Here is a 55881-nt window from a genome sequence, read left to right as displayed (position 1 = left end):
TGACTGGTCGGTGGTCATGGCCAGCTGTTGTTCGATTTGTTCGCGTTCGATCACGGTGATCTTCTGCGGTGTGCGGCCCAGCTCACTGGGTGCCCGGGTGGTGCTGACGGTCACCGGCGCCAGGGTGGCGGCCACCGGCGCGGCGGGCGCGGTGATCAGGTAGCCGCCATTGTCGCTGCGAGCGACCTGTAAACCGCTGTCCGCCAGCACCCGCCGCAGGGCCTCGTCGGTGCTGTGGATACCCGTAATGCCGTCGCTGCGCAGCCCTTCCAGAAGGGCCGGGTCGAAGGTCAGGGTGATACCGGCGGCCCGCGCCAGCTGATGGAGCGCGGCGGCCATCAGACCGGCGGCGATCTCGAACCGGTGGCGGACATCGCCGACATCTTGCGGAGTGTTCAAACCGGTGTCGGCGCGGGCGGCGGGGGCGCCGGCCAGGGTCAGCGTCAGGCTCGCCAGCGCCAGGCAGAGCAGGGCCGGGCGGAGCGGGAAAGGAGTGTGGAGCATGGCTTCCTCGACAGTGATCTTTGATGGACGTTTATCTATTAGTCGAGGGAGCGGGCTCAAAGGGGCCAACTCAGGTCGGCGCGGCGCCAACGGACACCCAGAAATCCGTGAACCGGGTGATGTGTACCGGCAAGAGCTGTTCCAGCACTTCCAGCGCCAGTTCGGTGTCGTCGGTCTGGAACACGCCGGAAACGCGAAGATCGGCCACCGTCGGCTCGCACCGCAGTACGCCGCGACGGTAACGGGCCAGCTCCGCGATCACTTCAGCCAATGGCCAGCCGTCCACCACCAGCTCACCCTGGCGCCAGGACAGCCGGTCGGCGGGCGCCGCCACCACCGAGGTGACCGCGCTGTCGGAGAACAGCCCCTCCTGACCTTGCATCAACCGCTCCGGTGCACCGGACAGCGGCGTCAGCATCACCGCGTCGCGCACCACCGTCACCCGGGTGGCCTGTTCCAGGCTGCGCACCGCGAACTCGGTGCCGAGTGCGCGCACCTGGCCCTGGGCCGTGTGTACCGCCAGCGTACCGGGCCGGCGGTGGCCGGTGCGCACGAACAGTTCGCCCTGGTACAGACGCAACTCGCGGTCCGGGCCGCGGATCACCACGTCCAGGGCGGTGTCGGTATTGAGCATCAGGAGACTGCCGTCGGCCAGGGTCAGCGTCCGCCGTTCGCCCACGGTGGTGCGGTGTGCGGCCAGCCAGGGCCGCCAGGGCGCATCATTGGCCAGGTGCCAGGCCAGCGGCGCGGCCAGGCCCACGCCGGCCAGGGACTTCAGCACGGTGCGCCGGTGCAGGCGCGGACGCCGCAACACCGGCGTGGCCAGCTCCGCCGGCAGGCCGGCGAAACGCTGGTTGAGCTGGCAGGCCGCCTCCCACACTCGGCGATGGGCCTCGCTGGTCTCATACCAGCGCCGCAGAGCGTCCTGTTCGTCGAGGCTGAGCGCGCCCGCATCGAGGCGTACCAGCCAGGCCGATGCTTCCCGCAGCAGAGTGTGTCGGTCGGTCACGGGGTGATTTCCTGCCCGACCATCTGGTCCAGGCAGGCCAGGAAGGCCCGTTGCATGTGCCGTTTCACGGTGCGCAGCGATACGCCCAGCCGCTCGGCGATTTCCGGGTAGGTCAGGCCGTCAAGGCGCGACAGCAGAAACGCCTGGCGGGTCATGGTGGGCAGGGTATCCAGCATGCGATCCAGCTGCTGCAGGGTCTCCAGAATGATCTGGCGCTCCTCCAGGGGCAGAGTGGCGGCCTCGGGGCGTTGCGCCAGGGCCTCCAGATAGGCTTGCTCCACCGCCCGCCGGCGCAGGTGGTCGACCATCAGGCCGTTGGCCACCAAACGCAGGTACTGGCGCGGATGGCTGATGGTGAAATCCCGCTCCCGTTTGTGGCGCTGAAGGATCCGCACGAAGGTGTCCTGAGCCAGATCGGCGGCGGTCTCCGAACAACCCAGCCGCTGGCACAGCCAACCGCGCAGCCAGCCGTGATGGCCGCGATACAGATGCTGGAGCGGATCCTGGGTCAGTTCGCCCGCCGACATGATGACGTCCCCCGCGTCAATTCCGGAAATTATGCAAGTGATAATCAGTCTCAATATTATAGAGGGTGGCCCACCTGCTCAAGCCGCGACCATCTCACCCAGGGCTACAGCCTCAATGAACATCGCCTGGCCAGGCGCGGGCTCGCCGAGCTGGAGCAGGCCATTGGAGCCCCGCTAAACCCGCAGGGCGTTCAGCACCAGGGAGAAAGCCGGCGAGGGCTGCCGGCGGCTGGGGTAGTAGAGGTAATAGCCGGGGAACGGTTCGCACCAGCCGTCCAACACCCGCTCCAGGCGGCCCGCTTCCAGGTGGGGCGCGAACTCCTGCTCCGGCAGGAAGGCGATGCCCAGGCCGTGCAGGGCGGCGTCCACTATTGGTGGTGAGGTGTTGAACACCAACTGGCCGTCCACGCGCACGGTTTGCTCGCGGCCCTGGTGATCGAACTCCCAGGCGTACAGGCCGCCGTGGGTGGGAAAGCGCAGATTGATGCAACGGTGCCCGGTGAGATCCGCCGGGGTGGCCGGTCGGCCGTGGGCCTCGAAGTAGGCCGGCGTGGCCACGGCGGCCATGCGCAGGGGCGGGCCGATGGGCACCGCGATCATGTCCTTGTCGATGGTGTCGCCGAGACGCACGCCGGCGTCGAAACGGTCGGCGACGATGTCGCGAAAGCCATAGTTGACGTCGAATTCCAGATTGATGTCGGGGTAGTCGTGCATCAGTGGCGCCAGGCGGGGCAGCAGGGTGTGGCGCAGCACATGGTCGCCGCAAGTGATGCGCACCGTGCCGGCGGGTTTGTCGCGCAGTTCGGTGAGCGCGTCCAGTTCCGCCTCGATCTCGTCGAAGCGGTGGCCGATGGTTTTCAGCAGGCGTTCGCCGGCGGCGGTGGGGGAGACGCTGCGGGTGGTGCGGGTCAGCAGACGGATGTCGAGCTGTCGCTCCAGGCCGCTGACGGTCTGGCTGAGGGCGGACTGGGTCACGCCCAGGCGCGCGGCGGCGCGGGTGAAGCTGCCTTCCCGGGCCACGGTGACGAAGGCCAGCAGGTCGTTGAAGTTGCGTTTAATCATTCGGGTCCAGGCTGATTGATTAGCAAGGCTAATATACTTATTAAGAATTCATTAGCTAGTCAACCTCGGGGCGGCGGCGGAGAATGCGGGCTCTCTAACCTCTTCCACGCGGACAGGACCTGAATGTCTTCTCAACCCCAAACGGCGACCCTGCAGCAGAACCACGCCGCGCCCGCCTGCTGGAGCGGCGTGCTGGCCATGACGCTGTGCGTGTTCACGCTGATCGCGTCGGAGTTCCTGCCGGTCAGTTTGCTCACGCCCATCGCCGCCGAGTTTGGCGTGGGCGAGGGGCTGGCCGGGCAGGGGCTGACCATCTCCGGCGTGTTCGCGGTGCTCACCAGCCTGAGCATCGCCTCCCTGGCCGGGCGCATGAACCGCAAGACCCTGATGTTGTTGCTCACCGCACTGATGGTGGTGTCCGGCGCCACGGTGGCGCTGGCGCCCACCTTCACCGTGTACATGATCGGCCGCGCCTTGATCGGCGTGGTGATCGGCGGCTTCTGGTCGTTGTCCGCGGCGGTGGCGATGCGGCTGGTGCCGCCCCACCAGGTGCCCCGGGCGCTGGGCATCTTCAACGGCGGCAACGCCGTGGCCATGGTGGTGGCGCCGCCGCTGGGCGCCTGGCTGGGAGAGGCGATCGGCTGGCGCGGGGCCTTTTTCTGCCTGGTGCCGGTGGGGCTGGTGGTGCTGTTCTGGCAATGGCGAAGCCTGCCGTCGATGCGTGCCGAGGCACGGCCGGCGGCGCCCACCGCCGTGTTCAAGCTGCTCACGCGGCCGCCGGTGGCGGTGGGCATGCTGGCGGTGGGCGTGTTCTTCATGGGGCAGTTTTCCCTGTTCACCTATGTGCGGCCGTTTCTGGAGACGGTGACGCGGGTGGATGTAAGCACCCTGTCCTGGATTCTCATGGGCATCGGCGCCGCCGGCGTGCTTGGCACCACCCTGGTGGGCTTCGTGCTCAACCGGCACCTGTATCGCACCCTGATGCTGATTCCTTTGTTGATGGTGGGCATCGCCGTGGCGCTGACCCTGTTCGGCCACCGGGTGTGGCCGGTGGCGGCGCTGCTCGGCTTCTGGGGGCTGGTGGCCACGGCGGCGCCGGCGGGCTGGTGGACCTGGATCGCCCGGGCCCTGCCCGACGACGCGGAAACCGGCGGCGGCCTGATGGTGGCGGTGATCCAGCTTTCCATTGCCCTGGGCTCGTCGGTGGGCGGCGTCCTGTTCGATACCCGTGGCTACCAGACCACTTTCCTGGTCAGCGCCGCCCTGTTGCTGATGGCGGTAATGCTGGCCTTCTTCACCCGGCGAACGGAGTCATGATGAAGCCACTGCTGATCGCGCTGATTTTCAACTTGTGTTTGATCTCCACGGGAGGAGCCGACATGCCAAGCGATGCGAACAATTTCTACACCAGTGACCGGGTCACCGTGGAAAAGGTGACCTTCCCCAACCAATACCAGATGAAGGTGGCGGGCAACCTGTTCGTGCCCGAGGGGCTGGACCGCGACAGCGCCCATCCGGCCATCGTCGTGGGCCACCCCATGGGCGCGGTGAAAGAACAAAGCGCCAACCTCTACGCCACCAAGATGGCGGAGCGCGGCTTCGTCACCCTGTCCCTGGATCTGTCGTTCTGGGGCGAGAGCGAGGGCCGGCCCCGTCACGCGGTGTCGCCGGATCTCTACGCGGAGGCGTTCAGCGCCGCGGTGGACTTTCTGTCCAGCCAGGCGTTCGTGGACGAGCAGCGCATCGGTGTGATCGGCATTTGTGGCAGCGGCAGTTTCGCCATCAGCGCCGCCAAGATCGACCCGCGCCTGAAAGCGGTGGCCACGGTGAGCATATACAACATGGGCGCCGCCAACCGTAACGGGCTCAACCACGGTTTGTCCCTGGAACAGCGCAAGGCGATCCTGGAACAGGCGGCGAAACAGCGGCAGGTGGAATACAACGGCGGGGAAATCCGCTACACCAGCGGCACCGTGCATGAAATCACCGAGGACTCCACGGCCATCGAGCGCGAGTTCTACGATTTCTACCGCACGCCGCGCGGCGAATACACGCCGGAAAGCTCGTCCCCGGCGCTGACCACCCACCCGACGCTGTCCAGCAACGTGAAGTTCATGAACTTCTACCCATTCCAGGACATCGAGACCATCTCTCCCCGGCCGATGCTGTTCATCACTGGCTCCGAAGCGCACTCCATCGAGTTCAGCCGCGACGCCTACGCCCGCGCCGCCGAGCCCAAGGAGCTGCTGGAGATTCCCGGCGCCGGCCACGTAGACCTCTACGACCGGGTGGGGCTGATTCCGTTCGACAAGCTGGACGCCTTCTTCAGCGATCACCTGTGAGCGGCGCGCTCAGGCCGGGTGACCGTCCCTGCGCTGGTTGACCACGCACAGCCCGCCGACGATGGCGGGGCGCCGCTCACCGGCGCCGGGAAGCGTCAAATTTTACTTCTATTTATCCGCTGCCAACGGAGAGCCGAAGTCTTTTCGGCTATGGTGAAACCGTTAGTAGTGAAAGATGCCCAGACCTTGCAAGCGGGTGGTGTCGCCGCGATGGCCCGCCGCCCCGCCAGCCCGAAGGATCGCTGATCATGTCCAAGCTCTCACGATTCAGAATCACGCGCCGCGATCTGCTGATCGTGGGCGCCGCCACCGCCGCGTCCCTGGGCTTGCCGAAACTAGCGTTTGGCCAGTCCGGGAGCGCCACCAAGGCAGCCGGGCCGGGTGCGTCGGGCGGTGCGGCGGGCACCACTGCGAAGGTGGATTTCCGCGTCAATGGCCAACCGCGCACCGTCACCGCCGATACCCGCGTCACGCTGCTGGACGCGCTGCGTGAGCATCTGCAACTGACCGGCACCAAGAAGGGCTGCGACCACGGTCAGTGCGGCGCCTGCACGGTGATGGTCAACGGTCGCCGGATCAATTCGTGCCTGTCGCTGGCGGTGATGCACGAGGGTGACGAGATCACCACCATCGAAGGACTCGGCACGCCGGAAAACCTCGACCCGATGCAGGCGGCGTTCATCGAGCACGACGGCTATCAGTGCGGCTACTGCACACCGGGGCAGATCTGCTCCGCCAAGGCCACGCTGGAAGAAATCCGCGCGGGCATTCCCAGTCATGTGAGTGGTGATCTGACCGCGCCCATGGTGGTGTCGGCGGCGGAGATTCGTGAGCGGATGAGCGGCAACATCTGCCGCTGCGGCGCCTACGCCAACATTCTGGAAGCGGTGCGCGACGTGGCCGGGGAGACGACATGAGAGCCTTTACCTACGAGCGCGCCGCGTCGGCGCAACAGGCGGCCTCGGCGGCGGCCTCCGCGGACAACGCCCGGTTCATCGCCGGCGGCACCAACCTGCTGGACCTGATGAAAATCGAGGTGGAAACGCCCACCCATCTGATCGATGTGAACGGTCTGGGTCTGGACACCATTGAAGAGACCGGGGAAGGCGGGCTGCGCATCGGCGCGCTGGTTCGCAATACCGATCTGGCGGCGGATCCACGGGTGCGGCGCGATTACGCGGTGCTGACCCGCGCCCTGGTGGCCGGCGCTTCCGGCCAGTTGCGCAACAAGGCCACCACCGGCGGCAACCTGCTGCAACGCACCCGTTGTCCGTACTTCTACGACACCAATATGCCCTGCAACAAGCGCCAGCCCGGCGCCGGTTGCGCCGCCCTGGACGGCGGCGCCAGCCGCCAGTTGGCGATCATCGGTGCCAGCGAGCATTGCATCGCCACCCATCCCAGCGACATGGCGGTGGCCATGCGGCTGCTGGACGCCCAAGTGGAAACGGTGGACGCCCGGGGAGGACGCCGCTCGATCCCGCTGGCGGACTTCCACACCCTGCCCGGCGACACGCCGCACGTTGAATCGGTACTCGATAAAGGCGAGTTCATCTCCGCCGTGACCTTGCCCAAGCCGCTGGGTGGTAAGCACTTCTACCATAAGGTGCGCGACCGGGCGTCCTACGCGTTCGCGCTGGTATCGGTGGCGGCGGTGGTGCAAGCGGACGGCAGTGGCCGGGTCGCGCTCGGCGGCGTGGCACCGAAGCCATGGCGTGACGAACGGGCCGAGGCCGACTTGCCCCAGGGGGCCAAGGCGGTGATGGCGAAGCTGCTGGACGGCGCCCGCCCGACCCACGAAAACCGGTTCAAGGTCACGCTGGCCGAACGCACCCTGGCCGCCGTGCTCGCGGAAGCGAAGGAGTAACCCATGCGATTCGACAAACCCGCGGGCGACAATGTCGCCGATCGGCAGAAGGTGTTGGGGCAGCCCTGGCAGCGCATCGACGGCCCGCTGAAAACCACCGGCACCGCGCCCTACGCTTACGAGCGCCATGATGTGGCCAGGGGCCAGTTGGTCGGGTATCCGGTGGGCGCCGCCATCGCCAAGGGGCGCATCACATCCATGGACACCCGGGCGGCGAAAGCGTCGCCGGGCGTGGTGGCGGTGATCACCACTCTGGACATGGATCGCCTGCCGAAAGGGCCGATGAACGTGGCCTATCTGTTCGGCGGTGACGAGGTTCAGCACTACCATCAGGCCATCGCGGTGGTGGTGGCGGAGACCTTCGAGCAGGCTCGCGCCGCCGCCGCCCTGATCCGTACCGATTATGACGAAGACAAGAGCGCGCACTTTGATCTGGCGGAGCGGTACCGGGTGCATCGCGACGACGAGGTGGAACCGATGGCCAGGGTCGGTGACTTCGACAGCGCCTACGCCGGCGCCCCGGCGAAAATCGACGCCACCTATACCACTCCGGGGCAGTGTCACGCGCAAATGGAGCCGCACGCGTCCATCGCTGAATGGAAAGACGGGCAGCTGACCCTGTGGACCGCCAACCAGATGATCGAATGGAGCAAAAAGGCCTTGGCCAAGGCGTTCGATCTGCCGGCGGATAAAGTACGTCTGGACTCGCCGTACATCGGCGGCGGCTTCGGCGCCAAATTGTTTCTGCGCGCCGACGCCGTGCTGGCGGTGGCGGCGGCCCGGGCCACCGGACGACCGGTGAAGGTGGCGCTGCCGCGTCCGATGATCGCCAACAACGCCACCCATCGGGCGCAAACCATTCAGCGTATCCGCATCGCCACGGACGCGGACGGTCGCATCCTCGCCATCGGCCACGACAATACCAGCAACACCTTGCCCGGCGGTGACGGGGAAAACGGCGCCGCTCCCACGGAACATTTCTACGCCGGTGAGAACCGCCTGCTCCGTGATCAGCCCCTGGAGATGCACCTGCCGGAGAGCAACGCCATGCGCGCCCCCGGGGAAGCCGCCGGGCTGATGGCGCTGGAAGTGGCCATGGATGAGATGGCGGAACAGCTGGACATGGACCCGGTTGAGTTCCGCGTGCTCAACGACACCCAGGTGGACCCGGGCAAGCCGGAGCGCCGTTTCTCCGAACGCCACTTCGTGGAATGTCTGCAACAGGGCGCCGATGAGTTCGGCTGGTCCGAGCGCAATCGCAAGCCCGGCCAGCGCCGTGACGGTGCCTGGCTGATCGGTCACGGCGTGGCCGGCGCCTACCGGGGGGCGCCGGCCCAGGCGTCCGGTGCCCGGGTGGCGCTCAAGCCGGACGGTCGCGTGCGCGTGGACACCGACATGACCGACATCGGCACCGGCTCCTACACCATCATCGCGCAGACCGCGGCGGAGATGCTTGGCGTCGCCGTGGACGCGGTGGAGGTGGGGCTCGGCGATTCCGACGCGCCGGTATCCGCCGGCTCCGGCGGCCAGTGGGGCGCGGCCAGCGCCACCGCCGGCGTGTACGCCGCCTGCGTGGTCCTGCGCGAACGGATCGCGGAACGGCTCGGCGCCGACCCGGCGACACTGGAGTTCGTGGACGGGCAGGTGCGCCATGGCGGCGAGAACACACCGCTCGCCGGCCTGGCCGGCGACCGCGAACTGGTGGCCGAGGACCAGATCGAGTTCGGCGATTTCCGCGACAAGGATTACGTGCTGGCCACCTTCGGGGCGCACTTCGTTGAGGTGGGCGTGCACGCCTACACCGGGGAGATCCGTGTTCGTCGGATGCTGGCGGTCTGCGATGCCGGCCGTATCCTCAATCCGATCACCGCCCGCAGCCAGGTGATCGGCGGCATGACCATGGGCGTGGGCGCGGCTTTGATGGAAGAGCTGAAGGTGGACACCCGCCGGGGCTTTTTCGCCACCCACGACCTGGCCAGCTACGAGGTGCCGGTGCACGCCGACATCCCCGAGCAGACCGTGATCTTTCTGCAAGGGGAAGACCGGTACTCCTCGCCGCTCAAGGCCAAGGGCGTGGGCGAGCTGGGCATCTGCGGTGTCAGCGCCGCCGTGGCCAATGCGGTCTACAACGCCACCGGCGTGCGCGTGCGGGACTATCCCATCACCCTGGACAAATTTCTCGACCAGTTGCCCCGGCCGGCCTGACCCGGAGGCCGGCGTGGCTTGATTCGCGCGCCGGCTTTCGTACCCTTGATGGCTCCTTGATCGCCCCCGGTCTTCGATGGATCACTCACCGCCTTTTACCGCTTCCCTGTTCGACGATGACGGCAGCCTGCCACCGGTGGTGGGCGCCGCCGACCCGGATCCGGCCCTCGCGCCCCTGGCGGGCGCCCTGCCGCCGCGACTGTGGTTGGGCACCTCGTCCTGGCATTACCCGGGCTGGGCGGGCCGGGTTTGGGACCGGACCTACACGGAAGAACAGCTGTCCCGCCACGGCCTGCCGGCCTACGCCCGCCATCCGCTGTTTGGCGCGGTGGGGCTGGACCGGGGCTTTTACCGGCCGCTGACCGTGGAGCAATACGCGGCGTACGCCGCCCAGGTGCCGGCGGATTTCCGGTTTGTGGTGAAAGCGCCGGGGCAGGTCACCGATGCCCTGCGGCGCGGCCGGGGCGGGCAAGGGCTGCAGCCCAATCCGGATTTTCTCGACCTGGAACTCGCCTGGCGGGATCTGGCCGCGCCGGCCGGGGAGGGGCTGGGCGACAAACTGGGTGCGCTGGTGCTGCAGATCAGCCCGCTGCCGGCGGTGTGGCTGAACGATATGGCGCCGGTGATCGAGCGACTGCACGGCCTGCTCCGGGCCCTGCGCGTGCGCGCCCCGGCGGCGCTGCTGGCGGTGGAGGTGCGTGATCCGCACTGGCTGACGCCGGACTTCGTGGCCGCGCTCAAGGATACCGGCGCCACCTATTGCCTGGGCCTGCACGGCAAGATGCCACCCATCGCTGAGCAGCTGCCGATCTTGCGCGCGCTCTGGCCGGGCCCGCTGGTGTGCCGCTGGAACCTCAATCTCAAGCACGGCGCCTACGGCTACGAAACCGCCCGCGACCAGTACGCGCCCTACGACAAACTGGTGGACCCGGATCCGGACACCCGCGCCGCCCTGGCGCGGGTGATCGCCGGCACCACCGGCGCCGGCTGGCCGGCCTTCGTCACCCTCAGCAACAAGGCGGAGGGCAGCGCGCCGCTCTCCGTGGCCGCTCTGGCGGAAGCGGTGCTGGCCGCCGGCGGGTCGCGCTGATCGCAACCGGCCGACGTCAATCAGGGCGATCGGCTGACATTCCTGCTCTTTGATTTCCTACAACACCACGGGCCATCGCCCGACTCCGCCGCTGTTGCCGCCTGCGTACATTAAGCACCTGGATGGTCCATCCTCGCGGGTGGGGGTTTATTTGTACGCAGGGAGCGTATAGTATGCGAGCGGTATTCGTGGAGTTGACGCCATTCCGGCGCCACCGGGCGGCGTATCTGGACGAGGACACCTATTGGCTGCTGCAGCGGATTCTGATGCTGCATCCCGAGGCCGGCCCCCGAATTCCGGGCACTGGCGGATTGCGCAAGTTGCGGTTCGTCGATGAACGGCGCGGCAAGGGCACGCGCGGTGGCTTGCGGGTGATCTATTACTGGTGGCCCACGGGCGCTCAGTTCTGGTTGTTCACGCTCTACGGCAAGGACGAGGCCGAGGATTTGACGCCGGCGGAGCGCCGGGCGCTAAGGTCTCTGCTGAAAACGGAGCTGATGGCCCGGCGTAACCCGACAGGAGGACCATGACATGAAGCGGGATCTGTTCGCGGAATTGAAGGAAGGCTTTCAGGAACTGGAGGCGCAGCGTCAGGGCAAGCTGACGCTGCGTGGTCAGGAGGCGCGGCTGGCGCCGGTGGCGTCCATCGACGCCGATGACCTGCTGGCACTGCGCGAGCGCCTCAACCTGTCCCGGGCGGTGTTCGCCATGTACCTGCGCACCAACCCCCGCACCCTGGAAAACTGGGAGCAGGGCCGCGCCCGGCCCAACGCCCAGGCCGCCACCCTGATCCGTTTGATCGAACGCTACCCGGACACCCTGGAGCGCCTGGCCGGGTTGTAGGCGTGCCGGCCAGGATCGGGTTTACTCCAGCCCCATCGCCGCTTCCACGCCGGTTTCCACGGACAGCCCGGTGTCCTGGCGGATTTCCAGGTAGCTGTCGTTGGCCAGCGTGTAGGCGGGCCAGTGCAGGTCGTCGGGGCTGGGGTCGCCGGTTTTGGCGAAGTTGGTCCACATGGTCATCATCCGGTCGCTGACCGTTTCGTCGTTCTGGTCGTAGCCCATGGACAGATACAGGTCCACCGGATCGCCCTGGGAACCGGTGACGCCATTGCCGTTGAGATCGCCGATCACCGGCCGTTGGCCTTCTGGCGTCAGCACCAGCCCGAGCAGGAAGTTCTGCACCAGCCCGGCGGGATGGTTGAACAGGTAGGGCAGCTCGCAGCCATGGCAGCTGCGCAGGCCCAGGTCTTCCCAGCCCGGCGGCACCCGGGTGAACTTGTAGATGTACTGGTTGGACTGGTAGGCCGCCGAGCGTTGTTCCAGCCACACCGGCAGGGCGCCGCGCAGGTGCGGGTAGTCACCGGCGGTGACACCGGCCATCAGCGGCACGTCGCCGGGCAGGCCGTCGATCACGTTCTGGTGGTAGGTTTTGGTTTGATAGAAGTGGTCCACGTTGGGCCGGTAGGTCTGCCTGGGAATCTCGCCGGCGCGGTCGGCGTCGGTAAAGGCGGTCCAGGGCAGGGCGCGGGCCTGTTCCAGAGTCGCCACGCCGACCCGCTCGAACAACGCCTGGCCGATGGCCTCGGATTCCGCCAGGGAGTCGTTGGGGGCGCTGTCTTCCTCCAGCGGCGCGAAGCCGCTCATGACGATGGCCTTGTGGAACAGGCCGGCGGCTTGCGGTGAGTTCATCAGTGAGTAGGTTTTACCGCCGCCCCCGGACTGGCCGAAGAGGGTCACGTTGTCCGGGTCGCCGCCGAAGGCGGCAATGTTGTCGCGCACCCATTCCAGGGCCATCACCAGATCCATCTGGCCATAGTTGCCGGAGCCGTTGTAGCCGCTTTCCTCGGTAAGGGCCGGGTGGGCGATGTAGCCGAACGGGCCCAGGCGATGATTGACGGTGACCAGCACCACGCCCCGGGTGGTCAGGCTGTCCGGGTTGTTGTACTGCTCGGAGTTGCCGGACAGGATGGCGAAGGCGCCGCCGTGGAACCAGACCATCACCGGCAGGCCGTCGGCGTTTTTCGGCGCGGTCACGTTCAGGTACAGCGAGTCCTCGCTCATGCCCCCTTCGTTGATGCTTTCCAGGGCCGGGTCCTGGGCGGACTGATCGGCCCAGTCGGTGGCTTCACGCACGCCCTCCCAGGGCCGAGGCGGCACCGGCGGTTTCCAGCGCAGCTCGCCGAGGGGCGGCGTGGCATAGGGGATGCCGAGAAACTGCCAGGTCCCGTTGTCGGCCTCGAAGCCGCGCAGTTCGCCGCCGGTGGTGGTCACCTGTTTGCGCGGGCCGCTGCCACGGATGAAATGCGCCAGCGCCGATTCGGCGGCGCGTACCCGCCGGGGGCGTGGATCGGTGTCGTCGAACAGCGCCTGCTGATTGAGCTGGCCCAGCAGCGGCTGCAGGTCGGTCCGGAAGGTGGCGGTGTCGCGGCTGAAGTCGATCTCCGCCGCGTGGTCGGAGACCACCCCGGCGATGGCCTCGCTGATCTGGATGCCGTTGTTCAGGTCGCCGTCCTGGTCCAGGGTCTGCAGCAGGATCAGTTTGTTGTGCACCTCCGTTTGGTCGGCCGTCCCGGCGCCGTCGGTGATGCTCAGCGGCGTCAGTACCCCGGCGCCCCGGGCGCCGCCCAGGGCCAGCTCGCCGATAAAAAAGCTCACCGTGTCACCGTCCCGGTAGCGGAACCGGCCCAGGGCATCGGTGACGGCGGCGTCCCGGTCGCCGGCCCGATAGCCGAGCCCGGCCACCGGGCCGTCCATGAAGGTGCCCTGGCGGCTGGCGCCGCCGGAGGAAGGGCTGTCACTGTCGCCGCCGCAGCCGATCAGCGCCAGCGGCGCGAGCACCAGGGCCAGGCCGGTTATTCGTGCGATGGATCGCATGTCGTTCTCCTCGATTCTTATTGTTCGTCAGTCGTCCAGGACCGCGCCCAGGCCGCTTTTCACCTCTGCGTCGGCGCTGATTTCCACATAGCTTTCGGTGGCTCCGTCATAGAGCGGATAGGTCAATTCGCCGGCGATGTCCGGGCTGCCGGTTTTGGCGAAGTTGGTCCAGATGGTGAGCATCCGGTCGATCACCTGATCGTCGGTGGCGTCGAAGCCCGCCGACGCCAGAATGTCCGCCGGGTCGCCCTGGGAGCCGCTCACGCCGTTGCCGTTCAGGTCGCCGATCACCAGCGACTGGCCGGTGGCCGGGTCGATCACCAGCCCCAGCAGGTAATGGGTAACCACGCTTTCCGGCATGTTGAAGGTGTAGGCCAGTTCCGCCGCGTGGTACGCCTGCACGCCCCGGGCTTTCCAGCCGGCGGGCTGGTGGGTGAAGTAAGTGGCGTAGTGATTGGCCGAGCACAGCGGCGCCATCCACGGGAAGACGTTAATGGCGGTGCTGGTGGGGTCCGGCGTGTCGTTGGCGTTGACACTGAACATAAAGGGCACGTCGTTCTGGTTGCCGGACTCGAACGCCACCCGCTCCGTGTAGGGCAGGTAGTAATTGTCCACATTGGTATAGGGGGTCAGGGCGGCGGCGGCGGCCACCACCTGGCGCCAGTCGGCGCCGCGCATGTCCTCCAGGGAAGCGGCGCCCAGGTTGGTCTGCAACTGGCTGCCGATGGCTTCCGCGTCGGCCAGGCTACGGGTGTCGGGGATCAGGGTGCCGCTCTGGCTGATGGCCCGGTGGAACAGGCCGGCGGCCCGGGGCGAGGCCATCAGCGACAGGGTTTTCCGGCCACCGCCGGACTCCCCGAAGATCGTCACCTTGTCCGGGTCGCCGCCGAAGGCGGCGATATTGTCCTGGACCCACTCCAGGGCGGCGATCAGATCCATCTGGCCGTAGTTGCCGGAACCGTTGTAGCCGCTCTCCGCGCTCAGGTCCGGGTGGGCAATGTAGCCGAACGGTCCCAGCCGGTGATTGACGGACACCTGCACCACGCCCCGGCTGGCCATCGCCTCCGGATTGTTGAAGGGGTGGGTGTTGCTGGTCAGGGCGGTGAAGCCGCCGCCGTGGAACCAGACCATCACCGGTAGCCCTTCGGCGTCCTTGGGCGCGGTGACGTTGAGATAGAGTGAGTCCTCGCTCATGCCGCCTTCGCCGAAGCGTTCCAGGGCGGTGTTCTGCGCCGCCTGGTCGCTCCAGGCCACCGCCTGACGCACCCCTTGCCAGGGCTCCGGTGCCACCGGCGGCTTCCAGCGCAGCGCGCCCAGGGGCGGTTGGGCGTAGGGAATGGCCAGGTATTGCCAGGTCCGCTCGTTGCCTTCGAAACCGAGCAGCCGGCCGCCGGTGGTGGCCACCTCATGGCGGGGGCCGGCGGCTCTCAGAAAGGTGTCGCGGGCGTCCGCCGCCGACGTCAGCGGGCGCGGGCGCGGGTCCGTGTCGGAGAAGGCGCCGGCCTGTTCCAGGGCGGTGACGACGTCCTGCAGGGCACTGTTGAAGGCCGCGCTGTCCTGGGTCGGGTCCAGGCTGGCGGCGGCGTTGGAGACGCTCTGGCGGATGGTGTCGGTAAGCTGAATGCCGTTATTGAGATCGCCGTCCGCGTCCAGGCTGTGCAGCAGCACCAGGGTATTGGCCGCCGGCGTGCCCAGGACGGCCCCGTTCTCGCCGCCCAGGTCGGTTTCGGTGAGCCGCGCGGAGGGGTCGCCCTGGCCCAGGGTCAAGGCACCGATGGCGAAGGTCAGGGTGGTGTCGCCGGTATAAACGAAGCGGCCGTCGGCGTCGGTGGTGCGCGTGGCGCCATCGCCCTGGCGGTAGTCCAGCCCGGCCACCGGGATGGCGCCGAACACGCCGCTGCGTGACTGGGGGGCCGGGTCGTGATGCGAGGATGAGCCGCCGCAACCGGCCATCATCAGCGCCAGCGAGGTGATGGCGGTGGCGCCAAAGCCATATCGCCGGCGATTGTGAAGAGCGCTTATTTTCATAGTCATGAACTCCCTTTTGTTATTTTTCGCGGAAATGAGAACCGGCGCGCATTGCCGTCGAGGCGCAGTCCGGTTTCTTTCCGGTGTCGAACATTCAGGGTGGCGTATGCGCAAGCGGAAGGATTGAACGGTTTTGCCTCACATCACCGGACGGCGGCCGCCGCACCGCAAAAACGTACAAGGTGGACCGTTTGAGACATGGGCTATGATGACCGGTGGGCTCTATGCCGGCGGCCCCCGCCGCCGCGAAGGAGAACAGCCATGGCGTTGAGAAGCGTGCCTGGCGACGGCCCCGGCTTCGGGCTGCTGTCGCACCGGGTCAAGGATCACGTGTACATGATCGGGCGGCGCGGTTTTATCTATACCGCGCCCTGGATCAACACCAGCACCACCCGCCCGCCGTCGGCGGCATTGCTGCTGGCGGTGGGAAACGGCCGTTTCGCCGTGAACGCCGGCGGTCGGGAAATTCAGGCCGGCGCGGTGCTGATTCCGCCGTTCGTGCCCCGCGCCCTGATTGCCCGGGACGTGCCGGTGGTGGGGTTCCACGTCACGCCGAGTTCCTGCTGTTATGACCGGCTTACCCAGCTGGCGGCGGGTCGAGTGCGCCCCCTGGAGCGGGAATGGTTCAGCGACTTCGACGGGGATCTGGACGCGCTGTTTCACGGTCATTATCCCGCCGCCGGCGCGCCGGCGCTGTATCAGGCGGTGCTGCGGGAGCCGTTCCGCCACCTGCGGGCAGCGGCCCACGGCGACCCGCGCGGCCCGCGCATTCGCGCGCTGCTGGAACAGCAACCGGAATTGAGTCTCTCGCAACTGGCCGAACAACTGGGCATGTCGTATTTCTGGGCGTCGCGGCTGATGCGCGAGGTGTTTGGCATGTCGTTGCGCGATTACAAAGCCTGGCGCAAGCTGCAGCGCGTGTTCGAACTGCTGCACTCGCGCCGCAGCCTTACCGACATCGCCCACGCCGCCGGCTTCACCGATTCCGCGCACCTGTCGCGGACCTATCAGCGCTGGTTCGGCCAGCCGCCGTCCTACAGCCGTAACCGCAATCACGTGCGCATTGTTCGTTGTTGGTAAGCACCGCCCACACCGCCGGGTTGGTGTTCCACCGCCGCCAGGGTTTTGACAATGGCCGCCGGACGTTGAAGCATTGCTGCCGAGACGAACGTGAGACGGTCACTCGAATATGAACAAAGCTTCCATGGCGCCTCTGGCCTACGTGTCGCCGACCCTGCTGGCGGACTTTTTCGATCACCTGCCCGAAGCGGTGGTGGTGGCGGACGCGGAGCGGCGCATTCGTTATGCCAACCCGGCCGCCGAGGAGCTGTTCGGCTACCGCGGGGATGAGTGGATCGGGCGGCAAACATCGATGCTCTACGCCACCCCCGACGATTTCGCCGAGCAGGGCGAGAAGCGCTACAACCGGTTCAGCCGTATTGGGATGCAGGCCTACCGGATCCGCTACCGGTGCGCCGATGGCACCGTGTTTCTCGCCCACACGTCCGGCGGAACGATGCGCGACGAGCGCGATCAACTGCGCGGCTTCATCGGTTTGATCCGGCCCGCCGAGGCGGCGGAGAAAACCGTCGACACTTTGCAGCGCCTGCACGCCATCACCGCCAGCCCGGCGCTGGACGAGGCGGCGCGTATCGATGCGATTCTGTCGCTGGGGGCCCGGCATTTCGGCCTGGATCTGGCGGTGCAGTCGCGGATTCGCGGCGAGGATTTCCGCGTCGAGCATTGCCTGGACCCGGCCAGCGGCATCAACCCCGGTGATTCCTTCGAGCTGTCCGGCACCTACTGCGTGCACACCCTGAAGGCCCATGAGCCGATCGGCTTTCATCATGCCGGCGAAAGCGAAATCCGTGTGCACCCCTGTTACCGGGAGTTCGGCCTGGAAGCCTATATCGGCTGCCCCATTCAGGTGGACGGCGAAGTGTACGGCACCCTGAACTTCTCCTCCCTGAATCCCTGCCGCCCGTTCTCCCGGGACGACCTGATTTTCATGCAACTGTTGGCCGACAGCGTGGGCCATGAGATCCATCAACAAATCATGCGCAAGCAGCTCAGCGCCCAGGCGCGCACCGACGAGCTCACCGGTCTGTCCAACCGGCGCGCGGTAATGGAAACCCTGGAGTGGCAGGTGGCCCACTCGCAGCGCTCCGGTTTGCCGCTGTCCGTGCTGTTGCTGGATCTGGATTATTTCAAACGCATCAACGACACCTGGGGCCACGGCGCCGGGGACGCGGTGCTGCGTGCCTTCGCCCGGTTGCTGATGGGCGTCGGTCGGGAGGTGGACCTGTGCGGGCGTCTGGGCGGCGAGGAGTTCATCCTGATGCTGCCGGACACCACCGTCGAAGGCGGCCGGGCGGTGGGCGAGCGGCTGCGCCAGCTGCTGGCCGGCACCACCATGGCGGTGTCCGCCGAAGAGCGGATCACCACCAGTCTCAGCGGTGGCCTGGCCGCCTTGACCCGCGGCGATACCGTGGAAAGCCTGCTGAAGCGCGCGGACCAGGCGCTCTACGCCGCCAAGCAGGGCGGCCGTGACCGTATTTGCGACGCGTCTTCCTGACCGGTTCGCCGTGCTAGCATGCAAGGCCTTTCACGCTGCCACCCGGATATCTGATGAGCGCTTCCCGCGAAACCCTGGATCTCGACGGCCCGGCGGGCCGCCTGCGGTTGACCCTGGACCATCCCGCCGGGGCGCCCCGCGGGCTGGTACTGGTGGGGCACCCGCAGCCGGTGTTGGGCGGGTCGCCGCGCCATCCCGTGCCCCACGCCCTGGCCCGCGCCCTGCGCGACGCCGGCTGGCTGACGGTGCGCCCGGCGTTTCGTGGCGTGGACGGCTCCGACGGCGAACACGACGACGGCGAGGGCGAGACCGACGACACTTTGGTGATGATCAAGGCCCTGCGCGGGCGCTGGCCGGACCTGCCCCTGGCGCTGGTGGGATTCTCGTTCGGTGCCTGGGTGTTCGCCCGCGCGGCGGCGCGGCTGGAGCAGCCGGTGGCGGCCCTGGCCCTGCTCGGCATGCCGGTGGGGCAGGTGCCCGACGGCCGCTATTACGCGCCGGTGACGGTGCCCGCCGGTGCCCTGCTGCTGCACGGCGAAGACGACGAACGGGCGCCGCTGGCGGATCTGCTGGCGCACCTGCGCGCCGATCGCCACCCGGTCACCGTGTTCCCGGGGACGGATCACTTTTTCAAGGGCTGCCTGCCGGCGGTGGCGGCGCGGGTGGTGGATCATTTGCGGCTGGCCCCGGGAACGACCTGTGTTGCACCGGCGGGTGCGTGAAGGTGATACCCTGGAGCTTCACCAACCCGGCGGCACTTCCCCGACCTGACGCCGGAACACCTGAATAAGGAACACTGATGGGAGCCATGCCCCATGAGCGATGAGCAATCCCCCTGGCGCTGCGCGCGGGGCCGGGCTTACGATCCGTTCCCGGTGCTGGACGCCCTGGCCGCCGGTGACGCCGGCGCGCTTGAGCGCCTGCGCGACCACCTGGTGTACCAGGGCAAGGTGGGCACGGCCTCCTACGCGGCGGTGCCACGGCTGGTGGACGCCGGCCAGCTGGCGCTGGTGGCGGCCATCGAACTGGGCCGCGAGGAAGACGGCGCGCCCTCCCTGCCGACCGCCCTGCGTACGCCCTATCTGCGTGCCGTGGAGCACGCCCTGGAGCGGGTGCCCGGCGACAGCGAGGGCCTGCAGGCCTGGTATTCCCTGCACGCCGCCCGGCGCGGCCATCGCGAACTGGCGCGGGCGCTGCAATTCATGGATCGACGCGAGATTCTCGCCCGCCACGGCTGAGCCACGCGCCCGGCCCGACGGCAAGGAGCCGCCTATGAACCCGGCCCAGGTTACCTTTCACGCCCGCTCCGTGGTGCTCGATCACCCGGAGGGCTTCTGCTATCTGCTGGGGTTCGCCGACGACCCGGACAACCCGCAGCGCTACCTGGTACTGCAGCGCGATTTCGAAGCCCTGGAAGCGGTGGAAGAGGCGCCCGGCTATTACCTGGAGTGGTGCGATCCGGAGCACGGCGGCTGGGGCGGCGTGGACACCGTCACCCAGACCGCCGATACCGTGACGCTGACCTTCGAGGCGGCGGTGGGAGAAATGCTGGGCCTGCGTTGTCTCACCATTACCTTCGACGCCGGCGGCGTGGATGATGCCACTCTGTCGGCTCGGCTGCGGCGGATGTTCCGCGACTGCGGCGTACAGCTTTCTCTTCTTTAGATCCGCACTATTATGACGAACGACCCTGAGCAAGGACCCATCGACCCGCTGATCCGTGAAGAGATCATGGCGCGTCTGGCGGCCGCCGAGCGCGAACACGGAGTGCGCATTCTGATGGCGGTGGAATCCGGCAGCCGCGCCTGGGGCTTCCCGTCGCCGAACAGCGACTATGACGTGCGTTTCGTCTATGCGCACCCGCGCGACTGGTATCTGTCCCTGGATGTGGAAGACCGCCGCGACGTGATCGAATACGACATCACCGACGACATCGACCTGAACGGCTGGGACCTGCGCAAGGCGCTGAAGCTGTTCGCCAAATCCAATCCGTCCTTCGTGGAATGGATTCAGTCGCCGATCGTCTATCGCGACGAGAGCGGCTTCGCCGAGCGCGCGCGGGCGCTGCTGCCCCGGGTGTACGCGGTGGACAGCGGTGTGTTCCACTATCTGAGCATGGCCGACAAGAATTACCGCGGCTATCTGAAGGCTCAACTGGTGCCTCTGAAAAAATACTTTTACGCGCTGCGGCCTCTGTTGGCGATCCGCTGGCTGGAACGCTTCCGCACGCCGGCGCCCGTCGAGTTCGACCGGCTGCGCGCGCTGGTGGCGGACAATACTCCGGTCAACAAGGACATCGAGCGTTTGCTGGCGCGCAAACAGCGCAGCCAGGAGAAGGAATTCGTGCCGGCGATGCCGGCGCTCAACGACTTTATCGAGCAGGAACTGTCCCGGTTTTCCCGCTATCAGGCCAAGGGCGACGCGCCGGCCGGCGGCGATGCCGCGGCGCTCGATGCTTTTTTTCGCGACTGTCTGCCCGGGGAGGCCCCATGACAACACCCAGCTGGCATCTGGACGACGTTCAGATCATTGCCAACGAAAACCCCTATACGTTCCACAAGCCGTCGGTCACGGCGGTCCAGAGTCTGATGCCCGGCGACCGGGCCAAGCTGGTGTTCATGCTCCATTCCGACGATCCGGACGCGCCCACCGGCGAACGCATGTGGGTGGAGATCGTGCGCATCGAGGAAGGCGTGTTCGACGGCCGGCTGGCTAACCGGCCTCTCTATATCGAGGATCTGGTGCCGGGGGACGCGGTGCGCTTCGAGGCGCGGCACATCATGGATGTGAGCGTGGACGACCCGGAGCCGTCGCTGGCGAAGCAGTACGCCCAGTACTGCCTGGTGTCCCGGGACGCCTATGTGGAAGGCGGCAACGTGGGGTTCATGTATCGCGAGCAGCCGGTGGACGAGAACGACAGCGGCTGGTGCTTTATGAGCGGTCAGGAAAGCGAGGACTACCTGAACGACCCGGCCAACGTGCTGAACATGCCCCTGGGCGTGATACTGGCCGAGGACGACAGTTTCGTGGCGTTGCTGTCCTGGCCGCCGGAGGTGGCCTTCGAGCGCACCGAGGACGGTACCTTCCGGGAGGTGTCGATGCCTGAATAGGCGTCACCGGCGCGATGCCCACGGAGGGGGAAAAGCGCACGGTTCGCGACCTTGAAATTCGCCGTCGGGCTATCAGGTGAAGGGGAAAGTGATCACGTAAGCAACGGATCCCGTAACCCATCCCGTGCAAGGAGGTCGAGTATGGTTGCCCCCATCGGAAACCATCCATTGCCCGATCACCAGGCGGCCATGGTCCTCACCGGCCACGGCGGCCTGGACAAGCTGGTCTACCGCGACGATCTGCCGGTGCCGCGCCCCGGGCCCGGTGAGGTGCTGGTGCGGGTCACCGCCACCGCCAAGAACAACACCGACCGCAAGGCCCGCGAAGGGCTCTACCCCACCAAGGACCGGGATGAGGTGGCGTCCTTCCAGATGGGCGGTTCGCCGACTCTGACGTTTCCTCGTATCCAGGGCGCCGACGTGGCCGGTCGCGTGGTGGCGGTGGGCGAGGGCGTCGACGCCGGCCGCATCGGTGAACGGGGGCTGCTGGATTTCAACCTGTACCCGGACACCCGACGGGATCTGAATCTGACCCCTGACTATTACGGCCACGGCGCCGACGGCGGCTTCGCCGAATACGTCGCCGTGCCCGCCGATCAGTTTCATGCCGTGGGGCGGCCGGACCTGGCCGACGCGGAGCTGGCGGCGCTGGGCATGTGCTCTTACCAGACCGCTTACCACATGCTCACCGCCGCCGGCGTTCAGGCCGGCGAGCGGGTGCTGGTGACCGGCGCCAGCGGCGGCGTGGGCACCGCGCTGATTCAGCTGTGCCGGATTCTCGGTGCCATTCCCTACGCGTTGAGTACGCCGGACAAGGCCGAGGATCTGCGCGCCCTGGGGGCCGAGGCGGTGCTGGACCGCTCGCGCATGGAGGACTTCACCGACGCCGTCAAGGCAGTGACCGGCGGCGCGCCACTGGACGCGGTGATGGATCTGGTCGGCGGCACCTTCACCGACCGTTTCATCGACGCCATGATTTTCGACATGGCGGCGCGCCACAGCTACCCGAGGCTGAGCATCGCCGGTGCCAGCGGTGGCAACGTCAGCGAGATGCTGTGGACGCGCATCTATCTGTATCAGGTGCAGGTGTTCGGGGTGTCCCACGGCACCCGCGAGGAAGCCGAACAGCTGATCCACTGGATCCGTGACGGCGCCCTGCAACCGGTGCTGCACGGCGCCTTCCGTCTCTCCGATCTGCACCGGGCGGAACGCTACTTCGTGGCGCGCGGCAGCCGCTTTCTGGGCAAGATCGTGATCGTGCCCGACGCGCAGTGGGACACCCACGGGGCGCCGTTCGCGTTGCCCCGGCAAGAGGACGCGCCATGAAGGACCAACTGACGCTGCAACTGCTCGACACCCACGCCGGCGGCGATGTGAGCCGCATCGTCACCGGCGGCGTCGACCCGCTGCCCGGCGACACCGTGCGCCGGAAAATGGAATACCTGCGTGACGACGCGGACGGCCTGCGGCGATTGTTGCTGGAGGAGCCCTACGGCGCGCCGGAGATGTCCGTGGACCTGATCGTGCCGGCGTCGGACCCGCGCGCGGAGGTCGGCTACATCATCATGGAGGTGATGGGCTACCCGATCTATTCCGGCTCCAACACCATCTGCACCGCCACCGCCCTGCTGGAAAGCGGGCTGATCGCCAAGCGCGAGGGGTTGCAGAGTTTCATGCTGGAATCGCCGGCCGGGCTGGTGCACATCGACGCCCGGGTGGAGAACGGCCGGGTGGAGGCCATCACCTGCGGTGGGCTGCCCAGTTACATCGACACCCATCGTGCCTCCATCCATGTGCCGAGCCTGGGCGAGGTCACCTACAGCGTCGCCTACAGCGGCGGCTTCTACGCGTTGGTGGACGCCGGCGAGCTGGGTTTCCATCTGACCCGCGACGAAGAGGCCGACCTGGCCCGCTGCGCCGGCGCCATCGTCGAGGCGATCCAGACCCGGCGCGGCTTTTCCCATTACGCCCTGGGCGATGTGGGCCCGCTGCCGTTTCTGCACTTCATGGGGCCGGAAGAGCGGGTGGCCGATGATTACTACCGGTCCCGCTCCGCCACCTACGTGCACCCCGGCGTGATCTGCCGCAGTACCACCGGTACCGGTACCTCGGCGCGGCTGGCATTGATGCACCACGAAGGACGCATCCGGCCCGGCGACCGTCTGGAAACCGTATCGTTGCGGGAGTCCGGTTTCGTCGGCGAGTTTCTGGGGGTGGATACCCTGGGTGAGCGCGGCCACGACGTGGTGCGCAACACCATCACCGGCAAGGCGCACATTCTGGCGCGCTCGGAAACGGTGGTGAATTGCGATGATCCGATGGTGTCCTGCGCCGGGCTGCACCACATCCTCTCTTCCCGGTCTTTATAGTGTTTTGCAAAGCCCCGGTTTCCGTGGGCGGCGATGGCCCTCACACTGGATGTCACTTCGCGCGTTCTTGTAGCGCGCGTTCTCGGAGCACGTAAGACGGCTGAACAATGAAAGGAGGCACCATGTACAGCGCTGAATACGCCACCAACCACCCCACCCGTGATGAGATTCAAGGGATTGTCGAGCCCACCGTGCTGGAGTTCGGCAGCCCGGATTGTCCCTACTGCCAGAAGACCGAGCCCATGGTGAAGGCCGCGTTTCAGGACTTTCCCGGCATCAGCCACGTCAAGCTGGCGGATCACCAGGACAAAATGCTGGGCCGCGCGTTCAACGTGGAAAAGTGGCCGACGCTGATCTTTATTCAGGAAGGGCGGGAAGTGAGCCGCCTGGTGCGGCCGGAGAATGAGGACGCGATTCGCGACCACATGGAAGACATCGACGCCAACCCGGCGCGCAGTGCACAAAGCGGCGGCTCCTGAGGGAGCCGCCGAAAGTGGATCAATAAAAGTGGACCGCTGAACGCGGCTTAGAACTTGAAGCGGCTGCCGACGCCGTAGGTGTTGCCGTCGCCGGTGTCTTCCAGGTCGTCGTGCATGTAGGCGACGTACACGTCCAGTACCTCGTTGAACGGGTAGTCGTAGCCCACGGTCCAGGTGTCACGCTCGGTGTCGCGGCTGCCGCTGTAGTCGGTCTGGGCGTAGGAGGCGAGGGCGAAGCCCTTGCCCACCGGTACCGATACACCGGCCTGGCCGGTATCGGTGTCGATATCGCCACCGGCGGTGCCGGTTTCCAGCTGCTGCCAGGACGCGAAGACCTTCACCACCCCGAAGTCGTAGCTGGCGCCGGCCATCAGACCGTCCTGCTCCAGGGCGCCCAGCGCGCCCGCGTCACCCACGCCGCCGTTGGTGTCGATGGCGCCTTCCTCAATGCTGTGGCCGGCGGCGGTCAGCATCAGGCCGCCGTTCCGGTAGGTCAGGCTGCCGCCCACGCGGTTGGCGCCGCTGTCCCCTTCCTGCTCACCGAACGCGTACATCAGATTGGCGGTCACGCCGCCCATGGTCGGTGAGGTGTAGGACAGCGCGTTGGCCCAGGCGGAGTCACCGGCGATGGGGCCGTTGTTGCCGCCCAGGAAGGAGTGCTGAATCAGCGGCGAGAAGCCGAAGGCGCCGCCGAACGGGTTGGAAATCAGCGTCGGCACGAACATGGGCGCGGTGCTGCGGCCCGCTTTCAGGGTACCGAAATCCCCCACCACGCCGATGTAGGCGTTACGGGCAAAGAACTCATCGCCACCGTAGCGGCGGTCTTCGCCGGTGTCCGGGCGCAGGAAGCTTTCCACCACGGCCACGCCTTTCATGCCATTGGGCAGGTCGGTGCTGACCTTGGCACCCAGGAAGGAGGTGGTGAAGCCGCCGGCATCCAGCTTGGCGGTGCTGCCGTCGCTGCCCGGCAGCTCCTTGCTGCCGGCCCAGACGTCGAGCACGCCGTAGAAGGAGGCTTCGGTATCGGCATGGGCCAGGCCGCTGAGCGCGGTCAATGAAGTGGCGGTCGCCAGCAGGGTGGTGTGCAGAGTGCGTTTCATGAGTGGTTCCTCTTATTCGAATGGGTCGTGCGGGCCGGCTCAGGCGGTCCGGATCGCCGCTTTTCTTCTTGCATACAAGAATCGTCATCGTCGGGCCAGACAGGTCTCCCGCTGTCAAATATAGCCCGTTTTGGTGCACTCCCTGCGAACAAAAAGCCCGGTAAAACCGCCTGTACTCAATGTTTGGCGGTGTTTATTGCGCGTTCTATGGGGGTATCGACTCGAATAGAGCGGTATAGAAGGCTGAAAGGCTTAGTGTTTTTAGTCTAACTCTCTGTTTTTAATTGGTTTTTCTCTCTTTTGTTTTTATGGGTTCGGGGAAAGCTAATCATGTATACATGGTCGAATCAAGGTAGGCGCTGGATTCGTCTTGTCCTCTGGGAACATCGGCGGCTGGAGCCATACCTTGAGCGAGGGGTGGCGGGTCGGTCCGGAGGCGTGCTCCGATGTCTTTTTAGGGTCAACTTTATTGTCTTTATTGTCCGGAAATGCGGGACAAAAAATATGATTTATTATTGAGCAGTATCATAAGGCGAACAGGGTTTTTTTAAAAAATCATAAATAACAATGAGTTAAGTCTATTTTTCCACATTTGACATCCCGAAATGCGGGCGAGCATCTTAAGGGGACACTTAGCGGTGATTCGTCATGTGGGACATAAGAATGAGTAAAGACAACGCTTCCTCGCTGGATCGGGTGCTCGACATACTGCTGCTGTTCGCCGGCCACGGGCACGTGGTGACCCGCACTGAGATCGAACGGCGTTTCGGCCTGTCACGCAGCTCCGCCTACCGTTACCTGCACACCCTGCGCCGCCGTGGCCTGATCACCGGCATGGCGCGCAGCGGCGAGTACGTGCTCAGCCCCGGGTTTGCCCGGCTGGTGGCCCTGACCGAGGAACACGGCCGGGATATGGGCGCCCTGGTTCGTCCCATCCTGCGGGAACTGGCCGGCATGACCGGTGAAACCGCCCTGGTCACCCATCGGGTCGGCGAACGGGTGCTCTGCGTGGGGTTCCAGGAGGGGCCCCGGGTGGTGCGGGTGGGGCTGGCGCCGGCCCTGGATACGCCGCTGTACGTGGGGTCCTCCGCCAAGGTGCATCTGGCGCACATGCCGGAGTACGACATCCAGCGTGTGCTCGACCATTGCGCCACCCTGGGTCCCGATCAGTGGACCGGTGACGTGGCGCGCCTGGAACAGGAGCTGCGCGACGTCCGCGAGCGCGGCTACGCCACCAGCGCCGGCGAACTGGAGACCGGTGTGTTCAGCACCTCGGTGCCGGTGTTCTGCCACGACGGCTCCCTGCTGGCGGCGGTCACCGTGGCCGCCGTGGGCGACCGGGCCGAGAACCCGGAGAACGGTCTGCTCGACCACCTGCGCATCGCCGCCGCCCGCATCACCCGCGAATGGCCGCGCTCGCAGCACAGCGCCCGGCAGGCGGGCTGATCCGATGACCACCACCTTGTTCAGCGGCGGTCACGTCCTGACCCAGGACGCCGAAGGCCGGGAATACCGCGACGGTTGCGTGCTGGTCCGCGACGACCGGATCGCCTTCGTCGGCGCCGCCGCGGATCGGCCGATGGAGCCGGTGGACCGGGTCATCGACGTCACCGGCAAGCTGGTGATGCCGGGGCTGATCAATGGCCACTCCCATCTGTGCATGGTGTTCGGCCGTACCCTGGGCCCGGAGAAGCGACTGCTGGAGTGGCTCGACGTGCAGATGCCGCTGATGGCGGCGTTCGACCAGGAAGCCATGTACGTGGCACAGATGCTGGGTTGCCTGGAGAACCTCAAGAACGGCAACACCACGGTGGTGGAAAACCTGTTTTCCACCCACCCGGATGACTACCTGCCGGAAGATGCCGCCTTTCAGGCGATGCGCGATGCCGGCATCCGCGGCACGGTGGCGCGGGCTTTCGAGGGGCGCCATTTTCATCCCGACTTCATGGAAACCCTGGACCAGCAGGCGCGCCGGGTGACCGACCTGGCGCACCGCTGGCAGGGCGCCGCCAACGACCGCCTGCGGCTGGCCATCGGACCGCTGCTGCCCTGGTGCATGACCGAGGAGATGTACCGGGAAACCCGCGCCCTGGCGGACGACCTGTCCCTGTGTCTGCACATGCACGTGGCGGAGTCGCCGGAATTCAACCAGCTGATCGCCCGGCACTTCGGGCGTGATATCCGCCAGGTGGAACTGCTCGACGAAACCGGTTGCCTGGGCCCGGACGTGCAGGTGGCGGCGGTGTCGGATGTGTCCGCCCACGAGATCGAGCTGCTGGCGCGCAGCGACACCCGTGTGCTGCTGGACCCGCCCACGCGGCTGTTCTGGGGCACCGGTTTTCCAGCGTTGAAACCGTTCCTGGACGCGGGGCTCACCTGCGGCCTGGCCACCAACGGGCCGGCCGCCAACTGCGGCCAGGATCTGTTCGAAAGCATGAAGTACGCCTGCGCCACCGCCAAAACCGCCGCCAATGATCCGTTGGCGCTGAGCCGCCACCGGGTGCTGCGCATGGCCACCAGCGAAGGCGCCCGCGCCATCGGCCGGGACGGCCAGGTCGGCCGCCTGGAAGCCGGTTTGAAAGCGGATCTGATTACCGTCGATCTACGACAACCGCACCTGTCTCCCAATCTGGATACCCAGGCGGCGCTGGTGTTCAGCGCCAAGGGCACGGACGTGCGCGACGTGATGGTGGACGGCCGGCTGCTGATCGAGAACCGCAAACCACTGTTTATCGACGAGGCCGCGTTGTTGCGCCAGGCCGAGGAAATCGCCCGGCGCTGCCTGCGCGTCGCCGGACTCTCTCACTTATGTCCATGAAACACCCATATCAATAAGGAGAACTCAGTGTTCGTTAAGGTGGGATCCATCATTGCCGCGGTACTGGCGTGGCTCGGGCTGTCCTTTCTGTTTCCGGAAACGATTCTGCCCGGGCCGTTCCAGACGACAATGGTGCTGGCGGAAAACTTCGCCAACGGGGATATCTTTCAACATCTGTTCGCCACGCTGGGACGGGTCCTGGGCGGCCTCGCGCTGGCCATGGCGATCGGCATTCCGGTGGGCGTGATCATGGGCGTCAACCGGTTCGCCGAGAAAACCCTGGATATCTGGGTGATGGTGGCGCTGACCGTGCCCAGCCTCTGTTACGCGATCTTCGCGTTCATCTGGATTGGCCTCAATGAAACCGCCGCCATCGTCGCCATCGGCCTCACCTCGGCGCCGTCCATCGCCATCAATCTGTGGGAAGGGGTCAAGAACATCGACACCCGCCTGTTCAAGATGGCCAAGGTCTTCAACGCCTCGCGCTGGGTGATCATCCGCCGCGTGCTGTTCCCCCAGGTACTGCCCTACATCATGGCGTCCCTGCGCTTCGGCCTGGGCATCGTCTGGAAGATCACCGTGCTGGTGGAGCTGCTCGGTCGCCCGGACGGTGTCGGCTTCGAACTCTTCTACTGGTACCAGCTCGCCGACATGCAGCAAGTGCTGGCGTGGACCCTGCTGTTCACCATCGTGATGCTCTTCATCGAGCTGGTCATCCTGCAAAACATGGAGCGCAAATTGTTCTCCTGGCGTCCCAAGGTGAAGATCTAATGGATAAAGGAATCAGCATCAAAGGCCTGGTCAAGGACTACCCGGGCCATCGTAAAGGCGAGCGTGGCCAGCGGGTACTCAATGGCCTGGATCTGACCATCGCCGACAACGAATTCGTGTGCATCCTCGGCCCGTCCGGGTGCGGCAAGTCGACCCTGCTGAATACGCTGTCCGGTCTCGATAACGACTACAGCGGCGAGATCAGCTTCGGCGGCCGTCCGGTGGCCCGCAACGGCAAGCCGCCGGTGAAGATGGGCTACCTGTTTCAGGATCCGCGCCTGCTGCCCTGGCTGACCGCCGAGCGTAACGTGGACTTCGTGCTGGAAAACTCCGACGTGCCGAAAAGCCGCTGGGCGGAGATCAAGAATCATTACTTCGCGCTCACCGGGCTGGAAGCTTTCCGGCATCACTATCCCCACGAACTGTCCGGCGGCATGGCCCAGCGTCTGTCGCTGGTGCGCGCCCTGGCCATCGAGCCGGACGTGCTGTTCATGGATGAACCGTTCAGCGGGCTCGACGAACTCACCGCCCGGCGCATGCGGGTGGACCTGCTGGATATCTGGAGCCGCACCGGCAAGACCATTCTGTTCATCACCCACAACAGCTACGAGGCCACCTTTCTGGCCGACCGGGTGGTGGTGCTTTCCCAGGGCAACATCCGCGAGGAGATTCGCGTGGAAGTGCCCCGTCCGCGGGATTACGACGACCCCGCCCTGTTCGACATCAGCAAGCAGGTATCCGCCAACTTTATCGCCGCCGCCGAAGAAGCGGAGCGGGCGCGCCTGCAACAACAAGCCGGCTGACCCCGGCCCTACTACAACGAGTACTTCGGGAGCATACCGATGAAACACGAAAAATCGCAGGTTAAGGCAGTTCTGGGGATTCCTCTGCTGATCGTCGCATTGTGGTCGCTGGCGTTCGCCGCGCGCGCCGACGATACGCCGATCCGTCTGGCCGATATGGCGCAATCGCTCAATGGCATCGCCTCCCAGGTGATGATCGACCAGGAGCTGGATCACAAGTACGGCGTGGACGTGAGCTACAAGGGCTATCCCACGCTGGACGGTCTGTTCAACGCGATCCGTGGCAAGCAGGTGGATCTGGGCTTTGGCGGCTGGACCGGCTTCGCCCAGTTTCGCGCCCAGGGTTACCCGGTGGTGAACATCTTCCCGGTGGGCCGTGGCGCCACCCTGGATGTGCTGGTGCCGGCGGATTCCGAACTGCAAAGCCTGGAGGATCTGAAAGGCAAACGGGTGGCCTCCTACGCCGGCGCCGCCGGCACCGCCACCGTGCTGCTGCGCGTCATGCTCAACGACTTCTATGGCTTTGACCCGGCCAACACCGGCGACCTGCAATACGTGGGCCCCGGCATCATCCCGGCACTGCTGGACAGCGGCGACGTGGACGCCGGTCTGCTGTTCGACCCGCTGGCCACCAAGGCCATGGCCTCCGGCAAGTACCGCAGCATCGGCAATCTGGGCGACCTCTATAAAGAGAAGACCGGCGACGATTTCCTGTGGATATCCCTGGCCACCAACGATGACTTCGCCAAGGCCAACCCCGAGGCCCTGTCCGGCTTTCTCAAGGGCTGGGTGGAAGCGGTGGAGTACGTGAAAAGCCACCCCGCCGTGTTCGAGGCCTACGGCAAGAAACTGGGCCTGGACCAGGCCGGTATCGACCAGCTGGCGGAGCGGGTGATCCGTGATTACGCCACCACCTGGAACGACGAGTACATCAACGGGCTGAAGGCGTTCGCCGAGCGCGCCAACCGGGTGATGGACAAGGGCTTCCTGGACGAACTGCCCGAAGACGCGTTCTCCACCCAATACGCCCCCTGAGCTGATGTGGTCCGGCGGCGGTGCTTGATACAGGGAGCCCGGCCGGCCCTCTCTTTAAAACCAAGAAGGAAATACCTGAAATGTCTTTCGATGATCTTCCCGACCAGCCGCCGATCTACCCGCGCGAAGCCGAGGACTACGCGCGGGAGGCGTTGGACCGGTCCCGCCTGGCGGCGGCACGGGTCAGGAATCATATGGACATCCGCTACGGCGATGACTACTGGCAGAAGATCGATATCTATCTGCCGGACGATGCGGCGCGCACCGATTTGCCGGTGCTGCTGTTCGCCCACGGCGGCGCCTGGACCCATGGCTATAAGGAGTGGCTGGGCCTGATGGCGCCGGTGATCGTCGAAACCCCGGCGATCTTCGTGTCGGTGTCCTATCGCCTGGCGCCGCAGTGCCGTTATCCCGGCCCACTGGAAGACTGCATCGCGGCGCTGGCCTGGGTGCACGACCACATCGCCGACTACGGTGGTGATCCGGACCGCCTTTATGTGGGTGGGCACTCCGCCGGTGGCCATCTTTTCGCACTGGCCGCGCTGAAGCCGCATCTGCTGGCCGGGGCCGGTCTGCCGTCGAACCTGATCAAGGGCTGCCTGCCGATCTGTTCGCAGCTCAATCTGGCGTTCGACGAGCCGGCGCCGGGCAGCGGCGAGGCGCGCATTTACGAGATGTTCCTGGCCGACCGGAAGGACGACCGCGATGCCAGCCCATTGCACAACATCGGACCCAATCCGCCGCCGTTCTTTATCGCCCACGGCGGTGAGGATTTCCCGCGCATTATCGAAAGCAACCGGTTGATGATCGCCGCTTTGAAGGAGACCGGCGCGGCGGTGCGCTCCCATGTGGAGCCGGGCGCCACCCATTTCGGCCTGGCGCTGCAGATGGAAAATCCGCAGTCGCCGGTAATGCAAACCCTGCGTGACTGGCTGGCGAACGGACCGTCCGGTTTCGACGGCGCGCTGCACTGAAGGCCGGCAACCGACCAGAAAACGGAGAGCAACGATGGCACGTTCCGACACGGTAAAACGCTATCTGGGCGCCATGGAAGCCGCTGACCTGGAAACCGTTCTCGGCTGCTTCGAGGGCGACGGCACGGTGGTCTCGCCGGTGTACGGCGAGGTGCCGGTACGGCCCTTCTACGAAAAGCTGTTCGCCGACACGGTGCGCGCGGAGGTACGGCTTGAGCAGCTGTATTTCAGTGAGGACGGCACCGGCATCGCCGCGCACATCGACTACTTCTGGGAACGCCAGGACGGGTCCCGAATGCACGTGGACATGGTGGATCTGTTTCGCTTCCGAGCGGAATCGGAACGCATTGAACGCCTGTCGATCGTGTTCAAGCCGTCCTGAAGGGCGGCTCGCAGGAAGCGCTTTTTTTGTCGCTACCGACGACCCCGCGCCAACAGAAAGCCGGGGCCGATAACCTGGAGAAACTGTCATGAGTCAAGGCAAGATCGTAGGCGGCTTCGTCGCGCCGCATCCGCCCCATCTGGTGTACGGCGAAAACCCGCCGCAGAACGAAGCCCGTTCCGAAGGCGGTTGGGAACCGCTGCGCTGGGCCTATGAACGGGCTCGCAAGAGCCTGGAAGAGATGAAGCCCGATGTGCTGCTGGTGCATTCGCCGCACTGGCAGACGCTGGTCGGCCACCATTTTCTCGGCGTGCCGCATCTGGAAGGCAAATCGGTGGACCCGATCTTCTCCAACCTGTTCCGCTACAAGTTCTCCCTGGATGTGGACGTGGAACTGGCGGAAGCCTGCTGCCAGGAAGCGGCGGCCATGGGGCTGACCACCAAGATGATGCGCAATCCCAAGTTCCGCGTGGACTACGGCACCATCACCACCCTGCACATGATCCGGCCCCAGTGGGATATTCCCATCGTCGGCATCTCCGCCAACAACTCCCCCTACTACCTGAGCGTGGACGAGGGCGTGGAACAGATGGACACCCTCGGCGTGGCCACCCGCAAGGCCATCGAGAAGAGCGGCAAGCGTGCCGTGCTGCTGGCGTCCAACACCTTCTCCCACTGGCATTTCCACGAAGAGCCCGACGTGCCCGAGGACATGTCCCGGGAACACCCGCAGAGCTACGAAGGCTACAAGTGGGACATGAAGATGATCGAGCTGATGCGCCAGGGCAACCTCAAGGAAGTGATGCGCCTGTTCCCGGAATGGGTGGAGGAAGCGTTCGCCGAAGTGAAGTCCGGCGCCTTCCCCTGGATGTTGTCGGCCATGGGTTACCCGGAGATTCCCGCCGAACTGCACGGCTACGGCACCGTGATCGGTACCGGCAACGCGGTGATGGAGTGGAATCTGGAAAAAGCGGAAGCCCGCGACGCGGCGGTGGCCTGAAGCGGCCGCTCACAGACGAGGAGAACAAAGATGACCGTTGTATCCGCTTTTCTGGTGCCCGGCAGCCCGCTGCCGTACCTGCGTCAGGACAACGCGCCCTGGCAGCCGCTGGCCGCCGGCTATGAAAAAGTCCGTGACGCCCTGCAGGCCTCCCAGCCGGACGCGCTGCTGATTTATTCCACCCAATGGTTCGCGGTGCTCGACCAGCTGTGGCAGGCGCGCCCGCACCTGACCGGTGAGCACGTGGACGAGAACTGGTACGAGTACGGCGACCTGACCATCGACCTGCGCTCGGACACCGATCTGGTGGACGCCTGCATCGCCGGCTGCGCCGACATCGGCATCCGCGCCAAGGGTGTCAACTACGACCATTTCCCGGTGGACACCGGCACCATCGTCGCCAACAACTTCGTCAATCCCGGTGGCAAGATCCCGCTGGTGATCGCCGCCAACAACCTTTACCACGGCCCGGCCGAGACCGAGAAGCTGGCGGCCATGGCGGTGGAGCAGGCCGACAAACAGGGCAAGCGCCTGGCGGTGCTCGCCATCGGCGGCCTGTCGGCGGCCTATTTCGACGAGGAAATCGACATCGCCGACGACCGCATTCGCCATGACGCGGACGACGCCGCCAACCGCCAGCTGCTGGACGCCCTGGCCAACGGCGACCGGCGTTCCGCCAGCGAGGCCCTGGGCCGTTTCAATGAAGGCACCAAGGCGGACATGGGCATGAAACACCTGTCCTGGCTGTTCGGCGCCACCGGCGACTTCAAGGGCGCGCAGGTGCACGCCTATGGCCCCACCTACGGCGCCGGCGCCGCGGTGGTGGAATTCAATTTGTAACCTTTCGATCGCGCTCACGATCCGCGCGGCCCGCGGGCCGCGCCTTTTTTTCGACGCGATCCTCGCCTTCTTCAGGAGTGCGCAATTGGTTTCCGATTACCGTAACTACATCAATGGCCGGTTCGTCGAGTCCGCGAAGACCTTCGAGGATCTGAACCCGGCCAACGGCGAGCCGGTGGCACGGGTCCACGAGGCCGATGCCGAGCTGGTCGACCAGGCGGTGCGCGCCGGTCGTGCCGCGCTGCCCGCCTGGCGGCGCACCAGCGCCGAACAGCGCGCCCAGTACCTGGAGCGCATCGCCGCCGTGATCGAACGGCGCGCTGACGATTTTCTGGCCGCGGAAGTGGCCGACACCGGCAAGCCGGTGTCCGTGGCCTCGCGGGTGGACATTCCCCGGGGGGCCGCCAACTTCCGCGCCTTCGCCGCCATGATCCGCATGAGCGGCGGCGAAGTGTACGAAACGCCCACCCCGGAAGGGCGGGCGCTCAATTATTCCCTGCGCCAGCCGCTCGGCGTGGTGGGCATCATCTCGCCCTGGAACCTGCCGCTGCTGCTGTTTACCTGGAAGGTGGCGCCGGCCCTGGCCTGCGGCAATGTGATCGTCGCCAAGCCCTCCGAGGAAACGCCGGGCACCGCCACCCTGCTGGCGGAGGTGATGGACGAGGTGGGCCTGCCCGCCGGCGTGTTCAACCTGGTGCACGGCTTCGGCCCCGGCTCCGCCGGCGCCGCCATCGTCGATCACCCGGACGTGGACGGCATCACCTTCACCGGTGAGTCGAAGACCGGCGCCACCATCATGCGCAACGTGGCCGACAAGGTACGACCGGTGTCCTTCGAGCTGGGCGGCAAGAACGCCGCCCTGGTGTTCGCCGACGCGGATTTCGACAAGGCGGTGGCCGGCGTGGCCCGCTCCAGCTTTCTCAATACCGGCCAGGTGTGTTTGTGCACCGAGCGCGTTTATGTGGAGCGGTCGATCTTCGACCGTTTCGTGGCGGCGCTGGCGGAACAGGCCCGGGCCCTGCGCCCCGGCGATCCGCTGGACCCGGAGACCACCCTGGGGCCGCTGATTTCCCGCCAGCACCGCGACAAGGTGCTGTCCTACTACGCCCTGGCCCGGGAGGAGGGCGCCACCGTGGTCACCGGCGGAGGCGTGCCGACGCTGGGCGGCAAGCTCGACAACGGCTGCTATGTGGAGCCGACCATCTGGACCGGCCTGGATCAGTCCGCCCGCTGTCTGCAGGAAGAGGTGTTCGGCCCGGTCTGCCACGTGATGCCCTTCGACACCGAGGAGCAGGCCATCGCCCTGGCCAACGACAGCCGTTACGGCCTGGCCAGCGCCATCTGGACCAGCAATCTGGATCGCGGCCACCGATTGGCGGCGGAGATCGACGCCGGGCTGGTGTGGCTGAACACCTGGTTTTTGCGGGATCTGCGCACGCCCTTCGGCGGCATGAAGCTGTCCGGGCTGGGTCGCGAGGGCGGCCGCCATTCGCTGGATTTCTATTCCGAACTGAAGAACGTCTGCGTGCAGATGTCGCAATGAAGCCGGGAGGCGTTGCCATGCAAACGACGATTACCGAAACCCTGGCCCGTGCCGCCCAGCGGCTGCGGGCCGCCCAGGAAACCGGACAGCCCTGCCCGCCGGTGCGCGACCTGATCGCCGCCGACGACCTGGACAGTGCCTACCGGGTGCAGGACATCAACAGCCGCTACTGGGAGAGCCGCGGCCGCCGGGTGGTGGGCGGCAAGATCGGCCTTACCGCCCGGGTGGTGCAGCAACAGCTGGGCGTGGACCAGCCGGACTACGGCCTGCTGTTCGCGGACATGGCGGTGGCCGACGGCGGCCTGATTCCCTGGGATCAGGTGCTGCAGCCCAAGGTGGAAGCCGAGGTGGCGCTGGTGCTGGCCCGGGACCTGAACCACGACCAGATCACCCTGGCCGACCTGATCGGCGCCACCGACTACGTGCTGCCGGCCCTGGAAGTGGTGGGCAGCCGCATCGCCGACTGGGACATCACCATCGCCGACACGGTGGCCGATAACGCGTCCTGCGGCGCCTATGTGCTGGGCACCACGCCGCGCTCCCTGCGTGAGGTGGACCTGAGCCTGTGCGGCATGAACCTGACCCGCCGGGGCGAACCGGTGTCGGTGGGCGCCGGCGCCGCCTGCCTGGGCAACCCGCTCAACGCGGCACTGTGGCTGGCCAATACCCTGGCCCGCGCGCGCCGCCCGCTGCGCGCCGGCGACCTGATTCTCACCGGCGCCCTGGGGCCGATGGTGGCGGCCCGCCCCGGCGACCGTTTCCGCGCCTGTATCGAGGGCCTCGGTCCGGTGTCGGTGGGCTTCGCCAAGGAGAACAACAATGACTGACAAAATCAAAGTGGCGATCATCGGTTCCGGCAATATCGGCACCGACCTGATGATCAAGGTGCTGCGCCACGGTGAGCAGCTGGAAATGGCCGCGCTGGTGGGCATCGACCCGGCGTCCGACGGCCTGGCCCGCGCCGAGCGCCTGGGCGTGACCGCCTGCGCCACCGGCGTGGAGGGCCTGATCGAGCTGCCGGTGTTCGAACACATCGGCCTGGTGTTTGACGCCACCTCCGCCGGCGCCCATCACCACAACGAGAAGATCCTGCGCGCCGCCCGCCCGGACCTGCGGGTGATCGATCTGACGCCGGCGGCCATCGGCCCCTACTGCGTGCCGGTGGCCAACCTGGACGAGCACCTGGACGCGCTCAACGTGAACATGGTGACCTGCGGTGGCCAGGCCACCATTCCCATCGTCCATGCGGTGTCGGGTCTGGCCAAAGTGCACTACGCGGAAATCATCGCCTCGATTTCCAGCAAGTCCGCCGGCCCCGGCACCCGCGCCAACATCGACGAGTTCACCGAAACCACGTCCCTGGCCCTGGAGAAGGTGGGCGGCGCCGAGAAAGGCAAGGCGATCATCGTGCTCAACCCGGCGGAGCCGCCCCTGCTGATGCGCGACACCGTCTACGTATTCTGCGAGCCGTCCGACCCGGAGCCGATCCGCGCCGCCATCGAGGCGATGGTCGAGAAGGTCAATGCCTACGTGCCCGGCTACCGGCTCAAGCAGGACGTGCAGTTCGAGCACTACGGCGAGGACAGCCCGCTGTACATGCCCGGGGAGGGTTCCCGGCCGGGGCTGAAAATATCCGTGTTCCTGGAAGTGGAAGGCGCGGCCCATTACCTGCCGGCCTACGCCGGCAACCTGGACATCATGACCTCGGCGGCGCTGGCCACCGGTGAACGGATGGCATCCCGGTTAATCGGCGCGACGGCCCAGGCTGTAGGGGGAAAACGATAATGACAGCAAAACTCTACATCTCCGACGTCACCCTGCGTGACGGCTCCCACGCTATCCGTCATCAATACAGCGTGGACGACGTGAAACGCATCGCCGCCGCCCTGGACCTGGCCAAGGTGGACTCCATCGAGGTGGCCCACGGCGATGGCCTGCAGGGCTCCTCGTTCAACTATGGCTTCGGCGCTCACACCGACCTGGAATGGATCGAGGCGGTGGCGGACACGGTCAGCCACGCCAAGGTGGCGACCCTGCTGCTGCCGGGTATCGGCACCGTCCGGGATCTGCGCGACGCCCACGCCGCCGGCGCCTCGGTGGTGCGGGTGGCCACCCATTGCACCGAAGCGGATGTCTCCAAACAGCACATCGAGCTGGCCCGGGAACTGGGCATGGACACGGTGGGCTTCCTGATGATGAGCCACATGACCACGCCCGCGGAGCTGGCCCGTCAGGCCAAACTGATGGAGGACTACGGCGCCACCACGGTGTACGTGGTGGACTCCGGCGGCGCGCTCACCATGAACGACGTGCGCGAGCGTTTCCGTGCCTTCAAGGACGTGCTCAAGCCGGAAACCGGCACCGGCATGCACGCCCATCACAACCTCAGCCTGGGCGTGGCCAATTCCATCGTCGCGGTGGAAGAAGGCTGTGACCGCATTGACGCCAGCCTGGCGGGCATGGGCGCCGGTGCCGGCAACGCGCCTCTGGAGGTGTTCATCGCCGCCGCCGACCGTTTGGGCTGGGACCACGGCTGCGACCTCTACACCCTGATGGACGCCGCCGATGACATCGTGCGGCCCCTGCAGGACCGTCCGGTGCGGGTGGACCGGGAAACCCTGGCGCTGGGCTACGCCGGCGTTTACTCCAGCTTCCTGCGCCACGCCGAGAACGCCGCCGCCCGCTATGGCCTGAAGACCGTGGACATCCTGGTCGAGCTGGGCCGCCGCCGCATGGTCGGTGGCCAGGAAGACATGATCGTCGACGTGGCCCTGGACATGCTCAAACATCGCCAATCGGAGACCGACCATGTCTGAAACGGATATCCAGACCCTGGCCGAGCGGGTCGACGACGCCGCCCGCCAGGCCCGCGCCATCGACCAGTTCGCCACCGGCAGCCTGACCGTGGGCGACGCCTATGCGGTGCAGACCGCCTCGGTGGCGCGCCGCGTGCAGCGCGGTGAGACGCCGATCGGCATCAAGCTGGGCTTCACCAGCCGCGCCAAGATGGTACAGATGGGCGTGGAGGACCTGATCTGGGGCCGGCTCACCGACGCCATGCTGGTGGAGGAGGGCGGCGAGATCGACCTGGCCGCCTATGTGCACCCGCGGGTGGAACCGGAGCTGGCCTTTCTGATCGACAAACCGCTGGCCGGGCGCGTGACCCTGCCCCAGGCGCAGGCGGCCATCGGCGCGGTGGCGCCGGCCATGGAGATCATCGATTCCCGCTACCGGGACTTCAAGTTCGACCTGCCCAGCGTGATCGCCGACAACGCCTCGTCCTCCGGGCTGGTGATCGGCGCCTGGCGCCGCGCCGACCTGGACATCGCCAACCTGGGCATGGTCATGAGCCTGGACGGTGAGGTGCGTCAGGTCGGTTCCTCCGCCGCCATTCTTGGCCACCCGCTGCGCGCCCTGGTGGCCGCCGCCCGGCTGGTGGCGGAGGCGGGCATGAGCCTGCAGCCCGGCGACGTGGTGCTGGCCGGCGCCGCCACCGCCGCCGAGGCCCTGCGTCCCGGGCAGCATGTGGACCTGCGGGTGCAGTACCTGGGCGGTGCCGAGTTCCATGTGGCCGGCCCGGGAGGCGCGTCATGAGTGACTCATCCCGGGACGCCCCGGCGTCCGAGAGCAAGACCCTGGCCCACAAGGCCAAACCCCGGGGCCGTTTTCCCCATGTGAAGCGGGCGGGCGACTTCCTGTTCGTTTCCGGCACCAGTTCGCGCCGCCCGGACAACAGTTTCGTGGGTGCCGAGGTCGACGAAATGGGCGTCACCCGGCTCGATATCGAAGCCCAGACCCGGGCGGTGATCGACAACATCGCCGACATCCTGAAGAGCGTCGACGCCGGCCTGGACGACCTGGTGGAGGTGGGCTGCTTCCTGGTCAATATGAACGACTTCGGCGGCTTCAACCGGGTCTGGGGCGAGTATTTCGACGGCGACGGCCCCACCCGCACCACCGTGGCCGTGCACCAGCTGCCCCACCCCCTGCTGCTGGTGGAAATGAAGGCGGTGGCCTACAAGCCGCTGCCCCGCTGACCCTCTCTCTTCTTACTTCCTTCCGCCCGCGGAGCGCCCTGGCGCTCCGCCCACCTTCCCGTTCCTGACCCCTCATCACACATTTAGCGTCCCCGGGTATGGAAACCGTGGCCCAGGGAGTTTTAAATGGTGGGACGGTCGGTGCGCCGGCGTCCGGGTCGTCCCGACCGCCCGGTCGGCCCCGACGGCTTGGATTTTCAGCCCGACCCACTTTCCGGAACACAACAATGAACAACAACGACAATGCCTCCTCGCTGGACCGGATCCTGGACATCATGCTGATGTTCGCCGGCCACGGCCGGGTGGTGACGCGCAGGGAGATCGAGCGCCGCTTCGGCCTGTCGCGCAGCTCCGCCTACCGTTATCTGCACAGCCTGCGCCGGCGCGGCCTGATCACCGCCATGGCGCGCAGCGGCGAGTTCGTGCTCAGCCCCGGCTTCGTGCGCCTGGTGGCGCTCACCGAGGAATACGGCCGCGACATGTCCGAGATCGCCGCGCCGATCCTGCGCGAGCTGGCCGGCATCACCGGTGAGAGTGCCATGATTACCCACCGTGCCGGCGACCGGGTGCTGTGCGTGCGTTTCCAGGACGGCCCGCGGGCGGTACGGGTGGGGCTCGGCCCCGCCGCCAACACGCCCCTGTATCGGGGTGCCTCGGCCAAGGTGCATCTGGCCCATATGAATGAGGCTGATATTCGCGACGTACTGAATTACTGCCGCACGCTGCCGGAGGACGAGTTTCCCCGCCCGGTGGAAGACCTGCAGCACGAGCTGGTGGAAATCCGTGAGCGAGGCTATGCCACCAGTGCCGGCGAGCTGGAAACCAGCGTGGTCAGCGTGGCGGTGCCCATCATTGGCTCCGACAACAATCTGCTGGGCGTGGTGGCGGTGGCCTCGGTGGGGGAGCGCGCCCGGCATCCGGAAGACGGTCTGCTCGACCATCTGCGTATCGCCGCCGCCCGCATTGTCCGGGAGTGGGACCGCGCCAAGCCCCGGGATTTGTTCTAGATCGACCCTCAGGGGGGGATGAATGACCACCATATTATTTGAAGGGGGCCGGGTCCTGACGCTGGATGCGGACGGCAATGATTACGAAGACGGTTGCGTACTGGTCCGCGATGACCGCATCGAATACGCGGGCCCCCGTGACGGTCTCCCGGCTCAGCCCGTGGACCATACCCTGGATGCCCGTGGCAAGCTGGTGATGCCGGGCTTGGTGAATGGCCATACCCATCTGAGCATGGTATTCGGCCGCACCTTGGGTCCGGAAAAGCGACTGATGCAGTGGCTCGACCAGCAGTTGCCGATCATCGAGGCGTTCGACGAAGAAGCCATGTACGTGGCGCAGCTGCTCGGCTGTCTGGAAAACCTCAAGAACGGCAACACCACCCTGGTGGAAAATCTGGTGGCGCCGCACCCGCCCGGCTATACACCGGAGCACGCGGTGCTGCAGGCGATGCGTGACGCCGGCGTGCGCGCCACGCTGGCGCCCGGATTTCTCGGGCGCAATTTCCGCCCCAGCTATATGGAAAGCCTGGACCTGCAGGCGCGCCGCATTACCGATCTGGCCCACGAGTGGCACGGCGCCGACAACGACCGGCTGAGGCTGGCCACCGGCCCGCTATTGCCTTGGTGCATGGACGAGGCCATGTTCCGTCAGACCCGGGCGCTGGCGAGCGACCTGGGTATCAGCCTGCACATGCACGGTGCCGAGACCAAAGAGTTCAATACCCTGATCGCTCAACATTTCGGGCGCGAAATCCGGCAGGTGGAACTGCTCGCTGAAACCGGCTGCCTGGGTCCCGACGTGCAACTGGCCGCGGTGTACGACATCTCACCGAACGAGGTGAGGTTGCTGGCCGAGAGCGACACCCGCGTGTTGCTCGACCCGCCCACCCGACTGTTCTGGGGCTCTGGCTTCCCGCCGATTCATCCGTTCCTGGATGCCGGTGTCACCTGTGGTCTGGCCACCAATGGGCCCGCCGCCAATTGCGGTCAGGACCTGTTCGAGAGCATGAAATACGCCTGCGCCACGGCCAAGACCGCCAAAGGGGATCCGGATGCCCTGGACGCGGCCCGCGCGTTGCGCATGGCTACCTCGGAGGGGGCCCTGGCCATCGGTCGCGAGGGGCAGGTGGGCTGCCTGGTGCCGGGCATGAAGGCGGACATCATCACCGTGGACCTGCGTCAGCCGCACCTGGCGCCGACGTTGGATGTGAGGGCCGCGCTGGTGTACAGCGCCCGTGGCACAGATGTGCGCGACGTGATGGTGGACGGTCGCTTGTTGATCGAAAACCGTCGCGCCCTGTTTCTGGATGAGGCGGCCCTGCTCGATCAGGCCGGACAGCTTGCCCGCCGCTGCGCCCGGGACGCCGGCATCCAATTGCCCCGTTAAGGGCGGTCGACGGCGCGAACGATAAAAAGGAAAACGCTTTGCTGTTAAAACTGGGATCGATGCTGGCCGTGGTGGCGGCCTGGTTCGGGCTGTCCTTGCTGCTGCCGGGGACGGTGCTGCCGGGCCCCTGGCAAACCCTCAACGTACTGATCGAAAACGTGGCCGACGGCCAGGTGCACCAGCATCTGCTGGCCACCCTGGGGCGGGTGGCCGGCGGCCTGGCGCTGGCCATGGCCGTGGGCGTGCCGGTGGGCATCATCATGGGGCTCAACCGGTTCGCCGAGAAAACCCTGGATATCTGGGTGATGGTGGCGCTGACCGTGCCCAGCCTGTGCTATGCGATCCTGGCCTTTATCTGGATCGGCCTCAACGAAACCGCCGCCATCGTCGCCATCGGCCTCACCTCGGCGCCCTCCATCGCCATCAATCTGTGGGAAGGGGTCAAGAACATCGACACCCGCCTGTTCAAGATGGCCAAGGTATTCAACGCCTCGCGCTGGATGATCGTGCGCCGGGTGCTGTTTCCCCAGGTGCTGCCCTACATCATGGCGTCCCTGCGTTTCGGCCTGGGCATCGTGTGGAAGATCACGGTACTGGTGGAACTGCTGGGGCGACCGGACGGGGTCGGCTTCCAGCTGTTCTACTGGTACCAGTTGGCGAACATGGGGCAGGTGCTGGCCTGGACCCTGCTGTTCACCCTGGTGATGCTGTTTATCGAACTGGTGATCCTGCAACGGCTGGAGCGCCGGCTGTTCGCCTGGCGCCCGGAGGTAAGGCTGTGACCCGAGAAGCGACCGACAACGGCATTCTGGTCGAGGGGCTGGTCAAGGAATTCCCCGGCCAGCGGGTGCTCGACGGCCTGGATCTGGCCGTGGCCGACGGCGAGTTCGTCTGCCTGCTGGGCCCGTCCGGCTGCGGCAAATCCACTCTGCTCAACATCCTCTCCGGTCTGGACGGCGACTACCGGGGCACCGTGCGCTTCGGCGGCCAGCCCATGGCGCCCGGCGGCAAGCCGCCGCTGACCATCGGCTATCTGTTCCAGGAGCCGCGCCTGCTGCCCTGGCTCACCGCCGAACGCAATGTGGACTTCGCCCTGGAAAACTCCCGGGTGCCCCGGGCGCGCTGGGCGGCGATCAAGGACCACTACTTCGCGCTCACCGGTCTGCAGGGGTTCCGCCACTATTACCCCCACCAACTGTCCGGCGGCATGGCCCAGCGGCTGTCGCTGGTGCGGGCCCTGGCCATCGAGCCGGACGTGTTGTTCATGGACGAGCCGTTCAGCGGCCTGGACGAACTCACCGCCCGGCGGCTGCGGGTGGACCTGCTCGATATCTGGCGCGAAACCGGCAAGACCATTCTGTTCATCACCCACAACAGCTACGAAGCCACTTTTCTGGGCGACCGGGTGGTGGTGCTGTCCCAGGGCGGTATCCGTAATCAAATCACCGTGGACGTGCCCCGTCCTCGGGACTATGACGACGCCGCCCTGTTTCAGGTGGGCAAGACCGTTTCCGCCACCTTTCTTGAAGCCGCCGAGGCGGCGGAGCAGGCCCGTTTGGCGGGGGAACGTCGCCCTGACTAACAACAACGAGAAAGGAGAACACCGTGAGAAAGAAAGTGTCGAGGGGATATGGAATAAAAGCCGCGATGGTCGGGTTATTGATCGGAGCGTTGGCGATCAGTGCCCGGGCCGAGGTGCCGGAAGTAAGAATGGGCGATATGCCCCAGTCGCTGATCACCGTGGTCTATCAGGTGATCGTCGATCAGGGGCTGGATAAAAAGCACGGCATCCAGGTGAGCCGCCAGGCCTACCCGACCATTGAGGGCCTGTTCAACGCGGTGCGCGGCAAACAGGTGGATGTGGGATTCGGGGGCTGGACCGCCTTCGCGCAGTTCCGGGCCCAGGGCTATCCGGTACTGAATGTGTATCCGGTGGGGCGCGGCGCCACTCTGGATGTGCTGGTGCCGGTGGACTCCGAGCTTCAGGACCTGGAAGACCTGAAGGGCAAGCGCATTGTGTCCTTCGCCGGCGCGGCGGGCACCGGAACGGTGCTTTTGAGAGTGCTGCTCAACGATTTCTATGGCTTCGATCCCGCCGAAACCGGTGACCTGCAATACGCCGGCCCCGGCGTCATCCCCAACTTGCTGGAAAGCGGTGATGTGGCCGCCGGTCTGTTGTTCGACCCCATGGCCGCCCGAGCCCTGGCCTCCGGTAAATTCCGTAGCATCGGCAATCTGGGCGAGCTCTACAAAGCCCGCACCGGGGATGACTTTCTCTGGATATCCATGATCACCAACGACGGGTTCGCGGACGGTCACGCCGATGCCATGGCCGGCTTCTTGCAGGCCTGGCTGGAAGCGCTGGCTTATGTTCGAGAACACCCTCAGGTGTTCCAGGCGTTTGGCGAACAGATGGGTCTGGATGCGGCGGGCGTTGAGCTGCTGGCGCAGCGTGCCCTCCTCGACTACGACACCTCGCCCTGGAATCGCCGCTATATCGACGGCCTGATGGGGTTCGCCGAACGGGCCCGGCGGGTCATGGGCAAAGGCTACCTGGAGACAGTCCCCGAGGAAGCCTTCAGTACCCGGTTCGTGCCGGCTCAATAAAGGTCCGCTCGCGCCGAAATAACGCTTAATGGGTTTAAAGACATAACGACAAAGCTGGGAGGAGAGTTCCATGAACGTTCAAGGTTTGATGAAAAAGTCTTTGCTGGGGGCGCCGCTGCTGGCAGTGACACTGTGCGCACTGGCATTGAGCGCGCGGGCCGCCGACACGGAAATCCGCATTGGTGACATGGCTCAGTCGCTCAACGGTATCGCGTCGCATGTGATGATCGACCAGGAGTTCGATCACAAATACGGCGTGGATTTGAAATACCAGGCCTTCCCGACACTGGACGGCCTGTTTAACGCCATTCGTGGCAAGCAGGTGGATGTGGGCTTCGGCGGCTGGACCGGCTTCGCCCAATTCCGTGCCCAAGGTTTCCCGGTATTCAACATCTTCCCCGTGGGACGTGGCACCAGCCTGGACGTGCTGGTACCCACCGGCTCGGACATCAAGAGCCTGGAGGACCTGAAGGGCAAGCGCGTGGCGTCCTACGCCGGCGCGGCCGGCACCGCCACCGCGCTGTTGCGGGTGGTGCTGAACGACTTCTACGGTTTCGACCCGGCCAAGGAAGGCAACTTGCAGTATGTCGGCCCGGGCATCATCCCCACCCTGCTGGACAGCGGCGACATCGACGCCGGCCTGCTGTTCGATCCGCTGGCGGCCAAGGCCATGCACTCGGACAAGTACCGCAGCATCGGCAACCTGGGTGACATCTACAAGGAGAAAACCGGGGACGATTTCCTGTGGATCGCCCTGGCCACCAACGACGACTTCGCCGAGGCCCACCCGGAGGCGCTGTCCGGCTTCCTGAAAGGCTGGGTGGAAGCGGTGGACTATGTGAAGAGCCACCCGCAGGTGTTCCAGGCCTACGGCGAAAAACTGGGCCTCGACCAGGCCGGCATCGACATGCTCGCCGAACGGGTCACCCGGGATTACGCCACCACCTGGAACGATCAGTACATCGACGGCCTCAAGGCGTTCGCGGATCGCGCCAACCGGGTGATGGGCAAAGGCTACCTGGACGAATTGCCGGACGACGCCTTCTCCACCCGCTTCGTGCCCTGATCGTCCGATCGGGGGCGCAGCCGCCAGGCGGTGAGCAGGGCGGTGGCGGCGACGATCACCGCGCCCACCGCCGCGTTGGTGTGCAGGGCCGCGTTGAAGGCCGCCCGGGCGGCGGCCATCAGCGGCTCGGCCAGGGCCGGCGGCAGGGCGGCGCTGGCGCCCAGGGCCCCGCCCAGGGTGTCGCCGGCGGCCAGGGCCTGGTCCGGGCTCAGCCCGTCGGGCAGGGCGGTCAGCATATGGTGGCGGTAAACCGCCGCGCCGAGACTGCCAATCACCGCCACGCCCAGGGCCATGCCCAGCTCGGTGGCGGTTTCCGAGGTGGCGGAGGCGGCGCCGGCTTTTTCCGGCGGCGCCGCGCCCACCACCATATCGGTGCCGAGGATCATCATCGGCATCACCCCCAGCCCCATCACCGTCATGCCGGCGATCAGCAGCCACAGGTCGCCCAGCTCGTTGACGCCGACCATCGCCAGAAAGCCGAACACCGCCAGTCCCAGGCCGCCGCTGACCAGTTGCCAGCGGGGCAGATAACGGGTCAGGCGCGGAATCAGTAGCGACAACACGGTTTGCAGCACCGCCGGCGGCAGCATGGTCAGGCCGGCGTGCAGCGGCGACAGCCCCAGCACCCCCTGCAAATATTGAAACACCATCAGCCAGGCGCCGGAGAGCGCCAGGATGGTGAGCATCATGGCGCCCACCGAGGTGCTGAAATCCCGGTTGTTGAACAGCGCCAGGTCGAACATGGGCGTGGCCAGGCGCCGCTGGCGCCGTATGAACAGGGCGCCGATCAGCAGCCCGGCGAGGATCGCCGCCAGCGGCAACAGGCCCGGGCCGTTGCGAGCCAGATCCTTGAGCCCGAAGATCAGCGCCAGCACGGTGGCCACCGACAGCAGGGCGCTGGTCCAGTCCTGGCCGCCGGCGTCCCGGTCGCGAAACTCCGGCAGCAGCCAGGGCCCGGTGAGCAGCAGCAGCGCCATCACCGGCACGCCGAGCAGAAACACCGACCCCCACCAGAAAAATTCCAGCAGGGCGCCGCCCACCAGCGGGCCGATGGCACTGCCGACGATAAAGCCGGTCATCCACACGGTGATCGCCAGGGTCCGCTCGCTGTCCACCTGGAACATATTGCGCAACAACGACAGAGTGGACGGCATCAGGGTGGCGCCGGCCACGCCCAGCAGGGCGCGGGCCAGGATCAGGGTTTCCGCGCTGGGCGCGAACGCCGCCATCACCGAGGCCAGGCCGAAGGCGGTGGCGCCGCCCAGCAGCAGCCGGCGGCGGCCGATGCGGTCGCCCAGGGTGCCCATGGTGACCAGGAAGCCGGCGATCATGAAACCGTAGATGTCCAGGATCCACAGCAGCTGGGAACTGCTGGGCCGCAGGTCCGCGCTGAGGTGCGGCGCCGCCAGATGCAGCACCGTCATATCCAGTGCCAGCAGCACGGTGGGCAGCATCAGGACCGCCAGGCCCAGCCATTCACGGCGGCCGGCGGGGGCGGGATAAGGGCGGGTCATCAAAAGGCTCCTGCTGAGGGGTGATCACGGTAAAAACACGGGCGTCGGGCCACTGTGACCACGCGGCGAAGCATTCTACGCCAAATCGCGGTCCATCCTGTGACGCGATAAAAAAACACGCACATCCCTGACAGGGAGAGGAGGGCAGCATGGTTTCACGTCGTGATTTTCTGAATGGTGCCGTGTGGGGCGGCGCGGGTCTGGCGTTGGCGCTGCGGGGCACGGCCCAAGCGGCCAGCGGCGGGGCCGCCGCGCTGCGTACCCGGGCGATTCCGGCCAGCGGCGAGACCGTGCCGGTGATCGGCGCCGGCACCTCCGGCAGCTTCGTGGCGGAGGTCGGCTCCGACAAGTACCGCCGGCTCAAGGAGGCGATGACGATCTTTTTCGACAGCGGCGCCACCGTGTTCGACACCAGCCCCAACTACGGCGGCGCCGACCGGGTGCTGGGCGCCTTGCTGGAAGAGGGTGGCTGGCGGGACCGATGCTTCCTGGCCACCAAGATCGCCGCCGACAGCCGCGCCGCCGCCGAACGGCAGTGGGCACGGTCGCTGGAAGCGCTGCGCACCGACCATGTGGAGCTGCTGCAGGTGCACAACCTGCGCGACTGGAAAACCCAGCTGCCCTTTGCCCGGGAACTGAAGGAGCAGGGCAAAACCCGGTACGTGGGCGTCACCCACTACCTGGAACGGGGCCTGGACGAGATGGCCGCCATTCTGCGCAGCGAGCCGCTGGATTTCATCCAGATCAACTACTCGGTGAACGCACCGCAGGCCGCCAAGGAAGTGCTGCCCCTGGCCCGGGACAAGGGCGTGGCGGTGCTGATCAACCGGGCCTTCGACGACGGTTCCCTGTTCTCCACCGTGAAAGGCCGCCCGCTACCGGGCTGGGCCGCGGAGGTGGGCGCGCAAAGTTGGGCCCAGCTGTTCCTGAAGTTCGCCATCAGCCATCCGGCGGTGACCGCGGTGATTCCCGCCACCAGCAAACCGGAACACCAGCGCGATAACCTCAACGCCGGCCGTGGCGACCTGCTCAGCGAGGCCCGGCAGCGTGAACTGATGGCCATGGACTGGTAACGGTGGCGTCTTCGCATCCTCTGCCGCGCCTGGCGGCGCGGCTGTTCAACATTGAGGTGGAGGAAGCGCCGGCGGTGCTGGCCGGGCTGGCGCTGTTCTTTCTGCTGTTCACCGGCTACTTCATGCTGCGTCCGGTGCGCGAAACCATGGGCGTGGCCGGCGGCGTGGACAATCTGCAGTGGCTGTTCACCGGCACCTTCCTGGCCACCCTGGCGGTGCTGCCGTTGTTCGGCTGGCTGGCGTCCCGGGTGGCGCGGCGGAGGATTCTGCCCGCCGCCTACGGCTTCTTCGTGGTCAACCTGCTGCTGTTCGCGGCCCTGTTCGCCGGCACCACCGACAACGTCTGGGTGGCGCGCACCTTCTACATCTGGCTGTCGGTGTTCAACCTGGTGGTGGTGTCGTTGGCCTGGAGCGTGCTGGCGGACGTGTTCAGCATCGCCCAGGGCAAGCGCCTGTTCGGCATGATGGCCGGCGGCGCCAGCCTGGGTGGCCTGGTGGGGCCGGGGCTGGGCACCCTGCTGGTGGCGCCGGCGGGCCACGCCGGCCTGGTGCTGCTGGCCGCCCTGTTGCTGGCCGGCAGTGCCTTCGCCGGCCTGTGGCTGTACCGCTGGCGCGACCGGCATCCGTTGAACGAGGAGGCGGAACCGGCCCGGGCGGAACACGGGCGCGCCCTGGGCGGCAATCCCTTCGACGGCGCCCTGGAAGTGCTGCGCACGCCGTTCTTGATGGGTATCGCCCTGTTCGTGGTGCTGCTCGCCAGTGTCAGCACCTTTCTTTATTTCGAGCAGGCGCGGCTGGTGGCGGAGACCTTTCCGGACCCCACCCGCCAGACCCAGGTGTTCGGTCTGATCGACACGGTGGTGCAGTTTCTCGCCATTCTCACTCAGCTGTTTCTGACCGGGCGCATCGCCCAGCGGTTGGGCATCGGCGTCCTGCTCACCGCGGTGCCACTGCTGATCACCGCCGGTTTTCTGTGGCTGGCGCTGTCGCCGGTGTTCTTGGTGTTCGTGGTGATCATGGTGGCGCGCCGGGCCGGCGAGTACGCCCTGGTGCGGCCCGGCCGCGAGATGCTCTACACCTCGGTGCCGCCGGAGCAGAAGTACAAGGCCAAGAACTTTATCGACACGGTGGTCTATCGGGGCGGCGACGCCCTCAGTGGCTGGTTGAAGCGCGGCCTCGACCTGATCGGCGAGCTGCCGGGCCTGGCCATGCTGATCGGCGCCGGCATCGCCCTGGCCTGGGCCGGCACCGGCTTTCTGCTGGGGCGGGCGGAGCGCCGGCGCGAAGGTCTTGAAGAGCGCGCCGGCTGAGCCCGGCCGGGTTTACAGAAACACGCCGCCGGCCACCTCGATGCGTTGCCCGTTGACCCAGCCATTGCCCGGCGACAGCAGCGCGGCGATGGCGCCGCCGATGTCGTCCGGCAGACCGACGCGGCCGAGGGCGGTGGCGCCGGCCACCTGGGCGTTGGCCTCCTGGTTGTCGCGAATCACACCGCCACCAAAGTCGGTTTCGATGGCGCCCGGGGCCAGGGTATTGACGGCGATACCGCGCTCGCCCAATTCCTTGGCCAGATAACGGGTCAGCACCTCGATGCCGCCCTTCATGGTGGCGTAGGCGGCGAAGCCGGGCATGCAGAAGCGTGCCAGACCGCTGGAAATATTGACGATGCGTCCGCCGTCGGCGATCAGCGGCAGCAACCGCTGGGTCAGGAAGAACGGCCCTTTCAGGTGAATCCGCATCAGCGTATCGAACTGCTCCTCGGTGGTGTCCGCGAACGGCGTGTTGATGCCGATGCCGGCGTTGTTGATCAGGTGATCGAACCGGTCGGTTTGCCAGGTCTCGTCCAGGGCGGCGCTTACCTGCTCGACGAAGGCGGCAAAGCCGTCGCTGTCGGCCACGTCCAGGGGCAGCGCCACCGCGCGGCGGCCCTTGGCCTGGATGGCCTCGACCACCTGGTCGGCGGCCTGCCGGTTACGCTGATAGGTCAGGATTACATCGCTGCCCTGGTCGGCCAGATGCAGGGCCGCGCTGCGGCCCAGGCCGCGGCTGGCGCCGGTGATCAGTGCAATGGTCATGGGTTGTCTCCATTCGACGTTAAACAGGAACAGGTCCACTTTATTGGTTGAGAATGTTCCAATAAATCGCTTAAATCCGGAATCTCTGTTCAAGAATGACGAACAATGGACGAGGCCGGCCATGGACCGTTTTCAGGATCTGCGCGTGTTTACCCGGGTGGCGGAGCTGGCCAGCTTCACCGCCGCCGCCGATCAGCTGGGGTTGCCCAAGGCCAGTGTGTCCACCGCCGTCAAGCGGCTGGAGGAAGGCCTCGGCGTGTTGCTGCTGCAGCGCACCACCCGGCGGGTGCGGCTGACGCCGGAAGGGCGGGCCTTCTACGAGCGCGGCAAGGACCTGCTGGCGGACCTGGATGAGATGACCTCCATGTTCGAAGTGGGCGGCGAGACCCTCACCGGGCGGCTGCGGGTGGACATGCCCAGCAGCACCGCGCGCAAGTTCGTGATCCCGCGCTTGCCGGAATTCCTGGCCGCCCACCCGCTGCTGGAAGTGGAACTGAGCGCCACCGACCGGCGCGTGGACCCGGTGCGCGAGGGCTTTGATTGCGTGATGCGGGTGGGAGACACCGGCGACGTGAACCTGTTCGCGCGCAGCCTCGGCGCCTTCGCCATCATCAACGCCGCCAGCCCGGACTACCTGGCCCGCCACGGCACCCCGCGTACCCTGGAGGACCTGGCCGGGCACCGCCTGATTCATTATGTGCCCGGGCTGGGCGGCCGCTCGCCCGGGTTCGAGTATCCCCAGGGCGACGGCTTCGCGTCGTTGCCGATGCCGGGCGCGCTGACGGTCAACAGCGCCGACAGCTACGAAGCCGCCTGCCTGGCCGGCCTGGGCATCGTGCAGGCGCCGGAATCCGGGCTGCGGTCGCATCTGCGGGCCGGGCGCCTGGTGGCGGTGTTGCCGGCGCTGCGGGCGGAGCCGATGCCGGTGACCCTGCTGTATCCGCAGCGGCGCCATCTGCCCCGCCGCACGGCGGTGTTCATGGACTGGATCGCCGGGCTCATGGCGCCCCAGCTGCAACCGCACTGACCCGCGCCGCCGCCCGGCCGCCGCACAAATGTTCCAGACCGGTGGCGACGCCGGGTGTAGACTTGCGGGTTCCGTGCCGGAGACTCGTCCATGACCGCGTCATCCAACAGTGAAAACTGGGTCCGCTTCGCCCGCGACCGGGACACCGGCATCGAGACCATCCGTGCCCATTTTGAAGGCCACGCCTACGACCCCCACTGGCACGACACCTACGCGGTGGGCGTCACCGAGCAAGGGGTGCAGCGTTTTCACGTGGGCCGGGTGCGCCACGAAAGCGTGCCCGGGCGGGCCATGCTGCTGGAGCCCGGCCAGGTGCACGATGGCCTGGGCCCGGTACCGGGCGGCTTCACCTACCGGTTGCTGTACCTGGACCCGCACTGGCTGCGCGCCGAACTGGCGCGGCTGTTTGAACAGGTGCCCGCCCATTTCGAATTGAGTTTCGCCGCCACCCTGTGCGACGACCGCCGTGTTACCGGAGCCATTGGCGCGGCGTTCGAGGCGTTGCAGGACGGCGAGATGCGCATGCTGCGCCAGGCCGCCGTGGACCGGCTGCTGGCGCGGCTCACCGACCACGCCCGCTGGCGCACGGCGCCGGAGCGGTTACCGATGGCGGCGTCCGCCGCCCAGCGCGCCCGCGACTATCTGCACGCGCACCTGGCCGAGGACATCGGCATGGACCATCTGGCCGTCGCCGCCGGGGTCGACCGGTTCCGCCTGTCGCGGTCGTTCAAGGCCGCCTTCGGGGTGCCGCCGCACGCCTATCTGGTGCAGCTGCGGCTGGTGCGTGCCCGTCGAATGCTGGCCGCCGGCGGCAGTCCCGCCGAGGTGGCGGCGGCGGTGGGCTTCGCCGACCAGAGCCATTTGGGGCGCTGGTTCCGGCGCGCCTACGCCATGACCCCGGCCTACTACCGGCGCCGCACAAAGCTTCCAGACTGACGCGGGCGCGGGCCTCACACTGGCGCTTCCTTTCGCTGCTTTGAACGTCATGGAATCGCTGCTCCCCTTTGCTTTATTCGCGCTGGTCGCCTCGATCACCCCCGGCCCCACCAATGTGCTGGTGTTGGCCTGTGCCTCCCGCCACGGCCTGGCGGCGGCGCTGCCCATGGTGGTGGGCGCCGCCGCCGGCGCCGCCTCGGTGCTGCTGCTGGTGGGCACCGGGCTGGCCCGGCCTCTGGCGGCGCATCCGACCGTACGCCTGCTGATGGCGGTGGTGGGGCTGGCCTGGCTGACGATGCTGGCGGTGCAGCTATGGCGGGCGGCGCCGGCGGTGCGCCGGAGCGATGACGGCGATCGGCGTGGGCGTCTGGGGGTGATCGCCACCGCCGGGCTGCAATGGGTGAATCCCAAGGCCTGGATGATGGCGCTGGCCGCCACCGGTGTGTTCGCCGGCAAGGGGTGGCCGATCACGGTGCTGGCGGGGGTGTTCCTGCTGGTGGCGCTGCCCAGCGTGCTGGCGTGGGCGGGGTTGGGGGCCGGCGCGGCGCGCTGGATTCATGATCCGCGCTGGATGCGGCGCTTCAATCGGGGGATGGCGTTGCTGTTGCTGCTGTCCGCCTGGGCGGCGGCGTTCTGGTAGAGAGCGGGCCTCGCCGATCGGCCAGGCCCGCGCCGGAGAAGGCGGCTCAGAACTTGAAGCGCGCGCCCACGCCGTAGGTGGAACCGGTGCCCACCTCGTCGATGTCGTCGTGCAGGTACATGGCGTACAGGTCGAGCTGGCTGCTCACCACATAGTCGTAGCCCGCCGCCCAGGTGTCGCGCTCATAGTCCACGGCGCCGCTGAAGTCGGAGTTGGCGTAGGACGCCAGCACGTTGCCCGGGCCCACCGGAACCGACACGCCAGCCTGCCAGGTGTCGGTGTCCACGTCGCCGGCGGTGGTGTCGGTCTCCAGGGTCATGTACTGACCGTACAGGGTGGCCACGCCGAAGTTGTAGGACAGGCCGGCCATGGCCGCGTCCTGATCGGTGGCGCCGGGAATGTTGCCGCGTTCGCCGGCGCCGCCGCCGTTGTTCAGGGTGCCTTCGCGTACGCGCATCGCCGATACCGTCGCCACCAGCCCGCCCTGACGATAGATCAGGTTCCCGCCGACTTTGTTCTCGCCGCTTTCGCCTTCTTCCTCGCCAAAGGCGTACACCAAATTGGCTTTCAGGCCGCCGACGCTCGGCGTGGTGTAGTTGATGCTGTCGTTCCAGGTGGTGTCGCCCATCACCGCGCCGCCGTTACCACCATTGAAGGTGTGCAGCATCATCGGAGAGAACGCGAACGAGTCCTTCACCGAGTTGGTCACCACCATGGGAATGAAAAACGGCGACTTGGTGCGGCCCGCTTTCAGTTCACCCCAGGTCTGGCTGGACGCGCCGATGTAGGCGTTGCGGCCGAAGAACTCGTCGCCGTTGTAGCGACCGTCTTCCCCGGTGTCCGGACGCAGAAACATCTCGGCCACGCCGAAGAAGGTCACCTCGTCGTTGACCTTGTAATCAACGCGGGCGCCCAGGAAGGAGGTGGACATGCCACCGCCGGCCAGTTGCGCGGTGTTGTCCTGGTCCGACGGCTTCTCGATGCTGCCGGCCCACAGGTCCAGCAGGCCGTAGAATTTGGCCTGCGGCTGGGCCGCGCTGGCGGCGCCGGACAGCATCAGGCCGCCGGCCAGAATGGCGAGAGTGTTGTTGTTCAGTTTCATGGCTGATTCCCTTTTTTCAAGCACAAACCGCCCCGCGACGCCGTGGAGAGCGTCTTTTCAGATCGTTGCTGGAAACGGATTCGGGCGGATTCGTTATCGGATTATTGTGTGGATGACTCCTGATTGTTTTCTTCGGAGGCGCACTAAAAGCGCGCACCCTTGCAGGTTACTTTGTCGTTATGGTGCATTCGGGGCAATCGTAAAAAAAAGAAAAAGTCCACGATATAGACGATAAGAGTTCATGAAATTGAACGACCAGAAAAGCCTGAAAAATAAGAGGAATGGCGAGGTTGGCAGGATTTTTTTGAAGATAAAAAAAGGCCCGGTTAAAAGTACCGGGCCGAGGTTTGGGAGAGATTGAAACAGCGCGTCAGTCGTCGTAGCCGAACAGTTTGGCCGGATTGTCGACCAGAATTTTTTGTCGCTCGCCGGCGTCCGGCGCGTAACGGTAAAGCAGTTCCAGCAGCTCGGCGTCGTTGGGCGGCGGTGATTTGGAAAGCGGGTGCGGCCAATCGCTGGCCCACACCACCCGATCTGGCGCCGCGTCGATATAGGCACGGGCGATCGGCAGTACATCGTTCCAGGGGTGACCCTGGGTGGAGATCTTTTCGCCCAGTGACAGCATCACCCAGAAGTTGCCTTTCTTGAGCAGCTCGATGGTCTTCTGAACGTTCGGGTCGTCCACGCCCAGGGTGGCGTCGGCGCGGCCCAGATGATCGATCAGCACCGGGATGTCCAGGTTTTCGTACAGCTCCACGCTGCCCAGGATGCCGTCTTTCTCCGGCTGGATTTTCACGTACCAGCCGAGCTCCTTGAGCCGGTCGGCGGCACGCTGGAATTCCTGGGGCGACAGGCCCACGCCCAGTTCCTTGCGGAAGGTAAAGCGGGCGCCGCGCACACCGGCCTCATGCAGCTCCTCGATGTAGCCGTCGTCGCGCTCCTTGAGGGCGATGGCATTGGCGCAGCCCCGGTAGTCCGGGCCGGCTTTCTTCAGCGCGTCCACCACCACACTGTGGTCGGAGCCATAGGTGGTGGCCTGGACGATCACGCCGCGCTCGATGCCCAGTGCACGGTGCATTTTCAGCGCCGCGTCGATGGTGGCGGACGGCATCTTGAACGGCGCTTCCGGACGCGGGGGATACACCGCCGGGTCGCCGAACACGTGAAACTGGGCGTCGCAGGTACGAGCCGGCGGCGCTTCCACCGGTGCCCGCGGGTCCGGGTTGAAAGGGTAATACTCAGGCATGGTGGCTCCTGCCATGGAAAATCAGTGGGCCGCGCGGGCGGCCCGTATAAAGGACAGTCAGTCCCGGGCGCCGGCGATCACCGCCAGCACGTCACACTGGATCAGGAATTTGGATTCCACCGGGTTCTGAATGGCGTGCCGCGCCGGGCGGGAATCCGCATCCGGGAACATGTTCAGCCATTGCTCGTTGAGCACGTCGCGCTGGGAGCGGTCCTGCATCCAAACGGTCATCTTCAGGATGTCGTCAGTGCTGCCGCCGGCGGCCTCGACGATATTGCGCACGTGCTGGAACATGAACGCGCATTGGGCTTTCAGGTCGGCGCCCAGTTCCCCGGTGGCCGGGTCGGTGCCATTGATCACGCCGGTGGCCATCAGGTCCCCGATCCGGCTGGCCGCCGGGATCGGGTTCTGGTGGGAGAAGCCGGCGCTGTGAACGCTCTGGCGTCGTGACATTCTTGCGGTCCTTGTGCGTTGAAAGCGGCTTAACGGTGAATGTTGGCGCCGCGGATCAGGGTGCCCCAGCGGTCGTATTCCTTCTGCAGGAAGGACTGGAAGTCGGGCACGCTCATGGCGCGGGCATCGGCGCCGGCGGTCTTGAACTTCTCCACCACGGCGGGATCGGCGAGCACTTTTTCCAGCGCCTGGTTCAGTTGGTTGACGATCTTGTCCGGGGTGCCGGCGGGGGCGAACAGGCCGGTGAAGGTCTCGGACACCGCGTCTTCGTAGCCCAGCTCTTTCAGGGTGGGCACGTCGGGCAGGGCGGCCAGGCGCTCCGGAGAGGTCACCGCCAGGGCGGTCAGCTTGCCGCTGGTCACGTACTGCTTGGCCACGGTCAATTGATCGAAGTTGAAGTC

General features: G+C 66.4%; 57 protein-coding genes (2 of these 57 cut by a window edge). 44 read left to right on the top strand and 13 right to left on the bottom strand.

From position 1 onward, the window contains the following. From ACLD0W_RS00550 to ACLD0W_RS00535, 4 genes are all read right to left on the bottom strand, one after another. On the bottom strand, positions 1-504 hold the 5' portion of the coding sequence (locus ACLD0W_RS00550; protein ID WP_410305573.1) for a TonB-dependent receptor domain-containing protein. The gene continues 1896 nt to the left of window position 1, outside the view; only the first 504 of its 2400 coding nucleotides appear in the window; its start codon is at positions 502-504; its stop codon lies beyond the left edge, outside the window. A gap of 70 nt (positions 505-574) precedes the next feature. Further along, complete coding sequence (locus ACLD0W_RS00545) at positions 575-1513, bottom strand: FecR domain-containing protein (RefSeq protein WP_410305572.1); 939 nt, start codon at positions 1511-1513, stop codon at positions 575-577. Then, complete coding sequence (locus ACLD0W_RS00540; RefSeq protein WP_410305571.1) at positions 1510-2040, bottom strand: sigma-70 family RNA polymerase sigma factor; 531 nt, start codon at positions 2038-2040, stop codon at positions 1510-1512. The genes ACLD0W_RS00545 and ACLD0W_RS00540 overlap by 4 nt, the downstream gene beginning before the upstream one ends. 174 nt (positions 2041-2214) lie before the next feature. After that, positions 2215-3102, bottom strand: a complete 888-nt coding sequence (locus ACLD0W_RS00535; RefSeq protein WP_410305570.1) for a LysR family transcriptional regulator — start codon at positions 3100-3102, stop codon at positions 2215-2217. Positions 3103-3225: 123 nt separating this feature from the next. Between ACLD0W_RS00535 and ACLD0W_RS00530 the strand changes: the two genes are divergently transcribed. From ACLD0W_RS00530 to ACLD0W_RS00495, 8 genes are all read left to right on the top strand, one after another. Next, complete coding sequence (locus ACLD0W_RS00530; protein WP_410305569.1) at positions 3226-4419, top strand: MFS transporter; 1194 nt, start codon at positions 3226-3228, stop codon at positions 4417-4419. Positions 4420-4481: 62 nt separating this feature from the next. Further along, positions 4482-5444, top strand: coding sequence for an alpha/beta hydrolase (locus tag ACLD0W_RS00525; RefSeq protein ID WP_410305568.1), 963 nt, complete (start codon positions 4482-4484; stop codon positions 5442-5444). A 248-nt stretch (positions 5445-5692) separates the two neighbouring features. Continuing rightward, positions 5693-6361, top strand: a complete 669-nt coding sequence (gene paoA / locus ACLD0W_RS00520) for an aldehyde dehydrogenase iron-sulfur subunit PaoA (RefSeq protein ID WP_410305567.1) — start codon at positions 5693-5695, stop codon at positions 6359-6361. Continuing rightward, positions 6358-7311: an FAD binding domain-containing protein gene (locus ACLD0W_RS00515; protein WP_410305566.1), complete on the top strand. Its 954-nt coding sequence runs from the start codon at positions 6358-6360 to the stop codon at positions 7309-7311. The genes paoA and ACLD0W_RS00515 overlap by 4 nt, the downstream gene beginning before the upstream one ends. A gap of 3 nt (positions 7312-7314) precedes the next feature. After that, the gene (gene paoC / locus ACLD0W_RS00510; protein WP_410305565.1) at positions 7315-9516 is read left to right on the top strand and encodes an aldehyde oxidoreductase molybdenum-binding subunit PaoC; all 2202 of its coding nucleotides are present in this window, start codon (positions 7315-7317) and stop codon (positions 9514-9516) included. Positions 9517-9592: 76 nt separating this feature from the next. Continuing rightward, complete coding sequence (locus ACLD0W_RS00505) at positions 9593-10606, top strand: DUF72 domain-containing protein (protein ID WP_410305564.1); 1014 nt, start codon at positions 9593-9595, stop codon at positions 10604-10606. 173 nt (positions 10607-10779) lie between these two features. Continuing rightward, positions 10780-11136, top strand: coding sequence for a toxin (locus ACLD0W_RS00500; protein ID WP_410305563.1), 357 nt, complete (start codon positions 10780-10782; stop codon positions 11134-11136). A 1-nt stretch (position 11137) separates the two neighbouring features. Then, complete coding sequence (locus tag ACLD0W_RS00495) at positions 11138-11449, top strand: helix-turn-helix domain-containing protein (protein ID WP_138770993.1); 312 nt, start codon at positions 11138-11140, stop codon at positions 11447-11449. Positions 11450-11470: 21 nt separating this feature from the next. Here the strand turns inward: ACLD0W_RS00495 and ACLD0W_RS00490 are convergent, their stop codons facing one another. Both ACLD0W_RS00490 and ACLD0W_RS00485 read right to left on the bottom strand, forming a co-directional pair. After that, the gene (locus ACLD0W_RS00490; RefSeq protein ID WP_410305562.1) at positions 11471-13483 is read right to left on the bottom strand and encodes a carboxylesterase/lipase family protein; all 2013 of its coding nucleotides are present in this window, start codon (positions 13481-13483) and stop codon (positions 11471-11473) included. A 27-nt stretch (positions 13484-13510) separates the two neighbouring features. Beyond that, positions 13511-15511: a carboxylesterase/lipase family protein gene (locus ACLD0W_RS00485; protein ID WP_410305561.1), complete on the bottom strand. Its 2001-nt coding sequence runs from the start codon at positions 15509-15511 to the stop codon at positions 13511-13513. Positions 15512-15772: 261 nt separating this feature from the next. Here ACLD0W_RS00485 and ACLD0W_RS00480 point away from each other — a divergent pair, with 261 nt between their 5' ends. The 10 genes from ACLD0W_RS00480 (at position 15773) to ACLD0W_RS00435 (ending at position 24044) form a co-directional block, all read left to right on the top strand. After that, entirely contained in the window at positions 15773-16591 is an 819-nt protein-coding gene (locus ACLD0W_RS00480) for a helix-turn-helix domain-containing protein (RefSeq protein WP_410305560.1), read from the top strand. A gap of 109 nt (positions 16592-16700) precedes the next feature. Further along, entirely contained in the window at positions 16701-18086 is a 1386-nt protein-coding gene (locus tag ACLD0W_RS00475) for a diguanylate cyclase (RefSeq protein WP_410305559.1), read from the top strand. A 53-nt stretch (positions 18087-18139) separates the two neighbouring features. Further along, positions 18140-18808: an alpha/beta hydrolase gene (locus ACLD0W_RS00470; RefSeq protein WP_410305558.1), complete on the top strand. Its 669-nt coding sequence runs from the start codon at positions 18140-18142 to the stop codon at positions 18806-18808. Positions 18809-18901: 93 nt separating this feature from the next. Then, positions 18902-19324 (top strand): hypothetical protein, encoded by a 423-nt coding sequence (locus ACLD0W_RS00465; RefSeq protein ID WP_410305557.1) that lies wholly within the window; start codon positions 18902-18904, stop codon positions 19322-19324. A 34-nt stretch (positions 19325-19358) separates the two neighbouring features. Continuing rightward, positions 19359-19751: a hypothetical protein gene (locus tag ACLD0W_RS00460; RefSeq protein WP_410305556.1), complete on the top strand. Its 393-nt coding sequence runs from the start codon at positions 19359-19361 to the stop codon at positions 19749-19751. 12 nt (positions 19752-19763) lie between these two features. Next, the gene (locus ACLD0W_RS00455; RefSeq protein ID WP_410305555.1) at positions 19764-20579 is read left to right on the top strand and encodes a nucleotidyltransferase domain-containing protein; all 816 of its coding nucleotides are present in this window, start codon (positions 19764-19766) and stop codon (positions 20577-20579) included. Further along, complete coding sequence (locus ACLD0W_RS00450; protein ID WP_410305554.1) at positions 20576-21196, top strand: DUF2185 domain-containing protein; 621 nt, start codon at positions 20576-20578, stop codon at positions 21194-21196. The genes ACLD0W_RS00455 and ACLD0W_RS00450 overlap by 4 nt, the downstream gene beginning before the upstream one ends. A 141-nt stretch (positions 21197-21337) precedes the next feature. Then, positions 21338-22522 carry an alcohol dehydrogenase catalytic domain-containing protein gene (locus ACLD0W_RS00445; RefSeq protein ID WP_410305553.1) on the top strand — a complete coding sequence of 395 codons (1185 nt, stop codon included), beginning with the start codon at positions 21338-21340 and terminating at the stop codon, positions 22520-22522. Beyond that, positions 22519-23565 carry a proline racemase family protein gene (locus ACLD0W_RS00440; RefSeq protein WP_410305552.1) on the top strand — a complete coding sequence of 349 codons (1047 nt, stop codon included), beginning with the start codon at positions 22519-22521 and terminating at the stop codon, positions 23563-23565. Before ACLD0W_RS00445 ends, ACLD0W_RS00440 begins: the two co-directional genes overlap by 4 nt. Positions 23566-23687: 122 nt before the next feature. Further along, complete coding sequence (locus tag ACLD0W_RS00435) at positions 23688-24044, top strand: thioredoxin family protein (RefSeq protein ID WP_410305551.1); 357 nt, start codon at positions 23688-23690, stop codon at positions 24042-24044. 47 nt (positions 24045-24091) lie between these two features. Here ACLD0W_RS00435 and ACLD0W_RS00430 read toward each other — a convergent pair whose 3' ends face one another. Beyond that, positions 24092-25144: a porin gene (locus ACLD0W_RS00430; protein ID WP_410305550.1), complete on the bottom strand. Its 1053-nt coding sequence runs from the start codon at positions 25142-25144 to the stop codon at positions 24092-24094. A gap of 663 nt (positions 25145-25807) precedes the next feature. On the opposite strand from ACLD0W_RS00430, the gene ACLD0W_RS00425 reads away from it, so the two are divergent. From ACLD0W_RS00425 to ACLD0W_RS00325, 21 genes are all read left to right on the top strand, one after another. Next, complete coding sequence (locus ACLD0W_RS00425) at positions 25808-26590, top strand: IclR family transcriptional regulator (RefSeq protein ID WP_410305549.1); 783 nt, start codon at positions 25808-25810, stop codon at positions 26588-26590. 4 nt (positions 26591-26594) lie between these two features. Then, positions 26595-27962 (top strand): amidohydrolase family protein, encoded by a 1368-nt coding sequence (locus tag ACLD0W_RS00420; RefSeq protein ID WP_410305548.1) that lies wholly within the window; start codon positions 26595-26597, stop codon positions 27960-27962. A 27-nt stretch (positions 27963-27989) separates the two neighbouring features. After that, positions 27990-28733 carry an ABC transporter permease gene (locus ACLD0W_RS00415; RefSeq protein WP_410305547.1) on the top strand — a complete coding sequence of 248 codons (744 nt, stop codon included), beginning with the start codon at positions 27990-27992 and terminating at the stop codon, positions 28731-28733. Next, complete coding sequence (locus ACLD0W_RS00410; protein ID WP_410305546.1) at positions 28733-29536, top strand: ABC transporter ATP-binding protein; 804 nt, start codon at positions 28733-28735, stop codon at positions 29534-29536. The genes ACLD0W_RS00415 and ACLD0W_RS00410 overlap by 1 nt, the downstream gene beginning before the upstream one ends. A gap of 39 nt (positions 29537-29575) precedes the next feature. Continuing rightward, on the top strand, positions 29576-30571 hold the full coding sequence (locus ACLD0W_RS00405) for an ABC transporter substrate-binding protein (protein ID WP_410305545.1): 996 nt from the start codon (positions 29576-29578) through the stop codon (positions 30569-30571). A gap of 80 nt (positions 30572-30651) precedes the next feature. Next, positions 30652-31545 carry an alpha/beta hydrolase gene (locus ACLD0W_RS00400; protein WP_410305544.1) on the top strand — a complete coding sequence of 298 codons (894 nt, stop codon included), beginning with the start codon at positions 30652-30654 and terminating at the stop codon, positions 31543-31545. 34 nt (positions 31546-31579) lie between these two features. Then, positions 31580-31927, top strand: a complete 348-nt coding sequence (locus ACLD0W_RS00395; protein ID WP_410305543.1) for a nuclear transport factor 2 family protein — start codon at positions 31580-31582, stop codon at positions 31925-31927. Between the two features lie 88 nt (positions 31928-32015). Continuing rightward, positions 32016-32927, top strand: coding sequence for a tRNA U-34 5-methylaminomethyl-2-thiouridine biosynthesis protein (locus tag ACLD0W_RS00390; RefSeq protein WP_204427216.1), 912 nt, complete (start codon positions 32016-32018; stop codon positions 32925-32927). Between the two features lie 30 nt (positions 32928-32957). Then, positions 32958-33767, top strand: coding sequence for a tRNA U-34 5-methylaminomethyl-2-thiouridine biosynthesis protein (locus ACLD0W_RS00385; protein WP_410305542.1), 810 nt, complete (start codon positions 32958-32960; stop codon positions 33765-33767). 85 nt (positions 33768-33852) lie between these two features. Further along, entirely contained in the window at positions 33853-35310 is a 1458-nt protein-coding gene (locus ACLD0W_RS00380) for a 2-hydroxymuconic semialdehyde dehydrogenase (RefSeq protein ID WP_410305541.1), read from the top strand. A 17-nt stretch (positions 35311-35327) separates the two neighbouring features. Then, entirely contained in the window at positions 35328-36137 is an 810-nt protein-coding gene (gene mhpD, locus ACLD0W_RS00375; RefSeq protein WP_410305540.1) for a 2-keto-4-pentenoate hydratase, read from the top strand. Beyond that, positions 36130-37095, top strand: a complete 966-nt coding sequence (locus ACLD0W_RS00370; RefSeq protein WP_410305539.1) for an acetaldehyde dehydrogenase (acetylating) — start codon at positions 36130-36132, stop codon at positions 37093-37095. The genes mhpD and ACLD0W_RS00370 overlap by 8 nt, the downstream gene beginning before the upstream one ends. After that, positions 37095-38126, top strand: coding sequence for a 4-hydroxy-2-oxovalerate aldolase (gene dmpG, locus ACLD0W_RS00365; protein ID WP_410305538.1), 1032 nt, complete (start codon positions 37095-37097; stop codon positions 38124-38126). Before ACLD0W_RS00370 ends, dmpG begins: the two co-directional genes overlap by 1 nt. Continuing rightward, the gene (locus ACLD0W_RS00360) at positions 38119-38904 is read left to right on the top strand and encodes a 2-keto-4-pentenoate hydratase (protein ID WP_410305537.1); all 786 of its coding nucleotides are present in this window, start codon (positions 38119-38121) and stop codon (positions 38902-38904) included. Before dmpG ends, ACLD0W_RS00360 begins: the two co-directional genes overlap by 8 nt. Further along, positions 38901-39347, top strand: a complete 447-nt coding sequence (locus ACLD0W_RS00355) for a RidA family protein (RefSeq protein WP_410305536.1) — start codon at positions 38901-38903, stop codon at positions 39345-39347. The genes ACLD0W_RS00360 and ACLD0W_RS00355 overlap by 4 nt, the downstream gene beginning before the upstream one ends. A 227-nt stretch (positions 39348-39574) precedes the next feature. Further along, on the top strand, positions 39575-40354 hold the full coding sequence (locus ACLD0W_RS00350; protein ID WP_410305535.1) for an IclR family transcriptional regulator: 780 nt from the start codon (positions 39575-39577) through the stop codon (positions 40352-40354). 22 nt (positions 40355-40376) lie between these two features. Further along, complete coding sequence (locus ACLD0W_RS00345) at positions 40377-41741, top strand: amidohydrolase family protein (RefSeq protein WP_410305534.1); 1365 nt, start codon at positions 40377-40379, stop codon at positions 41739-41741. A 38-nt stretch (positions 41742-41779) separates the two neighbouring features. Then, positions 41780-42523 carry an ABC transporter permease gene (locus tag ACLD0W_RS00340; RefSeq protein ID WP_410305533.1) on the top strand — a complete coding sequence of 248 codons (744 nt, stop codon included), beginning with the start codon at positions 41780-41782 and terminating at the stop codon, positions 42521-42523. Beyond that, complete coding sequence (locus ACLD0W_RS00335; protein ID WP_410305532.1) at positions 42520-43323, top strand: ABC transporter ATP-binding protein; 804 nt, start codon at positions 42520-42522, stop codon at positions 43321-43323. Before ACLD0W_RS00340 ends, ACLD0W_RS00335 begins: the two co-directional genes overlap by 4 nt. A gap of 128 nt (positions 43324-43451) precedes the next feature. Continuing rightward, the gene (locus ACLD0W_RS00330; protein ID WP_410305531.1) at positions 43452-44348 is read left to right on the top strand and encodes an ABC transporter substrate-binding protein; all 897 of its coding nucleotides are present in this window, start codon (positions 43452-43454) and stop codon (positions 44346-44348) included. Positions 44349-44418: 70 nt separating this feature from the next. Continuing rightward, positions 44419-45414 (top strand): ABC transporter substrate-binding protein, encoded by a 996-nt coding sequence (locus tag ACLD0W_RS00325; protein WP_410305530.1) that lies wholly within the window; start codon positions 44419-44421, stop codon positions 45412-45414. Here ACLD0W_RS00325 and ACLD0W_RS00320 read toward each other — a convergent pair. Further along, positions 45363-46928 (bottom strand): MFS transporter, encoded by a 1566-nt coding sequence (locus tag ACLD0W_RS00320; protein ID WP_410305529.1) that lies wholly within the window; start codon positions 46926-46928, stop codon positions 45363-45365. The genes ACLD0W_RS00325 and ACLD0W_RS00320 overlap by 52 nt on opposite strands. A gap of 149 nt (positions 46929-47077) precedes the next feature. On the opposite strand from ACLD0W_RS00320, the gene ACLD0W_RS00315 reads away from it, so the two are divergent. Then, positions 47078-48001 (top strand): aldo/keto reductase, encoded by a 924-nt coding sequence (locus tag ACLD0W_RS00315; RefSeq protein ID WP_410305528.1) that lies wholly within the window; start codon positions 47078-47080, stop codon positions 47999-48001. A gap of 2 nt (positions 48002-48003) precedes the next feature. Further along, positions 48004-49311: an NTP/NDP exchange transporter gene (locus ACLD0W_RS00310; protein WP_410305527.1), complete on the top strand. Its 1308-nt coding sequence runs from the start codon at positions 48004-48006 to the stop codon at positions 49309-49311. A 12-nt stretch (positions 49312-49323) separates the two neighbouring features. On the opposite strand, the gene ACLD0W_RS00305 is transcribed toward ACLD0W_RS00310, so the two are convergent. After that, positions 49324-50076: an SDR family NAD(P)-dependent oxidoreductase gene (locus ACLD0W_RS00305; protein WP_410305526.1), complete on the bottom strand. Its 753-nt coding sequence runs from the start codon at positions 50074-50076 to the stop codon at positions 49324-49326. Between the two features lie 121 nt (positions 50077-50197). Between ACLD0W_RS00305 and ACLD0W_RS00300 the strand changes: the two genes are divergently transcribed. From ACLD0W_RS00300 to ACLD0W_RS00290, 3 genes are all read left to right on the top strand, one after another. Beyond that, on the top strand, positions 50198-51103 hold the full coding sequence (locus ACLD0W_RS00300; RefSeq protein ID WP_410305525.1) for a LysR family transcriptional regulator: 906 nt from the start codon (positions 50198-50200) through the stop codon (positions 51101-51103). 90 nt (positions 51104-51193) lie between these two features. Beyond that, positions 51194-52039 (top strand): AraC family ligand binding domain-containing protein, encoded by an 846-nt coding sequence (locus ACLD0W_RS00295; protein WP_410305524.1) that lies wholly within the window; start codon positions 51194-51196, stop codon positions 52037-52039. A gap of 49 nt (positions 52040-52088) precedes the next feature. After that, positions 52089-52679 carry a LysE family translocator gene (locus tag ACLD0W_RS00290; RefSeq protein WP_410305523.1) on the top strand — a complete coding sequence of 197 codons (591 nt, stop codon included), beginning with the start codon at positions 52089-52091 and terminating at the stop codon, positions 52677-52679. Between the two features lie 46 nt (positions 52680-52725). Here the strand turns inward: ACLD0W_RS00290 and ACLD0W_RS00285 are convergent, their stop codons facing one another. The 4 genes from ACLD0W_RS00285 to ACLD0W_RS00270 all read right to left on the bottom strand — a co-directional run. Further along, positions 52726-53781 (bottom strand): porin, encoded by a 1056-nt coding sequence (locus ACLD0W_RS00285; RefSeq protein ID WP_410305522.1) that lies wholly within the window; start codon positions 53779-53781, stop codon positions 52726-52728. 370 nt (positions 53782-54151) lie between these two features. After that, positions 54152-55027, bottom strand: a complete 876-nt coding sequence (locus tag ACLD0W_RS00280; RefSeq protein WP_410305521.1) for an amidohydrolase family protein — start codon at positions 55025-55027, stop codon at positions 54152-54154. Between the two features lie 57 nt (positions 55028-55084). After that, positions 55085-55480, bottom strand: coding sequence for a RidA family protein (locus ACLD0W_RS00275; protein WP_410305520.1), 396 nt, complete (start codon positions 55478-55480; stop codon positions 55085-55087). A gap of 29 nt (positions 55481-55509) precedes the next feature. Next, positions 55510-55881, bottom strand: the final stretch of a protein-coding gene (locus tag ACLD0W_RS00270) for a Bug family tripartite tricarboxylate transporter substrate binding protein (RefSeq protein WP_410305519.1). The gene runs 594 nt beyond the window's last position; the window shows 372 of its 966 coding nt (coding positions 595-966); its start codon lies off the right edge, out of view; its stop codon occupies positions 55510-55512.

Source organism: Alloalcanivorax sp. C16-1, assembly GCF_046507805.1.
Taxonomy (GTDB): domain Bacteria; phylum Pseudomonadota; class Gammaproteobacteria; order Pseudomonadales; family Alcanivoracaceae; genus Alloalcanivorax.
The sequence above is the reverse complement of the archived record's forward strand: the minus strand, read 5'-3'. Positions and strand labels throughout refer to the sequence as shown.

Coding starts and splice junctions, on each gene's coding strand:
- ACLD0W_RS00390 (WP_204427216.1), top strand. CDS start 32,016: ATGAGTCAAGGCAAGATCGTAGGCGGCTTCGTCGCGCCGCATCCGCCC.
- ACLD0W_RS00450 (WP_410305554.1), top strand. CDS start 20,576: ATGACAACACCCAGCTGGCATCTGGACGACGTTCAGATCATTGCCAAC.
- ACLD0W_RS00460 (WP_410305556.1), top strand. CDS start 19,359: ATGAACCCGGCCCAGGTTACCTTTCACGCCCGCTCCGTGGTGCTCGAT.
- ACLD0W_RS00360 (WP_410305537.1), top strand. CDS start 38,119: ATGTCTGAAACGGATATCCAGACCCTGGCCGAGCGGGTCGACGACGCC.
- ACLD0W_RS00505 (WP_410305564.1), top strand. CDS start 9,593: ATGGATCACTCACCGCCTTTTACCGCTTCCCTGTTCGACGATGACGGC.
- ACLD0W_RS00280 (WP_410305521.1), bottom strand. CDS start 55,027: ATGCCTGAGTATTACCCTTTCAACCCGGACCCGCGGGCACCGGTGGAA.
- ACLD0W_RS00370 (WP_410305539.1), top strand. CDS start 36,130: ATGACTGACAAAATCAAAGTGGCGATCATCGGTTCCGGCAATATCGGC.
- ACLD0W_RS00410 (WP_410305546.1), top strand. CDS start 28,733: ATGGATAAAGGAATCAGCATCAAAGGCCTGGTCAAGGACTACCCGGGC.
- ACLD0W_RS00320 (WP_410305529.1), bottom strand. CDS start 46,928: ATGACCCGCCCTTATCCCGCCCCCGCCGGCCGCCGTGAATGGCTGGGC.
- ACLD0W_RS00495 (WP_138770993.1), top strand. CDS start 11,138: ATGAAGCGGGATCTGTTCGCGGAATTGAAGGAAGGCTTTCAGGAACTG.
- ACLD0W_RS00475 (WP_410305559.1), top strand. CDS start 16,701: ATGAACAAAGCTTCCATGGCGCCTCTGGCCTACGTGTCGCCGACCCTG.
- ACLD0W_RS00465 (WP_410305557.1), top strand. CDS start 18,902: ATGAGCGATGAGCAATCCCCCTGGCGCTGCGCGCGGGGCCGGGCTTAC.
- ACLD0W_RS00325 (WP_410305530.1), top strand. CDS start 44,419: ATGAACGTTCAAGGTTTGATGAAAAAGTCTTTGCTGGGGGCGCCGCTG.
- ACLD0W_RS00290 (WP_410305523.1), top strand. CDS start 52,089: ATGGAATCGCTGCTCCCCTTTGCTTTATTCGCGCTGGTCGCCTCGATC.
- ACLD0W_RS00330 (WP_410305531.1), top strand. CDS start 43,452: ATGGGCGATATGCCCCAGTCGCTGATCACCGTGGTCTATCAGGTGATC.
- ACLD0W_RS00305 (WP_410305526.1), bottom strand. CDS start 50,076: ATGACCATTGCACTGATCACCGGCGCCAGCCGCGGCCTGGGCCGCAGC.
- ACLD0W_RS00285 (WP_410305522.1), bottom strand. CDS start 53,781: ATGAAACTGAACAACAACACTCTCGCCATTCTGGCCGGCGGCCTGATG.
- ACLD0W_RS00345 (WP_410305534.1), top strand. CDS start 40,377: ATGACCACCATATTATTTGAAGGGGGCCGGGTCCTGACGCTGGATGCG.
- ACLD0W_RS00440 (WP_410305552.1), top strand. CDS start 22,519: ATGAAGGACCAACTGACGCTGCAACTGCTCGACACCCACGCCGGCGGC.
- ACLD0W_RS00275 (WP_410305520.1), bottom strand. CDS start 55,480: ATGTCACGACGCCAGAGCGTTCACAGCGCCGGCTTCTCCCACCAGAAC.
- ACLD0W_RS00500 (WP_410305563.1), top strand. CDS start 10,780: ATGCGAGCGGTATTCGTGGAGTTGACGCCATTCCGGCGCCACCGGGCG.
- ACLD0W_RS00420 (WP_410305548.1), top strand. CDS start 26,595: ATGACCACCACCTTGTTCAGCGGCGGTCACGTCCTGACCCAGGACGCC.
- ACLD0W_RS00435 (WP_410305551.1), top strand. CDS start 23,688: ATGTACAGCGCTGAATACGCCACCAACCACCCCACCCGTGATGAGATT.
- ACLD0W_RS00480 (WP_410305560.1), top strand. CDS start 15,773: ATGGCGTTGAGAAGCGTGCCTGGCGACGGCCCCGGCTTCGGGCTGCTG.
- ACLD0W_RS00485 (WP_410305561.1), bottom strand. CDS start 15,511: ATGAAAATAAGCGCTCTTCACAATCGCCGGCGATATGGCTTTGGCGCC.
- ACLD0W_RS00515 (WP_410305566.1), top strand. CDS start 6,358: ATGAGAGCCTTTACCTACGAGCGCGCCGCGTCGGCGCAACAGGCGGCC.
- ACLD0W_RS00535 (WP_410305570.1), bottom strand. CDS start 3,102: ATGATTAAACGCAACTTCAACGACCTGCTGGCCTTCGTCACCGTGGCC.
- ACLD0W_RS00295 (WP_410305524.1), top strand. CDS start 51,194: ATGACCGCGTCATCCAACAGTGAAAACTGGGTCCGCTTCGCCCGCGAC.
- ACLD0W_RS00470 (WP_410305558.1), top strand. CDS start 18,140: ATGAGCGCTTCCCGCGAAACCCTGGATCTCGACGGCCCGGCGGGCCGC.
- ACLD0W_RS00445 (WP_410305553.1), top strand. CDS start 21,338: ATGGTTGCCCCCATCGGAAACCATCCATTGCCCGATCACCAGGCGGCC.
- ACLD0W_RS00490 (WP_410305562.1), bottom strand. CDS start 13,483: ATGCGATCCATCGCACGAATAACCGGCCTGGCCCTGGTGCTCGCGCCG.
- ACLD0W_RS00455 (WP_410305555.1), top strand. CDS start 19,764: ATGACGAACGACCCTGAGCAAGGACCCATCGACCCGCTGATCCGTGAA.
- ACLD0W_RS00300 (WP_410305525.1), top strand. CDS start 50,198: ATGGACCGTTTTCAGGATCTGCGCGTGTTTACCCGGGTGGCGGAGCTG.
- ACLD0W_RS00530 (WP_410305569.1), top strand. CDS start 3,226: ATGTCTTCTCAACCCCAAACGGCGACCCTGCAGCAGAACCACGCCGCG.
- mhpD (WP_410305540.1), top strand. CDS start 35,328: ATGCAAACGACGATTACCGAAACCCTGGCCCGTGCCGCCCAGCGGCTG.
- ACLD0W_RS00540 (WP_410305571.1), bottom strand. CDS start 2,040: ATGTCGGCGGGCGAACTGACCCAGGATCCGCTCCAGCATCTGTATCGC.
- ACLD0W_RS00405 (WP_410305545.1), top strand. CDS start 29,576: ATGAAACACGAAAAATCGCAGGTTAAGGCAGTTCTGGGGATTCCTCTG.
- paoA (WP_410305567.1), top strand. CDS start 5,693: ATGTCCAAGCTCTCACGATTCAGAATCACGCGCCGCGATCTGCTGATC.
- ACLD0W_RS00395 (WP_410305543.1), top strand. CDS start 31,580: ATGGCACGTTCCGACACGGTAAAACGCTATCTGGGCGCCATGGAAGCC.
- ACLD0W_RS00425 (WP_410305549.1), top strand. CDS start 25,808: ATGAGTAAAGACAACGCTTCCTCGCTGGATCGGGTGCTCGACATACTG.
- ACLD0W_RS00315 (WP_410305528.1), top strand. CDS start 47,078: ATGGTTTCACGTCGTGATTTTCTGAATGGTGCCGTGTGGGGCGGCGCG.
- ACLD0W_RS00525 (WP_410305568.1), top strand. CDS start 4,482: ATGCCAAGCGATGCGAACAATTTCTACACCAGTGACCGGGTCACCGTG.
- ACLD0W_RS00385 (WP_410305542.1), top strand. CDS start 32,958: ATGACCGTTGTATCCGCTTTTCTGGTGCCCGGCAGCCCGCTGCCGTAC.
- paoC (WP_410305565.1), top strand. CDS start 7,315: ATGCGATTCGACAAACCCGCGGGCGACAATGTCGCCGATCGGCAGAAG.
- ACLD0W_RS00430 (WP_410305550.1), bottom strand. CDS start 25,144: ATGAAACGCACTCTGCACACCACCCTGCTGGCGACCGCCACTTCATTG.
- ACLD0W_RS00355 (WP_410305536.1), top strand. CDS start 38,901: ATGAGTGACTCATCCCGGGACGCCCCGGCGTCCGAGAGCAAGACCCTG.
- ACLD0W_RS00350 (WP_410305535.1), top strand. CDS start 39,575: ATGAACAACAACGACAATGCCTCCTCGCTGGACCGGATCCTGGACATC.
- dmpG (WP_410305538.1), top strand. CDS start 37,095: ATGACAGCAAAACTCTACATCTCCGACGTCACCCTGCGTGACGGCTCC.
- ACLD0W_RS00400 (WP_410305544.1), top strand. CDS start 30,652: ATGTCTTTCGATGATCTTCCCGACCAGCCGCCGATCTACCCGCGCGAA.